The sequence below is a fragment of the Legionella steigerwaltii genome, assembly GCF_001468065.1.
GTDB lineage: Bacteria > Pseudomonadota > Gammaproteobacteria > Legionellales > Legionellaceae > Legionella > Legionella steigerwaltii.
In genome coordinates this window covers 221710-265639 of the sequence record NZ_LNYZ01000038.1, presented here as the reverse complement: position 1 = coordinate 265639, position 43930 = coordinate 221710, and the positions used below count along the sequence as shown (strand labels likewise).

Below are 43930 nucleotides of genomic sequence, written 5' to 3'. Positions count from 1 at the left end.
CGGTTCTAAAACTTCTAGGTAACGATGCTCAAGTATTTTGGTCTCTTGATGATAAAGGATGGGCAGCGCTTAACAAGGCCCGTGATGTTATTTTTGACACTATGATTGAGGTTTGTTCTAAAGAAATGAGCTTTGTTATTACCTATGAGCTCTTAGCAAATAATTCTTGGCATCAGGAGTTTTTTAATCAAGTACAAACCGTTGCTCAAAAACGGGAAGCTATGTTTGTTCCTATCCGATTGATTTGTAATGATGCAGAGCTTGTTAAACGTTTAAAATATTCAGATCGAAAAGGCTATTTTAAAACACAGGATGAGGCACTCATTACAAAAAGACTGTTTGAAGAAGACGTTTATTTTAGCAAAGAGCCGTATGAAATGACTCTAGATGTGAGCCTCCTTTCAGCAGAGGAGTCAGCGCGTCGTATTTTGGATTGGACTTCCTTAATTTATGGCAGTAAAAATCAGAATCTGGAATTTAAACCATTGAGCCAAAGAGATTTGAACTTAATGACCCAATGGTTTGCAGAGCCTACGGTGAAACAAGGTTATGCACGAAATCAGCAGTTTTCTTTAGAAGATATTGTTACTAAGTACTTGCCCAGAATTGAAGGCATTGATCCAGTTCCAAGTTTTATTATTTATTTGAATCAAAAACCAATTGGTTTTATTCAATATTACTGTCTTTCCGACCATTTACCCGAAGGAATTTCAGGAAATAATGCTTCCTTGTTTGACGAGGCAACACCTGAACAATTGGCTGGTATCGACCTTTTTATTGCAGAGCCATCGTTTCGTGGAGTAGGGTTGGGCAGACAAATTATAAGGCGTTTTATTGCCGAACAACTCTACAAATTTAAAGCCGTTGTGGTTGATCCACAAATTGGAAACGAGCAAGCCATTGCGTGCTATCAAAAGGCTGGTTTTCTTCCCACGCAATACAGTGAAGACGCTAATTACCTACTCATGATAAACATGCTTTCTTATAGAGGCTCCTATGAATATTCTTGAAACTTCCCGTCTGATTTTACGTACTTGGAGAGAAGCTGATCTTGATCCTATGTCACTTATTGATCAAGATAAAAAGGTATGCCAATTTTTACCAGGAATAGGGAACAGGAGTGCTACAAAAGCAGGCATTGAGCGGATTATTGCACATTATAAAGAGAAGGGATTTTCTTTGTATGCTGTTGAACTAAAAAATACTGGGGAAATGATAGGATTTTTAGGATTAATGACACCTTCTTTTGAAGCACACTTTACCCCCGCTGTTGAAATTGGCTGGAGACTTTCCTCAACGCATTGGAATCAGGGTTATGCTACGGAGGGAGCAAAAGCGGTTTTGCATTATGCATTTACCTCTTTAAATCTTCCCGAAGTAGTTTCATTTACAGCAGTAAATAATCTAGCTTCGAAACGTGTTATGGAAAAAATTGGTTTACAACATAACCCAAAGGATGATTTTGACCATCCCAAATTGGAGCAAAACAGTCCCTTGAAACGGCATGTGCTTTATCGATTATCTAGGGCTGATTATTTGAAAAACAAGAGTATTCAAGAATGATTTGGGAGACCACATTAAAAAAAATTACGGATGAAACTGCGAATCGTGCTGCTAATAAGTGGGTAAAAAACCCTACCCATCTTAAGCTTATCAATAATCAAATTAACTGTGTTTATCGATTTGAATCTAAGAACCAAGGCTTTTACCTTCGCATGACGCATGAAAAAATACGAAAAGCTCATGAACTTTTGAGTGCCATTGATTTTCAGAAGCATTTATATTTGCATCAAGTTCCTATTTGTGAACCGGTTGTATCCCAAGAAGGAAATGATGTCGAAACGGTACACCAAGATGATTTGGAATTTTTTGTTCATGTTTGCCGTGAGGTGCCAGGGCAAATCATGAATTTTGATTATCCAGATAAAAAAGCTTATCTAACATGGGGCCGCGCCCTAGGTCTATTGCATCAAGCCTCGCAAAGTTATGTTGCATCGGAACATCATTTTTTAACTTGGGAAGATTTGTGGCGTGAAACTTGGGATTATGCGCGTCAAGAAGAGGCTCTGATCCAGGATTTATACCAAACCATCACGACACGCTTCAAAACTTTTTCAAAAAACTCAGCACATTTTGGCCTAACCCATGGGGACCATCGTCCTGGGAATGTGCTTTATGATGGTGAGAGCGTTCATCTGATTGATTTTGATGAGCCAGTTTATCATTGGTATCTTGCCGATATCGCTAAACCTTTTTTGGACTTATGCAATAAGCCATGGCCTCTCTGGAAACCCTTGTTTGAATGGTTTATAGAAGGGTATAGGCAAATCCGGCCATTGAGTTCAGACGAATTAAAAGAAATGAATCATTTTTCGCAAATGAAAAGCTTGGATATCTACCTTTGGTGTAAATACAACTGGTTTGAAGAAACAGCGCCAGGAGGAAAGCCACGCAATGAGTGGCTTCATGACTTAAAAACTATGGCATTAACGCCTTTGTTTTATGTACCATAATCGATTAAGGCGATTTATATTGGGGTGGGTAATGAATAATATCATGGATGCGCGATAGTTCATTGGTTGGATTCCGGTAGCCATGCGGTTGATTGGCATTAAAACGAAGCCCTTCTCCTTTAGAAAGTGTTTTCCAGCTCCCGCCTAACAAAAGCTCAATGGTTCCATCCACAACAATGACATGCTCAATGACTCCATGTTTATGTGGAGGTGAAAGATGTTCACATTCGGGCAATAACTCAATAACAAACAATTCAAAATGTAACTGCTCATCAAAAGGAAATAGAGGCAGTACTCGTATTTTTTCATCATCTGGATGCAAGGTTTCAGCATGTCCCGCCCTATAAGCAGGATTGGTTGAATTATCCAGACTGTCTTCAATAAACGAAGAAAAGGAGGCTTGAAAGCCGCTCGCAATTTTCCATAAGGTAGAAATCGTTGGACTTGATTCTTCTCGTTCAATTTGCCCGAGCATCGCTTTAGAAACGCCGGTTTCAAGCGCTGTTTTTTCTAAACTCCAACCTCGTTCTTGTCTTAATGATTTTAATGTTTTTGCAATACGTTTTGAAATTTCTTGCATGATGTCTCTTAATAAAAAGCTTGTGCGTTTTAGCGCACGAGTATATACTGGTTTATTATGCGTTATAACGCACGAATTGTGAAGTAAATTGTGGAGGACTGTATGGTTGAACACCCTTTTAAAAACAAACTGGTTGCGGTACTTAATAAGCGTATTGAGCCAGGAAAAGTGATGAATGCGCTTGCTCATATGTGTATTGGTTTAGGTTCCGTAATTGGTGAAGAAGAACTGCGTTTAACCGATTATCGAGATGCAGATGGAGGATCTCACCCTTATATTTCAGAAATACCTTTTATCATTCTTTGTGAGAACTCCAACAAAATTAGAACATTACGCCAGAATGCTTTAGCAAAAAATGTTTTTTTTAATGATTTTACCGATACGATGACTGTGGGTACCTATCAAGAGCAAATTGAAAGAACGGCAGAGGTTAAAGAGAACGATCTGATTTACTATGGCATTGTTTTATTTGGGGATTGGGATGTGGTAACAGAGCTTACTAGAAAGTGTTCTTTGTGGCGATGATAAGTAAGTGATCATGATGAATAAAGGTAAAAATTTAAGTAAAAGCGCGCAAATCATACAGGATTTTTTATCTCAAAAGGGTCTATCGTGTGAGATCAAGGAACTTGATTCGAGCACACGCACTGCAAAAGATGCTGCTGATACTTTGGGTTGTGGTGTTGCTCAAATTGTGAAGTCACTATTATTTTGCACTGAAAAAACCAACAAGCCGATATTGGTATTAGCAAGTGGTGTTAATCGTGTGAATGAGAGCCTGATTGGGAATCTCATCAATGAATCTATTGGGAAGGCTGATGCAGATTTTACACGAGAAATAACTGGTTTTGCGATTGGTGGGGTCCCTCCAGTTGGCCACAAAAATGTTATTAATACGGTTCTTATCGATGAAGATTTGTTATGCCATGAAGTCCTTTGGGCCGCAGCCGGAACGCCCAATGCCGTATTTTCATTGTCTCCTGAAACACTTAAGCAGCTAACCAATGGGATAGTGGTAAAGATTAGAGAGTAAGTTATGCAAAAACTATTTTGGGATAATCCCTATCAATGCCAATTAATGACTAAGGTGGTGTCGGTAAATGAGAATCGACTACTTTTTGCAGAGGCTATTGGTTTTTCGTTTTCCGGTGGTCAAGAAAGTGATACAGTTCTCGTGAATGGCCTGATGGTCACTCATTCTGAAATAGAAAATCACTTGATTTATTATACGTTACCTTCGGGGCATGGACTTTCTGAAGGAGATGTTGTCCTTATGGAAATCGATTTTGTTCGTCGTTACAAATTGATGCGTCTTCATTTTGCTGCTGAATTAATCTTAGAGCTTGTTCAAAGAATGCTTCCCATTGAAAAAATAGGTGCGCATATTGCTGAACATAAGGCTAGAATCGACTTTAGCTATCAGCACAATATCTCGGATATTTTTGACTCTCTTTTGTTTGAATACAATCAAATTATTGCAAAAGATATGCTTATTCGCACTGGGTTTTCTGATGAGAAGAGTCAAAGACGTTATTGGGAGATTGAAGGATTTTGTAAGGTTTCTTGTGGTGGAACACATGTACAATCAACCGCGGAAGTTGGATTCATTGCCCTAAAAAGGGTTAATATTGGCAGCGGAAAAGAACGCATAGAAATAAAGCTCCTTGATCCCAACTTAGGTTTAAAAGATGAAAGCAAGCTCCATAAATGAACACAGAATTCTTGATTCTAATCTTCTTGATAAAATCACCTATATATTAAATAAGAGATTTGATGCAGAGGTTAAGATAATTTCCACTCAGTTTTTAAGTGAGCCTGAACGGAGAAATTGCATAGTAAGACTCTTTTTATCAAGCCAAACGAAAGAAATCCCTGAAAGTATTATTTTAAAACAATCTTTACGAGAAGACACCGATGCTAATGATGAGGAAGCTTATGCACGATTTGCAAGGGATTGGGCAGGTCTTGAATTTGCCTCTGAGATTAAGCAAAACAAGCATAATGTCCCAAAGTTTTTTGGTGGAAGTAAAGAGTATCGATTTATTCTGATTGAAGATTTAGGAGTTCAGCATGTTAGTTTAGTCGATTCACTTACTGTAGCTGATCGCAAAAAAGCTATTGCTGCATTGACCCGTTTTATGAAAGCCTTGGGAAGTTTTCATGCAGCAAGTTTTGGAAATACCGGGCTTTATGAACAAATTTTGCAAATGATTCATCCTGAGGCGGAAACGGTTGATGATGAGCTTAATTTCGCATTGAATGATTTATTACCGAAACTGGGATTGGCAAATAAAAATTTAGGCTTAACTTTAACTCATGAATGCATTGAAGAAGCGAAATCTTTAATTGAATATGTAATAAAGCCCGGATCTTTTACTGTTCTGACTCATGGGGACATTTGTCCTGATAATGTATTTGATCATGCAGAAACTAAAGATTTGCAGCTTATTGATTTTGAATGGTGTGTTGTGCGTAATGCTTTGTTAGATGGGACTTATTTGCGAATGAGTATGCCAACGTGCTGGTGTGCTAAAGCCATTCCTACGGATGTTATTGAGCATATGGAACAAATCTATAGGGAGGAACTCAAACAAACGATTTCAGAAGCAACTGATGATAAACAATACAATCAAGCTTATACCTATGCCTGCGGTTTTTGGCTTTTACAACAAACGATACCTTTTATTAATTCAACTTGGGAAAAAGATAGGATTGGACCTTCAGGTCCTGTACCGAAGGATTCTTTATGGAATGAAGAAGATAACTGGGTTAGACCTAGGGTTTTATCGAGGTTGCAAGCATTTATAGATAGTAGCAATGCTTATCAACATTTACCCTACTTACGAGCGATGGCTCAAGCCATGTTAGCTGAATTAAAACGTTGTTGGCCTGAAACATCTTTTCTCAAATTTTATACTGCATTTGAACAAGAATAATAAAAGAATATTTAATTATTCGATAAATGAGTGCTTAAGAAGGCACGCCTAGACAAGACGGAATAATTCATTTTTATTGACAGATTCCGGAAACAGCATCAGGAGTAAAGCCACTCGATGAGTGGCATCATGGAATGATGCAAATGGTGCTTACACCATTATTTGGTAAAAAACTCATTGGATAACAGGTTTTGAATTTGACTATTGACCCTAACATAGTGTCATGCCCTATTCTCAATCTTGGGAGGAGACATGATGACAAAATGGCATATAAAAGAAATCAGTGAGTTAACTCAGACATCGGTTCGCATGTTGCGGCATTATGACAAAATAGGTTTGTTACAACCCTCTTATCTTGAGCCCAATGGTTACCGCTGTTACACCGAGCCGGATTTGGCAAAGTTACAGCAGATTATTGCTTTGAAGTATTTTGGTTTTTCATTAAGCAAAATAAAGGATATTCTGCAAAAACATTCCAACGTTTATGCTCACCTGCAAGCACAACACCAAGTAATCAGAAAGCAAAGTGAAGATTTACTGAAAGTGAATCAAGTGCTTGAAGAAATTCTAAAAAGCCGTTCTGCATCAATGTTTCCTAATTGGCAAGATTTGTTGTTACTCATAGAGGGGTATAAAATGACAGAAAATCTACGAGATAAATTGAAAAAAACGTGGGCTGGAAAACAATTAACTGTTTCTCAATTTGAAGACTACTTGTTTCTTTACGAGCAATTTCCTGAAGAATTTGCACTTAGAGATTCTATTATTGAGGAAATGAACCAACAAAAGGTAGGTGATCCTGAAGGACCAGATGGTGAGCGAATTGCTGCTGTTATGGAAGATTTATCAAAAAAAATGAAGAAATTTTTTACTGAGCAAGTCAAATTGGGAGCCAGTCTTTTGGAAAGCATACAATCTGGGAGACTAACCCAATTGGAAATCACCCCGGAAGGTGCTTATTGGTTGTCGCGTGCGATGATGGCCTATTCATTGAAGCGTTGGAATAATCTGTACAACCAAATCATCGATAACATGAACTCTCCACCTGAAGGAGAGCATGGGAAAAGGCTTGCTCAAGAATGGAAAGACTTAATCGATAATTATTTAGCTGCAGGAAATAGAGATTACTTAATCGGTATTTTATTATGGCAAGAAATTTCGCGACAAGAGCATGAAGTAAAAGCCTTAAAAACAATGCCGCCTCCTCAGGAGATGATAAAGCCATGGCATATTAAATTACTGTTCAATGCAGAAGCATCAGCTTGGATAAGTAAAGCACTAGAAACACATCAATGATGGTTTTTAACTCGCCAGACTTTTTTGAGTTTGGCGAAAATTAATGAAATAGTGAGAATTATGAGATTATTTATTTATCTGATTGGGATTCTGTTTACCGCATATGTTTTTAATCGGTTCTGCTTATGGTTAGAACAGAAAGGATGGTTGTATTATCGTTATAAAAAGCCACAAAAAGGAATTATTGGTTCTGCATTGCAAGAATTGAATGCCCAACTTCTGCCAAATCACCGTCACGTCGTTGTTGCAAAAGAAGAAAAAGTACAAAGTAAAAAATGCGAAAAAGATTTACCGATTGATGGTAATGTCGAAATGACTGATCAAATAAAATAGATCAACCTGGAAATCAGGTGATTTTAGCGAAAAAAAAGGAAACAGATTACATGCGTTGCTCACCTCAAGAAACAATTCAAAAGTTAATTCATGAACGTTACTCAGAAGCACGTGCTGTTTTTTGGGCCGGTTCGGTTTCTCAAGGGGAAGAAACCCAAGTCTCAGATTTAGATCTCGTAATCGTCTATGAAAAATTAATCAGAGTTTATCGTGAAGCCTTTGTTTATGAAGGTTGGCCTATTGATGCTTTTGTACACGACAGAGAATCCATTCGTTATTTTTTTGAAGAATCGAGAATAAATTCCGGTATTTCAGGAACCATTCAAATGATTTTGTCGGGAAAAGATATGATGCCAGCTAGCGATTTTTCAAACGGGATTAGAGAGGAGGCCCATCTTTACTTAAAGCGCGGACCTCTTTCTTGGGATAAAAATCAAATTGATAAAGAGCGTTTTTTAATTACGGATGTCTTAGAAGATATTTTATCTCCTAAGTCTTATGAAGAACAAATTGCCTCAGCCTCATGGCTTTTTGAAGCATTGTCTCAATTTTATTTTAGAGCTCAAAATAAATGGTGCGCCAATGGTAAATCAATCATTCGCTATTTGCATCAAGAAAATCCCAATTTAGCCAGGGAGTTTTCTGAAAGTTTTAATCGAGTTTATAAGGAAGGTGATTCAACTCATTTAAAAAAGTTGGTTGAAAAAATACTACAACCTTATGGAGGTATTCTTTGGAGCGGTTATCATTCCGATGCACCAGAAGATGCAAAAATACCAGAGCTTATAATTTTAGCCAAGAACAATGACTATGAGATTTGTTTCGAAGAACGAACCAACCAAGAAATCACTGCCATTTTATCTGACGGCTTAAAGATCTACAATGAAGAAATGATTGGTGCTTACAATCATACTCCCTTTACCATCTACATAAAATCTATCGACAAAAGGACCGTTTTAGCAGGTTGTTATGGGGATGTCACTCGAGCCAATTGCTATGTCGATTGCATTTGGGTTCATCCGGATTTTAGACAAAAAGGATTAGGACGAAATCTCATGGAAAAACTGGAAATTTTTGCAAAACAAAAGAATTGCCAAGTGATTACCATTGAGACGGCCGAATTTCAGGCAAGATCTTTTTATGAACAGCTTGGGTATTTTGTCATATCCATGACAGAGCATAATTGTTTTTTGGATTTCAACGTTTATTTGATGAGAAAATCGCTATGAAACAAGAACACCAATTGATTTATGAGCTAGAAATTTCTCTATTAAGGTCGGAAACGAGAAAATCTATTGCGCAACTGAAACTATTGATTGCTGATGAATTTATCGAGTATGGGGCCTCTGGCTCAATTTACAATAAGAACGACCTACTTGATTCTCTTCCAGAAGAAGAGCAACGAAGCTATATGGTTAATGATTTTTCAGTTTTAGAGGTGTCGCCTGAAGTCATGTTGGCAACTTATAAGGTTACTGTTGCCTCAAAAAGTTCTTTACGTTCTTCGCTCTGGCAATACAAACACAATCGTTGGCAAATGGTGTTTCATCAAGGAACGCCTTGCCACGAGTGCGAGGAATAATCCATTTTTACAGGTATTATGATGATAACAATAGCCTACCTAAAACAATATTCAGACTGTATTCCAAAGCTTGCTAAGATTTGGCATGAAGTTTTAGGTAAAATCTGGATGCCAGAGATCGGAATTGAAGAAATTGAATCTTTGTATTACGAAGAGCTGAACCAAGAGATGCCTTTTACTTACATTGCGCTATACGATGAAATTCCTGTAGGTTCTTGTACTTTGCAATTAAACGAAGATATTCGACCAGATTTAGGGCCGTGGATTGGTGATTTGGTGGTTGATCCAAAATATCAAAAACAGGGGATCGGAAAAATATTAGTTGATGCCGCAGTCGAGAAAGCAAAAGAACTTGGCTTTGAAAAACTGTACTTGTTTGCTCTTGATCCTACCATACCTGAGTATTATAGGCGCCTTGGGTGGAAAAAAATCGGTATGGATGAATTTAAATCTCATCCTGTAACGGTGATGGAGATCAGTTTATGAAGATAAAAAGGGTAATGCAAGAAGACTGGGAACTATGGAAATCATTTCGATTAGAAGCGCTAAAGAATTCACCTGAAAGCTTTGGCTCTTCTTATGAAGAGGAAGTGCTTATGTCCGATGCTGATTTTCAACATGGATTAAGTAAAGGATATGTATTGGGTGTCTTTGTTGACGATTTATTGGTGTCTTGTGTTGGATTCTATACGCTTATTTCACTTAAAACCAAACACCGAGGTGTACTTTGGGGTATGTATACTCGTCTTGAATACAGAGGAAAAGGTATTGCAACAGCATTAATTCAAACCCTGATACAGCATGCAAGGACCTGCGTCACTCAATTGCACCTAACCTGTGTAGTAAGTAATTTTGTGGCCTGCGCTTTTTATCAAAAGCAAGGATTTCGAATTTATGGTACCGAACCTAAAGCACTTAAAATTAATGGTACCTTCTATGACGAATATTTAATGGTATTGGATTTCAATGAGGAACCCATGAAAAAACTGGAAACTTATCAGAGCCTTTGTACTGAAGTATATGATTTAAGTAAACCTAATGCACCACAAGATGAATACTCATTCTATCGAAGCTATGCCGCAGAGGCTAAAGGCTTGATTTTAGAGCCTATGTGCGGCACAGGTCGATTTTTACTGCCTTTGGCTGAAGAAGGATTTGATGTTCATGGCTTTGACGCAAGTCAGCCAATGCTAGAACGACTGCATGCAAAAGCAAAGAGCAAAAATCTTAAGCCAAAAGCCTGGCATGGTTTTATTGAAGATTTAAAGCAAACCGATAAATATTCTTTAATTTTTATACCCAGCGGTTCATTTGGTCTCATCACAGAAAAGATTGATATTCAAAAAGCCTTAAAAACCATTTATGAACATATGGAAGATAAAGGACTTTTTGTATTTGAAGTAGAAACACTTCATGCGGTTCCTAATGAATTAGGTATATGGAGAGGCACAAGATGGCCAAAAGAAGATGGCACAATCATCCTACTCAGCCAATTAGTTATGCTCGATGAGGAGATTTGTTACTCTATAGGTAAATATGAACTGATTGATAACAACCGTATAATTCAAACAGAGGTTGAGGAATACAAAATTCGAATTTATCAAGACACTTCTTTCTTGCTCAATTTGCTCAATGAGGTTGGTTTTAGCAATGTACGAACGGTTAAAGCATTTGACCGAAGCGCATCGCCTAATGAAACAGACGAAAGTATTGTTTTTGAGTGCAGAAAATAATTGAGGTAATAAATGAATATTCTATGTCCAGAACCACTGCAAAGAGGAGATATCGTGGGGCTTATTTCTCCCTCGAGTCCTATTACGGAAAAAGCAATAGAAGTAGGAGTTCATTTATTAAAGTCGAATGGATTTAATGTAAAGTATGCAAAGCATATGTTTGGATCAGAACGATTTTTAGCTGGTAAAGACCGTGACCGTGCACAAGATGTGATGGATTTCTTTATAGACTCAGAAGTGAAAGCAATTATTGCAACCCGAGGAGGACAAGGTTCGCAACGACTTTTACCTTTCTTAGATTATGAATTGATTAAGAAAAACCCAAAACCATTATTCGGGTTTAGTGATACTACAGCGTTGCAATTAGGCCTATTTAAAAACACTGGCTTAGTAAGTTATACAGGGTTTACTTTGACCATTCATTTAAGTACCCAAGTTAAAAAAACATTATTTTCTTCTTTGTTAGGCCAAGAGTACACAATTCGCAAAGGAATAAAGGTTCATGGAGGCGTTAGCCGAGGTACTCTTCTTGGTGGCAATTTAACCCTTATGACTAATTTAATGGGCACGCCTTACATGCCTACTTTTAAAGGAAGTATTTTGTTGGTAGAAGATGTTGGCGTCGAGCCCTATAATATTGATGGCATGTTCTCACAATTAGATTTAGCAGGAGTTTTTGATGAAGTTTCCGGCGTTATTTTTGGTACATTTGAACAATGTAAAAGTAAGAAGTCGAATCAGAGCGATGGTACGGTAGAAGATGTAATCAATGAATGGGCTTCTAAATTAAAAGTCCCTTGTATTAAAGAGTTTTCCTATGGACATGGTAAGCAAAATTGCATTCTTCCAATTGGCAAAGTAGTTACTTTAGATGCAGATACTACTTGCGTTACGATTCAAAATTAAAAATGAAGAAATAACCACTTGATAAAACTGATGAGAGCATTGGTTTAATAGAGGCATAAATGAATACACAAGAAATACCCAAAGAATATCAACACACTTCACCAGCAGGAGCTGAGGTTCGATTGCTGATGAATAATCATTTAGGTGGAATGGCTCACTGTACTTTGAAGGCAGGCACAATTTCCAAAGCAGTTCGTCATAAAACTGTATCTGAATTTTGGCATGTCCTTTCTGGGGAAGGAACTATTTGGCGTAAGTTGAACGATGAAGAGAGCATTACCCCTTTAACTGCTGGAGTCAGCATCGATATTCCCTTGGGAACACATTTTCAATATCGAAGTGATGCAGCAGATTTGGTGTTTATTTGCGTTACTATGCCACCTTGGTCAGGCAGTGATGAGGCAAGTTATGTGGAGCATGGTGCCTGGCCTCCTACAGTGGAATAAATGAGATGACTTTAAAATTATCGTTTTTAGAAAATCCAAACCCTGATGATGTTCAAATATTAACAAATGGAATTAAGGAGTACGCCAAACAACAAAGAGGATTCGAATCCTTAGATTTCTTTGCATGCTTTATTCGTGATGCAGATAATAGCATTATTGGTGGTTGTAGTGGTGGAACCCTCTATGGAGGTCTTCATATCGATAATCTTTGGGTGAGTGAGTCCATCAGACATCAAGGATGGGGAACAAAGCTCATGCAAGCGGCATTGAGGTATGGCAATGAAAAAGATTGTGCTTTTGCAACAGTTAATACTATGGATTGGGAAGCAATAGAATTTTATAAAAAATTAGGATTTGAACTTGAGTTTGAACGGCATGGGTTTCAGAAAAACTCTATATTCTATTTTTTGCGGAAAGAATTTCAGGCAACAAGAGAAATCGGACTCTTAAATGGTGATTCAGTCTCGAGCTTAAGTCAAAAACCAAAACTGCCTGTATCAGAATCTTCGGTGAGAGAAGAGGTTGTCTCAATAAACAATGCGCCTCATTTTAAGTGGGGACAAAATTGTGATGCATGGTGGTTAAAAAATGATGGTCAGTTTAACGTTCTTTATGAAACGATGCCCTCAGGCAGTTTTGAGGTAAAACATTATCATCAGGAAACAGAACAATTTTTTTATTGTTTGCAAGGACAATTGGTTATTGAGTTTGAAGACTATGAACAGATGTTACAGGAACAGGAAGGAATAAGTATTAAAGCAGGGATAACCCATAAAGTGAAAAATAGTTCTGGAAATTTGGTTTCTTTTTTGGTGATTTCATCTCCTAATCTATCCGGGGATAGAGTTAATCTGGAGGCATAAAGTGCCTTCTGAACTGATTATCCGCAAAGCATTAATTGATGATGCTCAACATCTTCACCCTTTAATGGAGCAATTGGGTTATCCGCAATCGTCTAAGGAGTTGCAAAGACGACTAGAGCTATTTACTAGTGAACTGCATTACGGTGTCCTTCTTGCGGAAATTGCTGGAAAAGTTGTTGGTTGGATTGCTTGGTCTAAGAGTTATCTTTTTGTTTCCGAAATAACAAGATTTCATATTGAAGGCCTTGTGGTCGACCAAGGATATCGTAATCAAGGAATAGGTAAAAAGCTTATGATTACTGTTGAGGAATTTGCCAGAAAGTTTAGTCCCTGTATCATTGATTTGACATCTGGACTTAGGCGAGCGAAAGAGGGCTCCCATGATTTTTACAAATCGCTTGGATATCAGAATGAAGGTCATATGGCGAAACTGTATTTAAGGAAAATGCTGTGAACATCAAAGAATTACACTCTGCTTTAAAAGTTGAGACAGCAACATTAGATGATTATCCTACCATCCAAAACATGGCACGATTTTATGTATATGAACTCTCGCGTGACTGTGGTTTTATTTCAGATGATTGGGCTTTGCCTTCCGATGGCCTGTATGAAAGCTTCGATTTTAAAAAATACTTTGAAGAGCCGACAAGAAAAGCCTTTCTGATTAAAGTTGGTAATGAATTAGCTGGTTTTGCTCTATTAAATCACGAAGGAGTTTACCCTTATACTGCATGGAATATGGGCGAGTTTTTTATTACTGCTAAGTTTCAAGGCAAAGGTTTAGGTTATTTAGTTTCCTCTGAATTATGGAAAATGCATCCAGGCTTATGGGAGGTTTCTGTGATTCCAGAAAATAAGCGAGGGCTTAGTTTTTGGCGCAAAACTATTTCAAAAATTACAATGGGCAATTTCCAGGAAGAAATTAAAACAATCAATTATGATCCGCATCAACCACAACGAGTTATTTTTCGTTTTGATAGTACAGCACATGAATGCAGCAAGCCTTTAGAAAGCAAGAAAGAATATCAAATCCAATTTGTTGATGAACTTGATGAAGCTACGGAAAAACGAATGACAAATGGATTTATTGCCTATGAGGCTCAGCATGGTATTGACGTCAATTATCGACGTTTTTCAGTGACCATTTCTTCTGCCCATGGAGAAATTTTTGGTGCGCTTAATGCCTTTACTGCGTTTGCAGAAATTTATGTGGATGATATTTGGGTAGACAGTGCTTATCGTGGTAAAGGATATGGCAAACAGTTATTACTTGCTCTTGAACATCACTTCAAAGGTCAGGGCTTTAATAATATCAATTTGGTGACCAGTGCTTTTCAAGCTCCAGAGTTTTATAAAAAGTGCGGTTTTATGCCGGAATTTACGAGAATCAATAAAAAAAATCCCAAGTTAAGCAAAACATTTTTTGTTAAATTTTTTAATGAAGAGTCAGAGACACAAGGCATTCTTAAGGCGGCTCATAGTGAATAGAAGTCAACTAGAAACAATCTGTAAAAAATTAAAGATGAACCAACCTTTTGACTTGCCTCAAAGAGTCTATGGCGGTCTTTTACATAAAATGTGGTATCTGAAGTGCAATGGCTCGCAGTTTGCTGTAAAACAACTCAATAGCAGCATCCAATTGACTGAAGAAGTTAAATCCCAATATGAATTGACAGAACAGATAGCTTTCCAATTTTCCCAGCGTACTATTCCCGCAGTTCATGCTCTAAAATTAGAAAATAATTACTTAATCCTTTCAGAAGATGAGGCCTTTCTTGTTTATCCTTGGATAACAGCAAAAGCATTGGATAAAGACGCTATATCTGAGATGCATGCGCTTAAAATAGCCACTCTTTTGGCTGAAATTCATCCTATTAATCTTAATGTTCCCCAGCTAAGTGCTCAAGAATTTGATATTCATCCCAATGAAAAAATTAGTGTGTTAATAGACCAGTCAGCAAGCAAAAATTTGGTGTTTAAGGAGCAATTAAAAAGTAATCAACGAGTTATAATTGAGCTTAACGATATCTATCAAAAAACAATACCTATTCTACAAAGTAGTAGTGTAGTAAGCCATGGTGATTTGGATCAAAAAAATGTTTTATGGGATAAAAATGATACTCCATTTCTCATTGATTGGGAGTCTGCGCGAAAACTTAATCCCACTTATGAAATAGTCAATTGTGCTCTTGATTGGAGTGGAATTACTACTCCGCTGTTTAATAAAACTTTATTTATAAAAATGCTAAATACATATGCGTCTTCTGGAATAACAATAAATCAGGATCATTTGGAAGCTGCTTTTTATGGTGTTCTTGGCAATTGGATCAATTGGCTAGTATATAATATAAACCGTTCTTTTAGTTCTGATAAAGAGCAGCAGGGCATTGGTATTGAGCAGGTGCTTCAGGTTTTATCTACTATTATTCAAGTCAAGGCAAGTATTCCAGAATTAATTCAATTAGTAACACATGAATTAGGAATAACCTTTTAACTTTCGCCAACTTTGATTACCATACCGCACGAACGTAACTTAAGTTTCAAGGAATGCTTCATGACGAACATCAACAATAATAAAGCTGCATTAGTGACCGGAGCCAGCCATGGAATTGGTCTTGAACTTGCTAAAATTCTTTTAGGTGACGGCTGGGTTGTCTATGGAACAGGGCGGGATGTAAGCAGCTTAGAGGATACTAAAGCGCTATATTCTCGTTTTGTTCCCATTCAATCGGATTTTACTCGCAATAGTGATATCGAACAGGTTGCTAAAATTATTAATGATTCTGGAATACCGCTTCATCTTTTAGTTCAAAATGCAGGAATGAAAAGTCCTCCACGTCCGTTGACCGAATACGATTGTGACAGTATTGACGAAGTTTTTCAGGTTAATTTATTAGCTCCAATGAAACTTACAGCACTACTTGCCGCGCAGATGCCTGAGAAGTCTCGGATTTTATTTGTTACATCAAGAGCAGCGACTCTGAAACTTAAAGAAAGCTCAACATACTGTGCCAGCAAAGCGGGTTTGGATGAAGTAACTGCTATTGTGAGAAAAGAGCTAGCAGAGAAAAATATTGGTGTGTCTTGTGTTATTCCAGGGGAGGTGGATACAAGAATTCAAAAAATTTTAAGAGAAACAACTTCATTTCATTTACATAAAATGTTTGATGAGGCTTATCAGTCCGGTCAATTAATAAGCCCGGAAACTTGCGCGGAATTCCTTAAATGGTTTCTTTGCGACTTATCTTTTGATGAATTTAAACAAAGCAATATGCCTGTTTCCATCTATGAAGAATGGCATCATCCATTTTGGCTTAAAGATAGGAATAAGTTACCTCCTTTTCCTTTCTAATTTGTTTATGAACTTTTACGAGCATTTCCAATAAAAGTTTAACTTTGGAGAATAGATGCTTCGTTTGTTCTGTTCTTTTTTCAAGGCATATTTTCTTATGGGGGATATGCTCTCCTCTCTACAATTGCTTCCTAAAATAGATCCGATCATGCCCTTCTAAATAATTTTTAATTGTGCCTAAATGCTGATAGCCTTGTTTTAAATAAAATCTTTCTGCCTGAAAAGAAAAAGTATCTAATGTCGATGCTGGAATTCCTCGTGTAATTGCTTCGGCTTCAACGCTGTGCAATAGTTCAGCACCGATACCAAGACCACGGTATTCCTCCTTAACCCAGAGGACATCAACATATATTGAGCTTTTATGAGCGTACACAATAGCTCCGCCAATAATAATACCCTCGTTATCTTTCACATAGATTGAGTAACGCTCTGGTTTGGTTCCTGTAAAAGGAGCATTAAAATTTACTATCCCATCACGAATAATTTTATCTTGCTGTTCTAGTAGCTTAGCGTCTATAACAAGCTCTAGTTGGTAATTCATTTGCGCTTGATTCATGAGTTACATCTTCTATTAGTTTGAATACAATAAATCATTGACAACTTCCATAGTAATTTCGGGTAGTTTTTGCGTTTGATCAATACACTCTTGAATGGTTATAACCGCTTTTCTAATTTCATTGGGTAACATCTCAGATGGGGCATTTTCGCCTGGCCAAGAAGCATCTCGAGTAGCTTTATCAGGCCAACGAGAATAGGCAAGCCACATACCATCGTTAGTTTTATGCAGGCAAGAACCTAATGCACCGCGATATTGCACAAAATAGGAAGCGACCTGATGCCAGGCCTTTTGATACTCCATCTCAAGCTCAGGCTTAATAAAAGCTCGGTAAATAACAGCAAAACATTTTTTTGAAAGCAACTTAAATTGTTTGAGTGCTTCTTCAGGCGTTATATCCTGGGCACCCAAAACTCCCTCCGCTTTGAATATGTTTATACCTTTGGGAATTGAAAATTGGGACGTAAAATACATCTGATCAAGACCTATTCCAAAAGCACAATGCTCATAGCCTAGGACACGAAAGTAATTAATTGGCCGCTGGTTTTCATTAGCTAAGACATAGTTTCTGAATTTTGGATTATAAAATCCATAAGTCATGTAGTAATGAATACCTTGGCTTTCAAGATGTTGAATGATTTGCACCAAATTCTGGTGCAGTTTTTCAGGCGAATAAAGTTCAATATACATCCCAGCTTTTTCAAGCGTCGAATGTTCATTCTCTGGATAAGGAGGATTCAGTGCCACAAAATCACCAGGTGTCGCAATCGAAATCACGTCCATAAAATCACCACTTCTGAATGAAACTTGATTCGCATTAAGAAGGTTAGATACTCGGTCAATCTCACTCAAGAACATTTCTAGGGACAAATTCGCATGCTCAAGAAATCGATTAGCATTTTTTCCTTCAAAGAGTTCACCTTCGCGATAGATAATATTCAATTCCTTATCATAAAAAAGGATTCCGCCCCATGAATGATTAATGATGAAAGGGAGCAGTAACGCTTTTTCTTCATCAGTTGTTTGGTTGTAATTCCCAATCACTTCAAGGAAAAAATCTTTCTTCGATAGGGAGGCATCATATTTTTCTATTAAGGCAGTATAAGAAGTTTTGACAAGAGCAGGGTTATCTTTAATTAAAAGAAGTGTATTAATCAAAATTTTATTGCTGTCATTGATAATATATTCTTCTGCAACGCCAATCTCCATTGCAGCCAGACTCCAAGAAGCAGAACCTGCAAAAGGCTCAATGGCTTTCTTGTATTTTTGGCCCTTACTATTTGCCAATAATACAGAGAAATGCTCATTCAACCAGCTAGTATCAGGGGACATATGCCCTGTCAAATCTGGAAGAGTAAGGTTCCTATTTCCCAGATAATGGAGCGGTCCCCCATGATTTTGATTTAATTGAATAGAATCTGAGCTCATAATAGCCACTATGTGGTAAATACAACTATAGAGTCGCACATTTTAACATGAAACAAAAAATTCCTTTATTCTTTATTACTAATTAAGTATTGACCCTCACGTTGCGTGATAGCTTAGAATCATCAATTAAGGAGATGATGCTTATGAACTATTATCAAATTAAAGAAATCAGCCAAATGACCTCTCTCTCAATTCGATCATTGCAATACTACGATGAAGTAGGTTTGTTAAAACCAACAAAGCGCTCTGATTCTGGCTATCGTTTGTATTCTGAAGCTGATTTACTCATTTTACAACAAATTATCACTTTAAAATTCCTTGGATTTTCTTTATCTACCATCAAAGAAATCATTGGGAATCCAAACTTTAATCTGGCTGCATCAATGAGCCTTCAAGCACGCGAATTGAGCGAAAAGGCTAATAAAATAAATGAAGCAGCCTCTTTGTTAACTTACATTGCCAGTCAATTGGAAATAAACCAGCCAATCAATTGGCAAAGTAGTGCAAAAATTATTGAAATATTGGAGTTAAATACTATGAGCGATCCTGTATTAAAAAAATATCAAGCAGCTAGTGAATCAGAGTTAGGTAAAAAATCGGACTACGATTCCACCTACAATCCTAATCGGCTCTATCCTATCCCCAGAGCGGGTAAGCGGCAAGAAATTGGCATTGATCCTGCTCATCCGCCTTTTGTGGGTTTTGATTGCTGGAATCATTATGAAGTTTCCTGGCTCAACGAGAAAGGAAAACCGGTGGTCGGGATTGGTGAAATTTTTTATGATTGTAACTCGCCAAAGCTCATCGAATCCAAGTCATTAAAATTATATTTTAATTCATTCAATAACACCAAAATAAAAAGTATTGATGAGTTAGAGAATACGATTAAAAAAGATTTGGAGGCACGTGTTGAATCACCAGTTTTAGTTAAAATTTATTCCTTGGAACAAGCGAGTCAATACGCTGCATCACAAATGTTGACGGGCGAGTGCATTGATCACCTCGATGTCGAGTGCTTTGTCTATTTGGTTGAGCCATCGTTTCTTAGTGTTCAAGATGTGGTGGTGGAAGAACAGTTGTATTCTGACCTTTTAAAATCAAATTGCTTAGTCACCAATCAACCGGATTGGGGAAGTGTGTACATCGCTTACAAAGGAAAAAAGATAGATAGGGAAGGCTTATTAAAATACCTTGTTTCCTATAGAAACCATAATGAATTTCATGAGCAATGCATAGAGCGAATTTTTGTGGATATTATGAATTATTGTAAACCTGAAGTATTAACAGTTTATGGACGTTATACCAGACGTGGAGGATTGGATATTAATCCCTATCGCTCCAGCAAAAATAATACTTTTGATAGAAAAAATATCCGACTCATTCGACAATAAATAATGACTTAATGATCTATCCAAGCTCTTAATTTTCCAGAAAATCGGCCTTGTCGGCGCAATGTTATTAATGCGATTGGGTCGATGCTTTTAATTAGGCGATACTCGCCCAACACCGCATGAATAGACCAACACTGCTGAATAATTGCAATAATTTCAAACAAATGCACAGATGACTCTATCGATAGCCAATTTTTAAAACAAGCTTCCTGCAATTGCCTATATTGACTGGTTGATAATTTTAAAAATTCTGTTACTCGATACAAACAATTAACGAATGAGAAAAAAGGATGAGTAATAACAACTTCCCCTAAATCAATCATCGTGGTTTGATGAGTATGGGGATTCACTAAAATATTTTTACCGTGAAAATCTGCATGGCCAAAAGTATCAGGTACTTTAAAACTGGCTAATTGCTCACAAAAAGTTCTTAATTTACCATCTAAACTTTTTAATTGTTTTAATTCTTCTCGGGTTAATCCATCACCAATCAATAGCTCTTCTTCACATAGTAATTGCTGATAAAGTTTTGGCAATTGCTGCAGGCGCCAATCTGGGACACCTAAATCAAGAAACAAGCTTATTTTATCTGCGGAGTTTATTTGCAGCATTGTGTAATGATGCATCATATCAATTAAAAGATTGGGCTTAACTTCCTGTTTAAAGACCTCATGCAAAGAAATGCCAGCATCTTGCATTAAAAAACAGTGAAGTTCTTGATTATGAGCTATGATTTGCGGAACAGGGGCATTGAATTGTTTCTGCAATAGCTGAATGACATTGGCTTCTAATGACAATGCAGAAGGCACTTTCTTCAAATAGACCAACCCAAAATTTGTTTGAAAACGACACACTTCTGACCAAGCTGTATCGAGAATTATTTCGGGTATCAAGGTTTCAAGTTGATATCCTGAATCGTTTAAGGCACTGAGTGCCCATTCTATGTGAGGAGTCTTCATAATCATTGTCTATGATCCTCGATCACTTCATAAATCGTGCGTAATGCTCTTTTTGCTTCAAAATTCATCTCGGTTTGTTGGTTAACAAGATACATCATTGCTTTCCATAAAGCCCAAGTACGTCCTCGTGCCCAAGTGTCTGGATCAAGTTCCAGGGTTTCTAAAAAAATGCTTCGACTTTTTCCTTCAAATAATGTCCAGGCAATAGCAAGATCGCAAGCAGGATCGCCGATGGCGAGTTGGCCAAAATCGATAACTGCACTTAATTTTCCTTGAGAAAGTAACAAATTGCCAACACTGACATCACCATGCACCCAAAGGGGTGGATTCTGCCAAGAAGTTGATAATGCTTTTTCCCAAATTTCTGTTGCAGCACGGAAATCTATAGTGTCCTTCAAATCTTCGATGGCTTTTCGTGTTTCTGAATCATAAACTGCTAAATCACCACCGCGATAAAAACTCTGAGGACCCGCAAGAGGTCCACCCATTGAGTTGATGCTTTGGAGCGCCTTAAGAAATAGAGCTAAATCATGTGCAAACTCAGATAAATCATTAATGGGAGTAGCTGCTGCCGTTTCCCCAGGAAGCCAACGATTAATGGACCACTTCCAAGGATACAGTTCATTGGGTTTTCCCATCGCAAGTGGGGCGGGTATGGGAAGAGGAAGAAGTGGGGCTAATTTGGGTAACCATGTTTGTTCTTTTTCCACTTGCCCTGCGTATTCGGCGCTACTGGGCATGCGAATGAGCATTTCTGTACCTAAATGAAAGGTTCTATTGTCCCAACCGCTATTGTTTACAGTTTGAATAGGTAGCTGACCCCACTGTGGAAATTGTTGCGTAATGAGCTCACGTACTAAGGCTGCAGTAATATTTATTTTGGATTGTGTATTCGTCATTGTTGCACCATAAAATCGATATTCTACTTCATCAAGCAACTTGCCTGACTCACTTGCTTTAATGTATTCATCTTCAATAATGCCACCCATTTTTTCAGCAATTTTCCGGCTAGAGATATTTTGTCTTACAACAGGATATTTTAGATAATCATAAACCATATTAGTTTCAGCCCAGGTTTTTAATAAATTCATCGCTTCAAAACCATAATGAAATCCATGAGCACTTTTCTTTAACCAAATGCCTAATTCAGGTGTCTTTGTATTTGCTTGGTGTAGGCAAGCATATCCTAAAAAATTCTGGTTCTCTTTATTGATGATGACCAATGCGATTTCTGAGCCTGCTTGCATTTTAATTTGCTGTTCAGAAATGTGCTGATTAATTTCCTCTTGTGTTTTCGGAGCACTTGGCCACATGTGCTCTGTAATTTCAGCAGTAAATTCTTTACATAAATCTTCTGCATATTTTAGTGAAACAGGAATTAACTGAAGTCGTTCGGATTGTAAGGTGAGATACAGATAGTTAGGCATAGAATACTTACTCGTAGAAATTGTTATCAATGATTTGTTTGTTATTTTAGCAATGAGTATCTTCTCAAGTGAATGCTTGTAAGAGAAAAACATTGCTATTTTTCCCAAAACTAATTCTTCTGTTAGATTAAAATAATAATCACGTATTCGATACTCACGTAGTTCTACGTATTGATGCATCTTATGGCCTATTTGTATAATTATTATATCATTTGGATTTAGGAGATTAGTAAGAATGAATCAACCTCAACGAATTTTTATTATTGGTCATCATGGTGCTGGTAAAGGATTATTAGCTAAGTCTGTGGCGCAATCTTTAGGGTGGCAATTTGTCGATGCAGATTTAGGGTTAGAATCTCATGTTGGACGACATTTGTCTGAAATACTTGGAAGCCCCGGAAGTGATGTTTTTTATGAGTGTCAGTTTGACATATTAAAGTCCCTTTGCACGCAAGAGCACATTGTCGTAACTACCGATTCCAGTGTTGTTCTAGCTTTAAAAAATTGTCAATTATTGCGAAATGAAATGACTGTATTTTTGGATGTGAGTACTCCGGTTCAAATCGAGCGTACTGCACGCAATCCAGCAAATTTATTGCCTATACCAAGTTTGAGTGATTTTTTTGATCAATTACATGACGAGCGCGATAGTTTATATAAAGAAGTGGCTACACTGACTATTCATGGTGATGATGGCAAATTAGAAGAGCATACGCGTTGTATTGCGAAGGCTATTTTGGGAAATGAAAAAATGCTGCCCAAAAAAACAATTTTGGAGAAAAAAGATTTCACATTATACCATAAAGTATGTCATACGAAAGTTGATTTATCTGAGCAACAAGCCATATACCTTAAGTTGTTGGCTCAAGGAAAAACGGCTAAGGAAATTGCGCGTGAAGCCCATGTTTCTTATAGGACAGTCGAAGGAGTTATTGCTAAATTAATGGATTCGTTAGGATGTTCTTCGAGTAAAGAATTAATTGCTTTATATCATGAACAACCATAAAGCTAAACCTATCTCTTTAAAAAGGCTCTAAAATGGATAGGATGATGTAATGCTAACTCTCCTGGAGTATCTATGCCAAAATATGATTCACCTTATTTACAACATCTTATTGAGGAATTAGCTGTAGCGACTTCTACAGAAGAAAACGATCAAATTTGGCAAAGGGTTGAAACACCCATTATTGAAGATGTTCCAAATCAGCCAGAGCAGTGTTTGGTCACTTTTTTATATAGAGAGGAAAGCGATAAAAAAACAATTTATTTGTGGTCTACATTTACTGGATTACCTTGTTCTTTGCAGAGTCAATTTAAAGCTATTCCAAACACTGATATTAGATACTTAACTTTGATATTGCCGCGCACTTTTCGCTCTTCGTATAACGTACTCATTGTTGATGAAGATACCCCAAAAGAGGAATTCCCAGAACAAGAAAATACTAAAAGCCTCTACCCCGTTCCAACAGGAAAATTCAAAGAATCACAAATGTTATTAATGCACTTATTTAATCAAGGCTGCGTTCAAACTGATCCAAGAAATAAACGGGAAATAACCTATTATATGGATTATGACAATCCCGGCGAATTTTTTGGCAAGGAATCCATTATTGAGCTACCTAATGCACCAACTTTTGTAACTGATTGTTCTTTAGATAAAGCAAAGGAACATCCTGAGCGATGTAAAAAAGAACATCGATTTTTTTCTTTCGAGCTGAACTTCTTGGAAACTCGTTTAAAAAATGTTCCAGGCTATTACGAAAATCCTGAGCAATCGATACGAAAATATTGGGTCTATTTGCCTCCTGATTACGATAAACAGGCAACACCTTACCCTATGATTTTATTTTTAGATGGTAGTGATTATTTAAATCCCATGCCGGCACCGCTTATTTTAGATAAGCTCATTCAAGAGGGAAGTATTCCTCCTTGTGTTGCAGTATTTCTGGAATACTCAAGCATTCATCGTATGCATGAATACAACTGTAATGACGCATTCACCTCATTTTTAGGGCATGATTTTATTCCGATGTTACATGATAAAAACCAATTAAATATCACTCAAGACGCAAGATTAATAACGATTGTTGGGCAAAGTGCCAGTGGCTTAGCTGCTTTTTATGCCGCTTTAACCAAACCAACTGTGTTTGGCAATGCTATTGCTTTATCACCTTCCTTGGAAATGCAAAAATTGACTGATTTAGAACAAAAGATTGAACAACACCATAAAGAAAATCCTAATATGCAATTTATTTTTGATATTGGTACTTATGAAACGATTCCGGTAGACTTAGAATTCGAAGATGGCTCTACTCAATCTATCGCAACATTTGAAGCTAATCGAAGAATTGCTGATTTAATGGAAAAGAAAGGAATGCTTATCCATAAGTCTGAATTTATTGGCGGTCATAATTATGGTTGTTGGTGTGCCAATTTGCCTGTTCATATAAAAACCATTTTTGAACACAGGAAAGTGGCAATCCCATCACAACAAAACAAATCAGTTATAATAAACAAAATTTAACGCTAATGGGTCGAAATGATGCGCGACTGCGAATCTTTACAGCCATTGATTGTACTCATTACGGGTGCATCTGGGGTTGGAAAAACAACATTGCTTAAAGAAATCGAACAGCAATATCCTCAGGAGATCATTTCTTCTCATTTTTTTGATAGCATTGGTGTTCCCAGTTTTGATGACATGATCCAACAATACGGCTCAACCGAAAAATGGCAAGAGGTCACTACAAGATGCTGGATTGAGCGTTTAAGTCAGATTCATGATAAAAAGCTGATTTTCCTAGAGGGGCAATTTAATCCAGAATTTGCTTTAGTACCACTTAGAGAGCAGGGTATAGAAAATTATTTACTGATTTGTTTGCATACGGAGCAAGCCATACGAGAGCATCGGTTGAGTGTACTTCGCAATCAGCCTGAGTTAGCAGATGTCCCTATGAACAATTGGGCTCTATTTCTTAAAAAGAAAACTGTTGAGATGGGTGGCATTATTCTCGATTCTTCGCAGGATAACATCAATACGCTTGCCATGGAACTTATGGAGTTGGTTAGGAAAAAACGGCAGTTCAAGATTGAGTGTAAAGAGATTTCACTTTCTTATCCAGGATTGTCCAATCTCCTTAAACCAAGCGTTGGATGCCCAACACCTGAAAAAATGAAACAGGTACTTCTATCTTATACTCAACTTGGCCAGTATCTTATAGGGGCGTTTTTAAAAAATGACTTGGTTGGTGTGATTGGTCTTCATTTAGAGGAGAGTTTTGCCATAATCAGACATATTTCGGTAATTGAAGCATATAGAAACCAAGGAATAGGTAAGAACATGCTGATATATGTACTCAATCATTTTCCAATACAAACGCTTCGCGCTGAAACAGACGATGAGGCTTACGGTTTTTATCAGCAATGTGGATTTCGATGTGAGGCATTTATAAATAAGCACGGTAAACGTTACACCTGCTATTTAGACAAACAATCTTAGAGGGCTAGAGATGCGCCGTGGAGAATTAAATTATTCTGATGAACAGCTGATGGATTTTTTATATCAAGGCTACCAGATTATGGCCTCAGAGCTCCATTTTGTTGAGGTGGGGTCTTTTTATGGATTTGTTATTTCGACGAATACGACTAAAAAATATTTTCTAAAAGTTTATCCTGAAGGCCAATCGCTGGTTCCAATCCATCCTACGATTGAATCACTCAACCAGACCGGTATCGCTTTAAATCGATTCAGAAACGAATTTGGTATGAAGAACTTGTCCTATATGATTTCAGATGTTCAGGGCCATTATTGTTTTAGGACCAATGAATTGATTTTGACATTGTTTGACTACATTGAAGGAATTCATCCAGCCTATTCGCCCAATCAGCTTTTGGCCGATAAAATGGCTACTCTTCTATTTCAATTACATCAAATTCCAGTTCATGAGTTCTCATTTTTTGAGACAGAACATTTTGATATCAATTATGCGTTAGGAATAAAGGATTGGATTAACAATTCAGTTGAGGTGATTGAGGAAACGCATGCAGAATCGATGTTGTCCCAACTGGAGTGTTATAAAAAGCAATTGTTACAAGGACTATCTCAATTACAAGAATGGAAAAAGAAGTTCACTCAGCAGCCAGTCCCTTTTGCTCTAACTCATGGTGACCCTCACCACTATAATGTACTACAAACTCCTTTTGATGTTTGGTTGGTTGATTGGGATGGAGTTAAAATTGCACCAATTGAGAGAGACCTTTGGCATTATGAACAGGCTCCATTGACTGAGTTCTATTTAAAACTGAATCCCAACTGTAGCATTAACCATGAATTGTGCCGGTTTTACCAACTTCAACGATTTTTTGGGGATGGACGCTATTATCTTGAACAGGTTTTGACTGGAAAAAATAGAACTGCTCAGCAGTCAGAAGAGGACAAAAATACTTTTTTAACTCATTGGGGATGGTCATACTGCGTGTAGTATTAGAGCATGTAACCTTAGCCAAGAAAATTATATTTCACTCTCCTGGATTTACTTCTTAGGCAACTAAATTCCAGATTATTAATCTGATTGATGTGAGTTAAATAAAATTGAAAAATCGTTTGCTTAAGGTCTGTATCTCCTTTTTGATAACGGGTTACTAAAATCAACAAGGCTAATAATCGCTCTTCATTGATGGGTGAATACAACAATTCTTGTAACAAAGAAAAGGGTAGTAATGATTGATAGCATTTGGCGACTTTTCTTAAATCAGGGACGCTTACACCCATAAATTGGTCATGCTCTGCATAATCTCCTGGTCCCGTTTTATAATAGATTGCTTTTTGCTCCGAATCAGGTTTTTTGAGTAACTCGAGCTCGCTTCTAAGTGTTTTGAGTGACTCCATCATTTCGATTTTATTTAGAGTTGTTGTCATAGTTAATGTCTTATGTTGGTTATTTTATGCCTATGTATACTGCACTTTCATGAGGCTTTTTATAGAGCTCAAAATCAGTGAGGTAGGTTCTTTCGTATATTGATTTTTTATTAAAATAGCTCCAAATAGTTTGCCAGGCATTAATGATTGCTGAGGGATTAGGACCGATTGCTTCAAAAACCAGATAGTTGCCCGCTTTTATAGCGACTCTATCTAAGTTCGTAGCTTTAGATTCATTCACAATTTCTATTCCCGCGGTGACTGTATAGTACCCTGATGAGTCGGACTCATAATGGTGGTATACGCCATAAACCGGCTTTTCTTGTTGTGCTCTGATGTTTGAATCAAAGAATTGTTCCCATAGTTGAGGCAGTCTTGCCGTTTGAGGATTAAACTCTTCTTCATTTTTTGTTCTTACACTCATTCCAGTTACTGTAAATTCTTGAATCTGAGTCAATTGGGGGATAATAACAGTCATACCGTTCTCCAAATAGAAGTTTTAATTAATATAAGCCTGCATGGCATTCGCAATGATGCGTTTGTCCTCTTCAGTGATTTTTAATAATCCAAAACGAAAGGGGTATCCCCAATTCTTGTTATTTTTTGTCAATTCAAGTGATTCAATGAGCGCGTGTATGGGAACATCAAATCCTTTATTGGCCCAAAGTACATTGCGTCGAAATGGAAAAAAACCATTGCCCATATCTACCTGGTAGGGGTCACCAGGTAGAATGATTCCAAGTGCTGTAAATGCTTGCAATTTCTCAATCCCTTTAAAGTGCAGAGTTGGTGAGTAATAGATGATGCAATCACCTGCTTGTATTTTTTTTAGAGGCGCAAGTTTACCGTGGCAAACTTGCATAAAGCCTCCTTCCACTCCAATCCGTACGTGGGACGCGCAGGCGACAGCCAGCCAGTTTTGGTTCATGATCAGTTCTTTGAAAAAAAGCGAATTCGATGACCATCTGGGTCGCAGGTTACAAACGTGTAACCAAAATCCATTGGTGTTGGTTCTTGTATCATTTTAAAGTTCTTAGTTTGATAATTTCTAAAAAGTTCATCAACGGCTTGTTCATCGGGAACCAAAATGGCGAGTTCGCTACCGCCACCCAATGCAGTTGGTGCGGGTAACGCAGAATTTTGAGACCATAATCCCAATCGCAAACCGGATTTTAATAGAAACATGGCGTAATCAGGCTCAGTGTGGATAGGCTGGGCATTGAGCAATTCTGAGTAAAAATGAGTACTGTTATCTATATTGCTCACATAAAATAGAACTAAATTGGGGTCGAATGTCATGATTTCTCCTGTTTTTTATTTTTCGTTAAATTCATTGGAGAATATAAAACAGACTCATGACAGTTTTTGTCAGTATCATTCAATAGGATTGGGGAATATTATGTAGGGTGCGCCACTTCTTTAAAAGGGATTGTCGGCGTTCGGAATATTTTTGTTCTTTAATGGATACTTGAAGAATTCTATCGGTTCTGAAGTGACGGAAGTCCTGCCTTAGCTCACACCAACCCACCATGAGATGAACTTCCTCAAAAAAGCCGAGCGCAATAGGCCAGAGTATTCGTGTCGAATGATTGTTTTGGAGATCTTGATATTCTAATTCGATTTTTCGTTCTAAACGTATCGCTTTGCGAATGAGAATAAGATCACTATCCTTACTTTCGGCACATTTTCCTGGGGGAACTAAGAGTCCTGAAGTTTCTAGTTGGTGTTTTAATTCAGTAGGAAGGAGTGCTGAAATTTTTGCAAGCACATTTTGAGCTGCGATTTTAAGTTGAGTATCCGCTCGTTGTGCAACCCAACGTGACCCTAGCACCATTGCCTCAATTTCATCATCTGAAAACATCAAAGGAGGCAACATAAAACCAGATTTAAGCACATAACCAACACCGGGCTCGCCTTCAATTGGCGCGCCTAAGGATTGTAAGGTTATTATATCTCGGTAAAGAGTCCGTAGGCTCACGCCTAATTCTTCTGAAAGATTTTTGCCGCTCACGGGTAATCGATGACGTCGTAGTAATTGAATTAAATCAAATAAACGTTCAGTTCGAGACATTATTGTAATAAATACTGCTGCCAAATCATGTCAGTAGTGTATCATGAATACTTATAGAACTAATAATTTGCTTATTATGATTATTCTAATAGCAACAAACCTTGGGTTTAATGCATGCCCTCAAGAAACGCTTTAAAGCCACCTGCGATCGGGCTATTCTGATTGGGATAATAGGCTTGGTAGGCCTGTCGATCAACACTTAGCATAAACTGATTAGATGCGAGTATATTCCAAAACAGCCGGATTTGTTTGGCTAAAAGGAACGCACTTGATAGCTGTTCCTTTGTCGCTAATCCTAACCATTTTTCGAGGCAAGCATCTTGAAGTTTCTGGTATGTTGAATCACCTTCTGTTACTCCATAGTGAGTAATCGATTGTTCTAGACAGGTATGTAACGAAAAAAATGGATGAATGATCGCGGTCTCTCCCCAATCAACAAACGTCATTCTTTTAGTAATTGGATCAAGAAGAACATTCTTATCATGAAAATCGTGATAACCTATGGTTTCAGGAATCCTAAAGCTTGCTAATAATTTGCACTGCGCTGAAAATTTCGGACTTAGACTGTGTAATGTTTGCAATTCTTTATCCGTTAGACCCTCTGCTTTTAAAAAAGCAGTTTGCTTTAACATGTGATCATAAAGAAAGGGTAATTGATTTAATCGCCAATCAGGTACGCCTAGTTTGAGAAATGTCGCGATACATTCTTCTGCGCTGAGTTGGATTGTGGCATATTGCTTTATTGCTTCGCATAATAGCTTTGGCTTGAAGTTGGTTTTAAGCGTTTGACGCAAAGAAATACCCGCATCCCTCATTAGAAAACAATGTAAATCCTCATTAATTTCAATTATATCGGGCACATTGGCATGGAATTGGGATGACAATACTCGAATGATTTTGGGCTCATTAGATAGAAAAAGAGAGGGTGGTGTTTGTTTTAAATAAAAATTCTCTGTTGATGTTGCAAATCGGATCACATGAGACCACGGTGTTGACAATACAATTTCTGGTGAGTGCTCTATTGAGTAGCCATTAGAAACCAGGTAATCGGTTCCCCATTTGAAAAGTGGTAGTAGATTATTCATTTTTGGAAGTTAAAATGCATAAAAAATGACGAGAAAAATATAAGTCTTACTTAACATAAAAAACTTCCCTTTAAATAGTTACCAAGAGAATATTATACATAAAAAAGCGAGTCTCAATAGAATAGTAAAAGCAGGATAAAATAATGGAACAGTAAGATGATTTACCTATATCCGTGGTATAAACAAAAGGATAATGGATTAATTCTTAGTTTGCTTATTCAACCCGGTGCCAAATGCAATCAAGTAGTAGGTGCTGTTGGAGAGGAACTAAAGATAAAAATCGCGGCACCTTCTATTGAAGATAAAGCCAACATGGAATTAGTGCGATACCTGTCTGTCTTATTCAAAGTCCCTAAAAGTCAAATTAAAATAAAGAGAGGCCTTAAGTCTCGACACAAGATCATTGAAGTCATTGGTTGTGGTGTTGATGCTCTTCAGTGGTGTAAAATTAAAGAATGATTTTAAATAATAAGCCTAAAATGCTGGATACAACAATAATTGAGAACAATTGGCGCTCTCGTGGCTTTAGTTTTGAGCTTTGGGAAGATCCCCCAGGTCAAATTTGGAAGGATTTTAGGCATGAAACGGATGAGTTATTCATGTTGCTTGAAGGTGAAGTTATTTTAACCGTGGGCAATAAAACGTTAAAACCTGCTATTGGAGAAGAAGTATTGATTCCAGCAGGAGTAGATCATACGGTTCAAACCAGTTCCACCACAGGAAGCCGTTGGTATTATGGTTACAAAATAAGAAGGTAAGGGAATGACACAAAAGAAAATATCATTAGAAAATGATGCTGTTCTGCAATTCATTGTTGATGAATTAATATCTTTACATCATTGCCATACAATTATTTTATATGGCTCGCGCGCACGAGGAGACTTCGCAGTAACCAGTGATTATGATGTTGCAGGGATTAGGGAAAAAGGAGATAAGCAACGAATAGCACACTTTGATGAAGCACATCAAGTTTATCATGATATTTTTGTTTATCCTGAGAATGCTTTTGATTCAATTTCTGATGAACATTTATGTATGTCAGATGGCATCGTTGTTCTTGAAAAAGCTCATTTTGGCACAGAGTTATTAAAAAAACTCTCTGCTTTTTTAATATTGCCTGAGTCCCTCCCTCCTGATGAAATTACAGCACGTAGAGTGTGGTATCAAAAAATGCTGGCAAGGGCGTATACTAGAGATTTAGAAGGAAAATATCGCCATATTTGGTCAATCTTCACAATTCTAGAGGATTATTTTGTATTCAAAGAATTGCGTTATCAAGGTCCAAAAAAAGCATTCAAGTATTTAGAAACACACGATCCAGAGACTTTATCATTATTTGATGAGGCCATAACGAATATCGATAATTTGGATGCCTTAAATAGGCTAATTACAAGAGTTATAAAGATAGACAAAACGTAGGATAATTATGCCAGAATTAGATATTGAAATTATCAAAGATAATCCAGAGTACTTTCTTGTGAAAAGGCATCTATTATTTTTATTTAGAGTGCCTAGTAATGAAATTTAATATTTATATTAAAATTTTGACTGCGTTCTTTGTGATTTTTTTAATTCTTGTTTTGGCATTTTTTAAATATTTAAAGTCAGTTGAGACAAAGATAGTTGTTAATGCTGGAAAAACGACCTCGCAAGGGCTTTTAATTAGTTTAGAAAAAGAGTTAATTAATAACCCGAAATCAAACTGGGATGCGATAATAAAGAAGAAAACAGATAATGTTATTCATCTTATAGCAATCGACAGTCTAAAACTCACCCTGGTGCAGAATAATCAATTAAATAATGGTGAAATCATTTTTTTATCAGGTACAACCTATCAATTTCTAAACGAGGTCATTGTAGAACATACTGCGTATAAAAAAATTGGTAATACCCCATATGCATTAGCTTACAATTTTTCAGATCCTGGCGAAATTATTTTTAATTATATGAATCCTGTTTTAAAACAAATCGTTCAACATTTATTATCAAAATCAAAAAATACCTGGAGTAATGAACTATTACATTTAGAAAAAATATATGGTTTCCCTCTTCATGTTTATAAAACTAAAAGTAAATACTTACCAGGTAATATAATTAATTCTTTATCAACAAAGCGTCTAGTATTTGAAACCAATAAAAACTCGTCACAAATTGTTATTCTCTATTATAGTTTTAGTGGTGGAATACTCAAAATTGGCCCACTAAGCTATCTACCAGTTATGGCAAGAATCAGCGATGTTATGTATTATTTTATAGGAACTTTCTTTTTTATATCCCTTTGTCTTATTGCCTTATTTTCATTGCTTTTTGTTAGAAATATGAAAAAGGTGTATCAGATAACTAAAAATTTCAGTCAAGGGAACTTTGATTTTCATCGGAAAATAGGTGCTACCTCTGTTTTGTATGGGCTGTATAGGAATATCATCCAAATGGGTGAGCAATTAAAAGAACTGATTGAATCACATAAACAATTGTGCCGGTTTGTCGCGCATGAAATTAGGACCCCTTTGTCAACCATACAAATGGCGACGGATAGTATCAAAAGGAAAAACGCTGAAGATGCATTGCTCAATAAACAGATAAACAGCATACAAGAAGATATTGCAGATATGAATCGGCTCGTCAGCACTTTTTTGATTTACTCAAAAATGCATGCAAACGAATTGAAATTAAAACAGTCTGAGACCGATATAATAGTATGGTTAAGAAAGTTATTAGAGTCTTATTCTTCCTCAACATTTGAAATTACATTTCATTCTAATGAGTTAAATTCTTTGAAAGCATACATAGATGAAAATATTTTAAAACACGCTGTTACCAATTTGATTACAAATGCCATGAAATTTGCAGAGCACACTATTTCTTTAACCATTTCGCTGGATAATAGTCATATTTTACTTCACGTAGACGATGATGGCCCAGGCTTGCCGGAGGAGGGTGCGGATGACATTTTTTCTGAATATACAATTGCTGAAGACGCAGGAATTGGAGATAAACATATTGGGTTAGGATTAGCTATTGTTAAAAAAGTTGTTAATCTCCACGGAGGAAAGGTCATGTCTACACAATCACCGATATTAAAAGGTGCTCGATTCACCATAGTACTTCCAATATATTCCTAATGATTAAGATTTTAGTTTTGGAAGTTGGTCCTCAACTGTAGCATCTTTTGAAGTATCCATCTCTTGTTTCATCCCAACCAGTGAGTCGATAACCGCTGTTAACTGGAGTTTTGCATTTTCAAAACGTTTGGGGATAAATTCATCTTCCTCACCATCAATCGCTTCTCCAGTTCCAATGCCTTTTTCAAGAGCGCTGATAACCACACTAAGCTCTGATTCAAACGCCGATAATAGTTCATTACTCCCCGTTGCAGATTGCAAGATTCCATGCAATTTTTCCACTACATCTTCAGGAATATAAAGAGTGCCTTCACTGCATTTGCTATATTCACGTTTCGCAATAGGTAATGAAAGTAGTTCATCAGCCTTGTGTTGACTCATCTGAAATATTTGTCTAACAGATTGTTTTAGTTCTATGGGAGTTGGTGGCGAATTGCTAGATTTCAAAGATGCGAGAAGCTTATCACTAGCAGTTACTCTTCCATCTTTGCTATGATCTTGCGCTGTCTCGATAGGAGTCTGTCCTTTTTCATTTCGCACTTCAAGACTAGCACCACACTCTAATAACTTTTTAATGAGATGTAACGGCTCTTTTCTATAATTATAAAAATTCTGTACCGCATAGTGCAAAGCCGTCATGCCTTTTTTATCAGCACTATTAATATCAGCGCCATGTTTTAATAATAAAGCAATGACGCTATCATTACTTGGGCCACCAATAAGGACTTTTCCACAACTTACCATTGCCAGGTTTAACAAAGCCTTATTAGCTAGAATTGACTCTAGCAAGTCTTCATGACCTTTAAATACAGAAGGTTCTTTTAAACCTAAGAGAAGTTCTAGTACCTCTCTATCTGTCAGTTGTTCTATAGGGTCCGCCCGACCTAAGATATGACGGACACGTGTTAAATAATTTTCTTGTTCTTTACCTAATATTTGATTTTCCTGTTCAACAAACTTTGAAACATCTTCTCCTTCAAATCGCAATTCTGGAAAACCCTCAATTTTCTTTAAATCTTGAATGTTTAGAATATCTCGATTTAAAGCGATTTTTGCTATCAGTTCATCGCTACCGTCTTTACCTAGCATTGCACGTGCATATTCTATGGTGTTCACTTTTAATTCTTTAGCTGTTTGTGTTGAGGCAAATAAAGATTTTCGAACGGCAACTTGATATTCACCATGATGAAAAATAACACTGTTTCCAGCCTTCCAAATATTTCCTGCCATCGATGTGATAGGGGATGCCGGCGAAAGGGATCGGAAGCCGGTCTGTACATCTTGCGCATTCCATGGTCCAGTTCCACCAAACGTGATTTCTGGATGTTTCACTGATACTCTTTCTAAAAATGTTTTTTCCTGTGAGTTTGCTGCAGCATTAAGTTGATTGTCTGTATTACAACCTTCTAAAGTCACAAAAACTTCACCATGATGTGCGGGCAATGCTCGTTTAAAACCATGTAATAAATTATCAAAATTATCATCATATAACTGCTCACTTGGGCCATGGCAATTACCCATACCATATTCGCCACCACCAGCATGGCCCATAATAAATAATTTTGGGTTCTTCTCAAATATATTGTCTAGTTCTTCCGGTAAGTCTCGTTTGAGTTCATCCAAACTACTATAGATTTTTGGGGATTTATCACACTGATCGAAAAAATAATACTTCAAATCAGAGCCTTCTAAATAGACGCCAATTGGAACAAATTGCTTGAACCGTTGTTTTAAGTGAGGATTTATCACCACACCTCTCTGATTTTCAGGCAGTGGATGATCTGGATCTGGTTTATATATTAAGATTTCTATTGCAGCGTCTTTCATGGCTCATCTCGACTATTACTTAAAATAATAGGTTGATTTTATCAAAAACACTCAGCTCAAATGTATATATATTGTACAAACGTTCTAAAATGATACTTTTGTCGAGGGTAAATGATTATAGATTTGCGATATATTTGGTGAAGCTTTCATCACTGGACGAAAAATCTCAAGGTCGAGGCAAAAGAATTTTTTACTATTTTTCATAAGTCTTACATAAGATCGGTGGCTGTGATCAGTATTTATTCCCAAGCCGCTGATACAAATACATATCCTTTTTTATGAATTGTTTTTATACGATAGGGCTTTTTATTATTATCATTCAATGCTTTTCTTAAACGTGATATTTTTAAATCGATACCTCTATCAACCCCATCATATTCATGCCCAGAAAGAGCATACATAATGCTATCTCGACTTAGCAACCTATCATGGTTCTTAACCAACAAAGCAAGCATTTCAAAGTCACTGGTACTTATTGAAATTTCTTCATCAAAGAGATGAACACTCTTAGTACTAAAATTGATAGAAAAATTGCCAAATTGAAATTGATTTTGATTATTAACTAAATTGGGTCGACGTAACAATGCCTCTATTCTTGCTTTCAAAACCTCGTCTGCAACAGGTTTAGTTAAGTAGTCATCTGCTCCTAAATTTAAAGAGGATACTTCACTTTCAATATCATTAATTGCTGTTAGCATGAGTATTTTCCCCAAATACTCATCTCTAATGGTATGGCATATTTGATCACCATTCATGCCAGGAAGCATTATATCTAATATTACTAGGCACGGTTGCTCACGAATGATGCGATAGACCGCTCTATCACCACGTTTTTCAATAGAAACATCATAACCTGCTTCTTGTAAGCTTTCTTTGAGGTAATTGGCTAACTTAACGTTATCTTCTACAAGCAATATTGATTTATCTTTCATTCGTTCTGTCTAAGCCTCTTTAAATAAGAAAACTCTCTAAACAAATTTAGTCTGAATTGATTTTTAAGTTCAGTGTTACATAGATATCAGTAGGTAAGCAAACACACGGTGCATCCGTACATTTTATATACAATTGATCTGTTTTAACTCGATATAATGATAGCTAATGGGCGAATCTGTGGAGATAAATTATGAGCGCTTATGTTAAAAATTTTGATGAACATAAAGAAATCAAATCTTCACGTGACATTTGCAAATCATTAAAACCGGTTCCCACAGCATATATGGACAATAAACATTGTGAGCATTGCTATCCCGAAAAACGTTCTCATTTTCGAAGAAAATTTTTTAATTTATTCCATTATTTTATATTCAATCCATTTATCTATCTTTTATCTAAACTCTTTCTCCTATCAGAGCATGATTTTTTACGATTCAATAACCTATTAAATCAGTTGGTCATTAATATTTTTCAAAAACTAAAACTATATACCAAGACTCAGACCATTGATAGGAAACAATTCAATAACAGTGTCCTTGCATTTTGGGATGAAGCACAAAAAAGAGGGCTAGAGCTGTATAATTTTAAGGAATCTAACTTGCATACTCTGTATTTTAAGTTGGTCTACAATAGGAAAAAATATTATTTCATACAGACTCCAATCTCTCTTATTTCTCAAAAAAATACACGCTTTGATGAGGATACTAAATATGATAATAAATGGATCCTCAAGAAAAAATTATTAGATAGCCAAATTCCCTGTCCCTTAGGGAGGGTTTTTATTTCCAGCAAAAAAGCCTACAACTATGGCATTTCATTGGGATTTCCTCTTGTGGTTAAGCCATTATCTGAATCTCTAAGTATTCACACTTCATGTACTATTCAAACTCCAAATGAATTAAAAAAAGCGATAAACATAGTAAAGCAAGTTGATTTTCGCGTGCTGGTTGAAAAACACATACCTGGGGATGTTTATCGGTCATTAATTATTAATGATTCATTAATCGCTTGTGTGAGGAGACAACCTGAGAGCATTGTTGGCGATGGTGTAACTACACTTCAAGAGTTAATTGATAAAAAAAATAAAGTTACGTGGAAAGAAGGTCATGGTAAATATCCATATAAAATTACTCCAAATAGCAACTTGATAAACATTTTGTCAGCCCAGGGAGTTGCTCTTAATACGGTAATAAACAAGGGACAACAAATCTTTATTGCAAAAAAAGTTACTATGAGTAGTGGTGCAAAAATCAGTGATGTTACCGATCTGATACATCCTGAGAACAAACTATTATTGGAAAAAGCACATAAAATCCTCAATATACCGCTTACGGGTCTTGATTTTATTTGTCAGGATATTTCTCTTCCATGGCATAAGCAACAATTTGGAATTATTGAAAATAATAGTTTCCCTTACATTGAATTACATCTCAATCCGTCTGATGGGAAAGGAATTAATGTAGCAGGTAAAATTTGGGACTATGTACTCGATGTTTTAAGTCAAAAAAACGAGTAACCCAATAAATGTACATTTTATATACAATTGGGTTTTTTTAACTCGGTATAATAACAGATAAGTAAATCTTTATTCGGATGAAACCATTATGAACTTGCACTGGAGTATTCTCATGAAAAAAGACAAAGAAAAGCATCGGCCTGTCCTTGAATCCATAACGGCAGATGAACCCCAAACCTCTTCTATAGCATTAGCTTTACAACAATTTAGAAAGGAAGCAGAAAAAAAAGAGGCTGCTGAGGAAGGTGCAAAAGTACGCTGTCCGACTTGTTTTAAAGAAATCGCACCTAAGCGCCTTTGTTCAGGACATGGCGCAGGTGGTAACGGAGGTGATAGTGCCACCTCTGATAAGAAGACATCTGAGGAAAAAGCGAGTCCTGGTGAAGATAAATTCCTAACTAAATCAGGCAAAGTAGTTGGGTCTGAAGATGAATTGGTAGGAGTGTTTGGTTCAGAAGAACTTGATTTAGAGTCTGGTTTTGACCCAGAAATAATTGAAAAATTAATTGCTGATGGGAAATTGTTGGTTGATAGTGATCGTGAATCAATGACTCTTAAGCTTGAATTACAATGTGATCCTAATGAATTAACTCCAAAGCAACGACATGAATTAAAAAAATTCATGGAAGCGATTATAAACGAATTCAGTGAATTTAAAGAAGAAAATCATCTTTCTGATGATTGCATACAAATCCTTCAAGATGAGGAGGGAAACATACGTTCTCTTCGCATTACCATGCCCACATTAGCTTTATACGATGCATTTATCCAACAGCTAGCAAATAATTTAGTACCCGTACCCAGTCCGAAAGCACAAGAAAGAGATGAAGTAACAAAAGAGCAAAGCTTTGCTCCAAGTCCACTTTCGAGAGAACCCAGGCCGTATAATAAAGATCAATCCTCCACACAAGAAGCTAATGAGATACATAATAAATCTGAAGATGGGGAACAAGAAATTTTTAACCCCTCTCCTTTTAATATGAAGCCGTGGTAATAAAGAGCAGAGGTTTATTGATTATTGAAAAGAACTATTCAAGATCCCCTTTCGTATCCAATAATACGATTACGTAATTGGGAAATATCATTTTATGCTTTCTCCAAGACGGAGCCCTTAAGTCTTGACCCAAGAGCGTTGAGGTCATTGGTTGTAGTGTTGATGCTCTTCAGTGGGGCGTCGATTTATAACTGATATTTATTTTCTGGTTTTCTTATTTATCTGATTGAATGGTGTAGCTTTTTAGGCTATGATTGAAGCTTAGTTGGCTTCAATATAAAAATCATGTTTGATACTTCAATATTGTTTTCTGAATATCGGCGGCGTGTGCTGGCACTTTTATTGCTTCATCCTGATGAGCGTTATCATGTCCGAGAGATTGCGCGGTTAACGAATACCACAGCGGGTACACTTCATCGAGAACTATCCAAACTTGCTAAATCCAAAGTACTTCTGCGCGAGCAGAGTGGTAATCAAGTTTATTACCAAGCAAATCGAAATTTTCCTATTTATACGGAGCTTACAAGCATTTTAAAGAAAACGTCTGGTTTGGTGGATGTGTTGTTTGATTTTTTAACTCCATTAGCTGAAAAAATTGAAGTAGCTTTTGTTTTTGGTTCGGTGGCCAAAGGAACTGAAAACCTTGGAAGTGATATTGATGTGCTTATTATTGGTGAGGTTGATTTTACAGAAGCAGTTGAGGCTCTTTATGCTGCTCAAGCTAGTTTAGGGAGAGAAATTAATCCCAAAATATATTCCAGGGAACAATGGAAGGCATCTTTACAAAAACAAGATCTTTTCATTCAGGAGGTTTTAAATAATCCCAAGCTATTTATTATGGGAGCTGAACATGACCTTGGATAATTTAATTGGCATCACCCTGGAAAAAATACCACCTCACCCAGATACCATAAATCGGCTTTTGAATGCTGCTGAACGTAATATTGTGGATTCAAAAATTGACTTGGTTAGCGCGGAGAATCGCTTTGATGCTGCCTATAAAGCAATTATGCAAATAGCAAATGCAGCACTTCAATCTCATGGATATCGAACCTTGACTTCTAAACCAGGACATCATCAAACGATGATTCAGTTATTGCCTCAGACTTTAGGTATTGATAAAAAAACAGTGATTATATTGGATGCTATGCGTAAACAACGCAATATTGCAGATTATTCTGGCGATATTATTCCTGAGAGTGCAGTAATAACTTGTATTGCTCAAGCAGAAGCATTGTTAAAAGATTTTAAAAAATGGCTGAGTGTTAAAGATGGAAAACAACAGTGATGTAAAGCAACAACTCAATGAATGTCTTGAGGTACTAACAAAGATTTTAGGCGCAGATCTTTTGGGTGTTTATCTTTATGGTTCTTATCTTGTAGGTGGTTTGCAAAAATACAGTGACATTGATTTATTTGTTGTAACAAATCGTACTACAACCTCAAAAGAAAAGATGAAGTTGACTACCCATCTTCTCCAAATATCAGGCATTTACATGAAAAGTACAAAGCCACCTATAGAAATGACCCTTGTGGAAAGGGAGGCTATCAATCCTTGGCATTATCCTCCTCTGTTTGATTTTCAATACGGTGAATGGCTTCGTCCATCATTTGAAATGGGTAGTTTTGAACCATGGCCTGGTCGTGAAATGCCCGATCTTGCGCTGATTATCACTCAAGTCTTATTAAAGAGCCATACATTGCTGGGTGAAAGACCTGAACATCTATTAGCCCCTGTCCCATATAGCGACTTTATAAAAGCGATGCTTCATGATCTTGGGAGACTTTCAGCTGAGCTTGAACAGGACACTCGAAATGTATTACTAACCTATGCACGGATTTGGAGTACATTAGAAACTAATGAGATTCGATCGAAACCTGATGCAGCCGATTGGGTAATTGAGCGTCTACCTAAAATGTACCAGCCCGTCATGAACAGAGCGAAACAAATATGCATTGGTTTGGAAGACGAATATTGGGATGATATTAATGTGCTTATAAAACCCTGTGCTGATTTTATATTAACTAGAATTACGGATCAAAAGTTATCAATAAATCTAAAAGATCCTTGCACCTTAATAAAGTTAGCCTAGATAGAGGGCAGGAGACTAAGATTTCTGCCATTAGTATGATTTTCATTAAGGTTTATTCAGTCATTTCCAGGTATTCTGCTACATTGCTACACGTTCATCAAATCATTCAAACCATCTAGATGAAATTATCTATGAATTCATAGAGTAACGCATTTTTTTGTTAAAAATACGATTAATTATTTGTAGCAAAAAAGTTGCTACTGTATTGCTACGACACGCTACATTTCAAATGCTGTAAAACACATCCTGAAATAGACAAAAGAGGACGTCTTCAGTTCTGGACTGGATTATCTTAAGTTGTTCATTTTTACGCACCACCATTTTTTGCAAAGAGTTCCTTATTTATAATAATTTTTTATAAAAAAGGAAAATAGTAAAAAACGAAATTGCGCGAGCATTTTATTTGGGATTGTGTGATGTAGCAAAGAGTAGCGGTTATGTAGCGTTATCATTGCTACATTTTTGCAGGGTATTTTGATACAGAGATAGCGCCACAATCCTTTTATACTCACCTTTATCAAGGCAATACAGATTACTAACCAAGAAAGTGTAGCAAATGTAGCGATGTAATTTGTTATGTAAATTCTGACTGTAATCGGGGTTTGAACGATGCTAAAATCACCAAAATTCAGCTTTCTTTAAATAATTTCTATGACCCATCATCATATAGAAAAAGAAAAATATGAGCCTACTTTAGATCAAGTGCTTTATTCAAATTCATTAACTTTAACTACTTATGACTTAATTGAAGCTCCTATTTTTATCAAAGATAAATTGGGCCGTTATCTTTGGGCAAATGCTTTTTTTATCAGCCGTTCAGCGGGCTATAGTTCACTTGGAGAAATCACTAATAAAACTGATACTGATTTTTCTTGGCATGAGTATGCTACACAACTACGTAACAATGATAGGTCGGTGATAGAAGCCAGGCAGAGCCAAAGCCATTACGAGCAAATTATTCGACACGATGGAACTTACGTTAATATCCTTACTAAAAAATCTCCTCTTGTTGACAGTTCTAGCGAATTAATAGGATTAATCGGATTCAGTATTGCATTACCACAATTGCATGGTATTGCTGCTTTAAGTGCTCGCGAAAGAGAATGCCTTTATTATTTGTCTAAAGGATTTACTGATAAAAAAATTGCGAAACAATTAATTATTTCACCTCGAACAGTAGAAACTCATCTTGGTAATGCGAAATACAAACTAGGGGTCAGCACCAGAGCAGAATTAATAGCGACTTTTTCCCGCGTCTATCCGTCATTTTCCGGATAAAAATTCAAAATCCTAGTGATTATACTACCGCTGAATTAATTAAAAGGACTATAACAATGCTATCAAAAAAATTTAAAAATCAACGTGACTCAATTCTTGAATTGACGCTTTTGCCTAATAATCAGCTTGAGGGCTATTTTACAACAGCAGTAGCTTCCAAAGAATGTCAGCAAATTATTGGCCAAAGGCAACTCATTACTGGACTATGGACAGGGAATACACTGACATTTAGTGTTGTTTATGAGCAATGTGGCTCAATTTATAGTGTGGTTGGTAATTTTGATCAAGAAAAAAATCACATCGATGTGATTGGATTAATCAATCATCAATCAGATGATGCGACAGGAAAAGATTGCGGTTCTCGCTATATTACTCATGATACTTATAACAGCATAAATTAATTACTGGATAGAAGAAGAATTAACAAGAAACTTCAATTATAGGCAGGTGATTATCGCCGCACTTCTCAATGTTGTTTATAACATCTCAAAACGGAAAGCCTGATAAGAAGGTGATTCATATGGATGAGCCTTCTTTAAGGCTGCAACAGCAGCTTTGATTTGCTCTTCAGTACAGATAATTTCTACTTTATATTCAGGTACTCTTTCAAGCTGATTGATTTCTCCAATAAAAGCATGGCTGCCAGGTAATGGCATAAATTGCCCCTCACCCAATGTTTGCCAAGCACAATGTTGATAATGATCAACACTTCCTGCGCCTGTAGCAAAAATAGCATTTTTAACAATTTCTAAATGTGTTTCTGGAACACAAAAACAAAGCATGTACATGATATCACCTATGGGGAAATTAATTCTGATTTCCAAGAATCTTCTATCTTCGTATAGCGAATTACTTCAGAAAAAGAAATAGAGCCGACCGTGTAGAAAATCCATGTTTTTGGGATAAAGCGAAAACCGAAATAATACTCGCTCATAGGGATAGGAAGTCCTGCAAATTGATCACTCAATTCTTTTTTCCTGGTTTCCAATTGGTTTAAATCTTTAATGACAAGTCCTGAAGTAGGAGCATAAGCAGAGAATCTCAATTGGCGTTCACGAGGAAGAGTACTCCAAAAAGCTTCATTTTCTTCTTGAGAAATTGGTATTGCTGTACCTTCTAAAATAACTTGTCGGTTCTGCATCGCAAATAAAAAATTTAAACAGGATTTAGGGTTATTTAATAATTCAGCAACCTTGCGTGTTTTTTGCTGCGTAAAAAATAAAAGACTCTCTGTTTCAATTTCCCGAATGGCAACCACTCGACTATGAGGTTCACCAGAGCTGCTACAAGTACTTAAAACAGCACAGGCAGGGTCCTCAATTCCTCTTTCTTTTTCCTTGTTCAACCATTCTTTTAGCATGTTAAAGGGCATGAGTTTCTCCTGTAAATTGGTGTGATAAAGTTAAAAGTATTAAACAACTCATGTTGGCACTTTGCATGCGCGTGGATTCACTTCCACCATCGTTTTTGAACCTGATTTTACAATACGTATTTGATTGTGCTCCACTAATAATTCAACCGCTTGGTCGCGTTTTATTTTATCTCGCAATGGACTTAATTGTTGAATAGTTCGTAAGGTTGTTGAACTAATATTTTTTTCAATAAACCAGTCCATAAGTTTTAGGGCATCGGAAAACTGCAAAGAAACGGTTTCAGTAGGCATAATTCGTCGTGCTTCTTGCAAATGCCAACTAATTATTTCAATGGCATTTTCAGTATGCTCTACACTAATATCCCCATGGCGTCCTTCAAAGAGATGAAAAAGTGCTGCAAGCCGCGCTGTATTTTCAGC

Annotated in this window: 52 protein-coding genes and 1 pseudogene (1 of these 53 cut by a window edge); 37 read left to right on the top strand and 16 right to left on the bottom strand. The window is 36.7% G+C overall.

Annotation, left to right across the window (positions count from 1 at the left end; genetic code table 11):
* The 3 genes from Lstg_RS18060 to Lstg_RS16240 form a co-directional block, all read left to right on the top strand.
* Positions 1 to 1010 (top strand): GNAT family N-acetyltransferase (locus Lstg_RS18060; protein WP_238585463.1); only part of this gene is annotated, 1010 nt, incomplete at its 5' end.
* On the top strand, positions 997 to 1563 hold the full coding sequence (locus Lstg_RS16245; RefSeq protein WP_058478643.1) for a GNAT family N-acetyltransferase: 567 nt from the start codon (positions 997 to 999) through the stop codon (positions 1561 to 1563). The genes Lstg_RS18060 and Lstg_RS16245, both read left to right, overlap by 14 nt.
* On the top strand, positions 1560 to 2513 hold the full coding sequence (locus Lstg_RS16240; RefSeq protein ID WP_058478642.1) for a phosphotransferase enzyme family protein: 954 nt from the start codon (positions 1560 to 1562) through the stop codon (positions 2511 to 2513). Before Lstg_RS16245 ends, Lstg_RS16240 begins: the two co-directional genes overlap by 4 nt.
* Positions 2514 to 2517: 4 nt before the next feature.
* On the opposite strand, the gene Lstg_RS16235 is transcribed toward Lstg_RS16240, so the two are convergent.
* Positions 2518 to 3093 carry a helix-turn-helix domain-containing protein gene (locus tag Lstg_RS16235; RefSeq protein ID WP_058478641.1) on the bottom strand — a complete coding sequence of 192 codons (576 nt, stop codon included), beginning with the start codon at positions 3091 to 3093 and terminating at the stop codon, positions 2518 to 2520.
* A gap of 102 nt (positions 3094 to 3195) precedes the next feature.
* Here Lstg_RS16235 and Lstg_RS16230 point away from each other — a divergent pair, with 102 nt between their 5' ends.
* From Lstg_RS16230 to Lstg_RS16150, 18 genes and pseudogenes are all read left to right on the top strand, one after another.
* Positions 3196 to 3618, top strand: a complete 423-nt coding sequence (locus Lstg_RS16230; RefSeq protein ID WP_058478640.1) for a DUF2000 domain-containing protein — start codon at positions 3196 to 3198, stop codon at positions 3616 to 3618.
* Positions 3619 to 3634: 16 nt separating this feature from the next.
* Positions 3635 to 4126, top strand: coding sequence for a YbaK/EbsC family protein (locus Lstg_RS16225; protein ID WP_058478639.1), 492 nt, complete (start codon positions 3635 to 3637; stop codon positions 4124 to 4126).
* Between the two features lie 3 nt (positions 4127 to 4129).
* A complete protein-coding gene (locus tag Lstg_RS16220) occupies positions 4130 to 4804 on the top strand; it encodes an alanyl-tRNA editing protein (protein WP_058478638.1) in 675 nt (224 codons plus the stop codon).
* Complete coding sequence (locus tag Lstg_RS16215) at positions 4782 to 6029, top strand: phosphotransferase (RefSeq protein WP_058478637.1); 1248 nt, start codon at positions 4782 to 4784, stop codon at positions 6027 to 6029. The genes Lstg_RS16220 and Lstg_RS16215 overlap by 23 nt, the downstream gene beginning before the upstream one ends.
* A gap of 252 nt (positions 6030 to 6281) precedes the next feature.
* Positions 6282 to 7325 (top strand): MerR family transcriptional regulator, encoded by a 1044-nt coding sequence (locus Lstg_RS16210; RefSeq protein ID WP_082650879.1) that lies wholly within the window; start codon positions 6282 to 6284, stop codon positions 7323 to 7325.
* A gap of 60 nt (positions 7326 to 7385) precedes the next feature.
* Positions 7386 to 7658, top strand: a complete 273-nt coding sequence (locus Lstg_RS16205) for a hypothetical protein (protein ID WP_058453040.1) — start codon at positions 7386 to 7388, stop codon at positions 7656 to 7658.
* A 50-nt stretch (positions 7659 to 7708) separates the two neighbouring features.
* Positions 7709 to 8887, top strand: coding sequence for a GNAT family N-acetyltransferase (locus tag Lstg_RS16200; RefSeq protein WP_082650883.1), 1179 nt, complete (start codon positions 7709 to 7711; stop codon positions 8885 to 8887).
* On the top strand, positions 8884 to 9240 hold the full coding sequence (locus Lstg_RS16195) for a nuclear transport factor 2 family protein (protein WP_011212577.1): 357 nt from the start codon (positions 8884 to 8886) through the stop codon (positions 9238 to 9240). The genes Lstg_RS16200 and Lstg_RS16195 overlap by 4 nt, the downstream gene beginning before the upstream one ends.
* Before the next feature lie 21 nt (positions 9241 to 9261).
* Positions 9262 to 9726 (top strand): GNAT family N-acetyltransferase, encoded by a 465-nt coding sequence (locus tag Lstg_RS16190; protein ID WP_058478634.1) that lies wholly within the window; start codon positions 9262 to 9264, stop codon positions 9724 to 9726.
* Positions 9723 to 10175: pseudogene (locus Lstg_RS18055) on the top strand (N-acetyltransferase family protein); the annotation flags it as partial. The gene Lstg_RS16190 and the pseudogene Lstg_RS18055, both read left to right, overlap by 4 nt.
* Positions 10176 to 10217: 42 nt before the next feature.
* On the top strand, positions 10218 to 10973 hold the full coding sequence (locus Lstg_RS18050; RefSeq protein WP_058478661.1) for a class I SAM-dependent DNA methyltransferase: 756 nt from the start codon (positions 10218 to 10220) through the stop codon (positions 10971 to 10973).
* Positions 10974 to 10985: 12 nt separating this feature from the next.
* Positions 10986 to 11879, top strand: coding sequence for a S66 peptidase family protein (locus Lstg_RS16180; protein ID WP_058478633.1), 894 nt, complete (start codon positions 10986 to 10988; stop codon positions 11877 to 11879).
* A gap of 59 nt (positions 11880 to 11938) precedes the next feature.
* Positions 11939 to 12325 (top strand): cupin domain-containing protein, encoded by a 387-nt coding sequence (locus Lstg_RS16175; RefSeq protein WP_058453043.1) that lies wholly within the window; start codon positions 11939 to 11941, stop codon positions 12323 to 12325.
* A 5-nt stretch (positions 12326 to 12330) separates the two neighbouring features.
* Positions 12331 to 13188, top strand: coding sequence for a GNAT family N-acetyltransferase (locus Lstg_RS16170; protein WP_058478632.1), 858 nt, complete (start codon positions 12331 to 12333; stop codon positions 13186 to 13188).
* Between the two features lies 1 nt (position 13189).
* Positions 13190 to 13642 carry a GNAT family N-acetyltransferase gene (locus tag Lstg_RS16165; RefSeq protein ID WP_080443927.1) on the top strand — a complete coding sequence of 151 codons (453 nt, stop codon included), beginning with the start codon at positions 13190 to 13192 and terminating at the stop codon, positions 13640 to 13642.
* Positions 13639 to 14676, top strand: coding sequence for a GNAT family N-acetyltransferase (locus Lstg_RS16160; protein ID WP_058478631.1), 1038 nt, complete (start codon positions 13639 to 13641; stop codon positions 14674 to 14676). The genes Lstg_RS16165 and Lstg_RS16160 overlap by 4 nt, the downstream gene beginning before the upstream one ends.
* A complete protein-coding gene (locus tag Lstg_RS16155) occupies positions 14669 to 15682 on the top strand; it encodes an aminoglycoside phosphotransferase family protein (RefSeq protein WP_058478630.1) in 1014 nt (337 codons plus the stop codon). The genes Lstg_RS16160 and Lstg_RS16155 overlap by 8 nt, the downstream gene beginning before the upstream one ends.
* Positions 15683 to 15742: 60 nt before the next feature.
* Positions 15743 to 16540, top strand: coding sequence for an SDR family oxidoreductase (locus Lstg_RS16150; RefSeq protein ID WP_082650877.1), 798 nt, complete (start codon positions 15743 to 15745; stop codon positions 16538 to 16540).
* 118 nt (positions 16541 to 16658) lie between these two features.
* Here the strand turns inward: Lstg_RS16150 and Lstg_RS16145 are convergent, their stop codons facing one another.
* Both Lstg_RS16145 and Lstg_RS17610 read right to left on the bottom strand, forming a co-directional pair.
* Positions 16659 to 17096: a GNAT family N-acetyltransferase gene (locus Lstg_RS16145; protein WP_058478629.1), complete on the bottom strand. Its 438-nt coding sequence runs from the start codon at positions 17094 to 17096 to the stop codon at positions 16659 to 16661.
* 15 nt (positions 17097 to 17111) lie between these two features.
* Complete coding sequence (locus tag Lstg_RS17610) at positions 17112 to 18524, bottom strand: DNA adenine methylase (protein ID WP_082650876.1); 1413 nt, start codon at positions 18522 to 18524, stop codon at positions 17112 to 17114.
* A gap of 134 nt (positions 18525 to 18658) precedes the next feature.
* Here Lstg_RS17610 and queF point away from each other — a divergent pair, with 134 nt between their 5' ends.
* Positions 18659 to 19915, top strand: a complete 1257-nt coding sequence (queF, locus tag Lstg_RS16135; protein WP_420798094.1) for an NADPH-dependent 7-cyano-7-deazaguanine reductase QueF — start codon at positions 18659 to 18661, stop codon at positions 19913 to 19915.
* A gap of 8 nt (positions 19916 to 19923) precedes the next feature.
* Here queF and Lstg_RS16130 read toward each other — a convergent pair whose 3' ends face one another.
* Together Lstg_RS16130 and Lstg_RS16125 are read right to left on the bottom strand one after the other, a co-directional pair.
* Positions 19924 to 20880 (bottom strand): aminoglycoside phosphotransferase family protein, encoded by a 957-nt coding sequence (locus Lstg_RS16130; protein ID WP_238585462.1) that lies wholly within the window; start codon positions 20878 to 20880, stop codon positions 19924 to 19926.
* Complete coding sequence (locus Lstg_RS16125; protein ID WP_238585461.1) at positions 20877 to 22481, bottom strand: GNAT family N-acetyltransferase; 1605 nt, start codon at positions 22479 to 22481, stop codon at positions 20877 to 20879. Before Lstg_RS16125 ends, Lstg_RS16130 begins: the two co-directional genes overlap by 4 nt.
* A gap of 55 nt (positions 22482 to 22536) precedes the next feature.
* Here Lstg_RS16125 and Lstg_RS16120 point away from each other — a divergent pair, with 55 nt between their 5' ends.
* The 4 genes from Lstg_RS16120 to Lstg_RS16105 all read left to right on the top strand — a co-directional run bounded on the left by Lstg_RS16120 (position 22537) and on the right by Lstg_RS16105 (position 26782).
* The gene (locus Lstg_RS16120) at positions 22537 to 23307 is read left to right on the top strand and encodes a shikimate kinase (protein WP_058478628.1); all 771 of its coding nucleotides are present in this window, start codon (positions 22537 to 22539) and stop codon (positions 23305 to 23307) included.
* A gap of 72 nt (positions 23308 to 23379) precedes the next feature.
* Positions 23380 to 24825, top strand: a complete 1446-nt coding sequence (locus Lstg_RS16115; RefSeq protein ID WP_058478627.1) for an alpha/beta hydrolase — start codon at positions 23380 to 23382, stop codon at positions 24823 to 24825.
* Between the two features lie 15 nt (positions 24826 to 24840).
* Positions 24841 to 25800, top strand: a complete 960-nt coding sequence (locus Lstg_RS16110; RefSeq protein WP_058478626.1) for a GNAT family N-acetyltransferase — start codon at positions 24841 to 24843, stop codon at positions 25798 to 25800.
* Positions 25801 to 25810: 10 nt separating this feature from the next.
* The gene (locus Lstg_RS16105; protein WP_058478625.1) at positions 25811 to 26782 is read left to right on the top strand and encodes a phosphotransferase; all 972 of its coding nucleotides are present in this window, start codon (positions 25811 to 25813) and stop codon (positions 26780 to 26782) included.
* Positions 26783 to 26799: 17 nt separating this feature from the next.
* Here the strand turns inward: Lstg_RS16105 and Lstg_RS16100 are convergent, their stop codons facing one another.
* From Lstg_RS16100 to Lstg_RS16075, 6 genes are all read right to left on the bottom strand, one after another.
* Positions 26800 to 27219, bottom strand: a complete 420-nt coding sequence (locus tag Lstg_RS16100; protein ID WP_238585460.1) for a DNA alkylation repair protein — start codon at positions 27217 to 27219, stop codon at positions 26800 to 26802.
* A gap of 19 nt (positions 27220 to 27238) precedes the next feature.
* Positions 27239 to 27697, bottom strand: coding sequence for a GyrI-like domain-containing protein (locus Lstg_RS16095; RefSeq protein ID WP_010655410.1), 459 nt, complete (start codon positions 27695 to 27697; stop codon positions 27239 to 27241).
* Between the two features lie 21 nt (positions 27698 to 27718).
* Positions 27719 to 28147, bottom strand: coding sequence for an EVE domain-containing protein (locus Lstg_RS16090; protein ID WP_029489149.1), 429 nt, complete (start codon positions 28145 to 28147; stop codon positions 27719 to 27721).
* A 2-nt stretch (positions 28148 to 28149) separates the two neighbouring features.
* Positions 28150 to 28518 carry a VOC family protein gene (locus Lstg_RS16085; RefSeq protein ID WP_010655408.1) on the bottom strand — a complete coding sequence of 123 codons (369 nt, stop codon included), beginning with the start codon at positions 28516 to 28518 and terminating at the stop codon, positions 28150 to 28152.
* 79 nt (positions 28519 to 28597) lie between these two features.
* Positions 28598 to 29290 carry a helix-turn-helix transcriptional regulator gene (locus Lstg_RS16080; protein WP_010655407.1) on the bottom strand — a complete coding sequence of 231 codons (693 nt, stop codon included), beginning with the start codon at positions 29288 to 29290 and terminating at the stop codon, positions 28598 to 28600.
* 107 nt (positions 29291 to 29397) lie between these two features.
* Entirely contained in the window at positions 29398 to 30375 is a 978-nt protein-coding gene (locus tag Lstg_RS16075) for a phosphotransferase (protein WP_058478624.1), read from the bottom strand.
* A 156-nt stretch (positions 30376 to 30531) separates the two neighbouring features.
* On the opposite strand from Lstg_RS16075, the gene Lstg_RS16070 reads away from it, so the two are divergent.
* The 4 genes from Lstg_RS16070 to Lstg_RS16055 all read left to right on the top strand — a co-directional run bounded on the left by Lstg_RS16070 (position 30532) and on the right by Lstg_RS16055 (position 33497).
* A complete protein-coding gene (locus tag Lstg_RS16070; RefSeq protein ID WP_058478623.1) occupies positions 30532 to 30834 on the top strand; it encodes a DUF167 domain-containing protein in 303 nt (100 codons plus the stop codon).
* The gene (locus Lstg_RS16065) at positions 30831 to 31133 is read left to right on the top strand and encodes a cupin domain-containing protein (RefSeq protein ID WP_010655404.1); all 303 of its coding nucleotides are present in this window, start codon (positions 30831 to 30833) and stop codon (positions 31131 to 31133) included. Before Lstg_RS16070 ends, Lstg_RS16065 begins: the two co-directional genes overlap by 4 nt.
* Before the next feature lie 4 nt (positions 31134 to 31137).
* Positions 31138 to 31794, top strand: a complete 657-nt coding sequence (locus Lstg_RS16060) for a nucleotidyltransferase domain-containing protein (RefSeq protein WP_058478622.1) — start codon at positions 31138 to 31140, stop codon at positions 31792 to 31794.
* Between the two features lie 98 nt (positions 31795 to 31892).
* Positions 31893 to 33497, top strand: coding sequence for a sensor histidine kinase (locus tag Lstg_RS16055; RefSeq protein WP_058478621.1), 1605 nt, complete (start codon positions 31893 to 31895; stop codon positions 33495 to 33497).
* Between the two features lie 3 nt (positions 33498 to 33500).
* On the opposite strand, the gene Lstg_RS16050 is transcribed toward Lstg_RS16055, so the two are convergent.
* Positions 33501 to 35324, bottom strand: a complete 1824-nt coding sequence (locus tag Lstg_RS16050) for an ankyrin repeat domain-containing protein (RefSeq protein WP_058478620.1) — start codon at positions 35322 to 35324, stop codon at positions 33501 to 33503.
* A gap of 239 nt (positions 35325 to 35563) precedes the next feature.
* Complete coding sequence (locus Lstg_RS16045; protein WP_011212550.1) at positions 35564 to 36256, bottom strand: response regulator; 693 nt, start codon at positions 36254 to 36256, stop codon at positions 35564 to 35566.
* A gap of 191 nt (positions 36257 to 36447) precedes the next feature.
* Here Lstg_RS16045 and Lstg_RS16040 point away from each other — a divergent pair, with 191 nt between their 5' ends.
* The 7 genes from Lstg_RS16040 (at position 36448) to Lstg_RS17605 (ending at position 42539) form a co-directional block, all read left to right on the top strand.
* Positions 36448 to 37773, top strand: a complete 1326-nt coding sequence (locus tag Lstg_RS16040; protein ID WP_058478619.1) for a hypothetical protein — start codon at positions 36448 to 36450, stop codon at positions 37771 to 37773.
* A 112-nt stretch (positions 37774 to 37885) separates the two neighbouring features.
* Positions 37886 to 38767, top strand: coding sequence for a hypothetical protein (locus tag Lstg_RS16035; RefSeq protein WP_058478618.1), 882 nt, complete (start codon positions 37886 to 37888; stop codon positions 38765 to 38767).
* Between the two features lie 285 nt (positions 38768 to 39052).
* Positions 39053 to 39631 (top strand): nucleotidyltransferase domain-containing protein, encoded by a 579-nt coding sequence (locus tag Lstg_RS16030; protein WP_010655397.1) that lies wholly within the window; start codon positions 39053 to 39055, stop codon positions 39629 to 39631.
* Positions 39618 to 40055, top strand: a complete 438-nt coding sequence (locus Lstg_RS16025; protein WP_058478617.1) for a hypothetical protein — start codon at positions 39618 to 39620, stop codon at positions 40053 to 40055. Before Lstg_RS16030 ends, Lstg_RS16025 begins: the two co-directional genes overlap by 14 nt.
* The gene (locus tag Lstg_RS16020) at positions 40039 to 40860 is read left to right on the top strand and encodes an aminoglycoside adenylyltransferase family protein (protein ID WP_058478616.1); all 822 of its coding nucleotides are present in this window, start codon (positions 40039 to 40041) and stop codon (positions 40858 to 40860) included. Before Lstg_RS16025 ends, Lstg_RS16020 begins: the two co-directional genes overlap by 17 nt.
* 651 nt (positions 40861 to 41511) lie before the next feature.
* Positions 41512 to 42138, top strand: a complete 627-nt coding sequence (locus Lstg_RS16015; protein WP_058478615.1) for a PAS and helix-turn-helix domain-containing protein — start codon at positions 41512 to 41514, stop codon at positions 42136 to 42138.
* A 56-nt stretch (positions 42139 to 42194) separates the two neighbouring features.
* Positions 42195 to 42539: an avidin/streptavidin family protein gene (locus tag Lstg_RS17605; RefSeq protein WP_058478614.1), complete on the top strand. Its 345-nt coding sequence runs from the start codon at positions 42195 to 42197 to the stop codon at positions 42537 to 42539.
* Between the two features lie 75 nt (positions 42540 to 42614).
* On the opposite strand, the gene Lstg_RS16005 is transcribed toward Lstg_RS17605, so the two are convergent.
* The 3 genes in view from Lstg_RS16005 to Lstg_RS15995 are tightly spaced (at most 48 nt apart) and all read right to left on the bottom strand, a layout consistent with a single transcriptional unit that may run on beyond the window.
* Positions 42615 to 42926: a YqfO family protein gene (locus Lstg_RS16005; protein WP_058478613.1), complete on the bottom strand. Its 312-nt coding sequence runs from the start codon at positions 42924 to 42926 to the stop codon at positions 42615 to 42617.
* A gap of 8 nt (positions 42927 to 42934) precedes the next feature.
* The gene (locus Lstg_RS16000; RefSeq protein ID WP_058478612.1) at positions 42935 to 43510 is read right to left on the bottom strand and encodes a pyridoxine/pyridoxamine 5'-phosphate oxidase; all 576 of its coding nucleotides are present in this window, start codon (positions 43508 to 43510) and stop codon (positions 42935 to 42937) included.
* A gap of 48 nt (positions 43511 to 43558) precedes the next feature.
* Positions 43559 to 43930: the 3' end of a YfjI family protein gene (locus tag Lstg_RS15995; RefSeq protein WP_058478611.1), read on the bottom strand. 1137 nt of this gene lie beyond the right edge of the window; only the last 372 of its 1509 coding nucleotides appear in the window; its start codon lies off the right edge, out of view — the gene reads right to left on this strand; it ends in the stop codon at positions 43559 to 43561.

Bases quoted from the DNA above. Each gene is read 5' to 3' on its own strand.
- Lstg_RS16220 (WP_058478638.1), top strand. From the start codon at position 4,130: ATGCAAAAACTATTTTGGGATAATCCCTATCAATGCCAATTAATGACT.
- Lstg_RS16150 (WP_082650877.1), top strand. From the start codon at position 15,743: ATGACGAACATCAACAATAATAAAGCTGCATTAGTGACCGGAGCCAGC.
- Lstg_RS16070 (WP_058478623.1), top strand. From the start codon at position 30,532: ATGATTTACCTATATCCGTGGTATAAACAAAAGGATAATGGATTAATT.
- Lstg_RS16145 (WP_058478629.1), bottom strand. From the start codon at position 17,096: ATGAATCAAGCGCAAATGAATTACCAACTAGAGCTTGTTATAGACGCT.
- Lstg_RS16090 (WP_029489149.1), bottom strand. From the start codon at position 28,147: ATGAACCAAAACTGGCTGGCTGTCGCCTGCGCGTCCCACGTACGGATT.
- Lstg_RS17605 (WP_058478614.1), top strand. From the start codon at position 42,195: ATGCTATCAAAAAAATTTAAAAATCAACGTGACTCAATTCTTGAATTG.
- Lstg_RS16110 (WP_058478626.1), top strand. From the start codon at position 24,841: ATGATGCGCGACTGCGAATCTTTACAGCCATTGATTGTACTCATTACG.
- Lstg_RS16040 (WP_058478619.1), top strand. From the start codon at position 36,448: ATGAGCGCTTATGTTAAAAATTTTGATGAACATAAAGAAATCAAATCT.
- Lstg_RS16200 (WP_082650883.1), top strand. From the start codon at position 7,709: ATGCGTTGCTCACCTCAAGAAACAATTCAAAAGTTAATTCATGAACGT.
- Lstg_RS16180 (WP_058478633.1), top strand. From the start codon at position 10,986: ATGAATATTCTATGTCCAGAACCACTGCAAAGAGGAGATATCGTGGGG.
- Lstg_RS16045 (WP_011212550.1), bottom strand. From the start codon at position 36,256: ATGAAAGATAAATCAATATTGCTTGTAGAAGATAACGTTAAGTTAGCC.
- Lstg_RS16050 (WP_058478620.1), bottom strand. From the start codon at position 35,324: ATGAAAGACGCTGCAATAGAAATCTTAATATATAAACCAGATCCAGAT.
- Lstg_RS16105 (WP_058478625.1), top strand. From the start codon at position 25,811: ATGCGCCGTGGAGAATTAAATTATTCTGATGAACAGCTGATGGATTTT.
- Lstg_RS16035 (WP_058478618.1), top strand. From the start codon at position 37,886: ATGAAAAAAGACAAAGAAAAGCATCGGCCTGTCCTTGAATCCATAACG.
- Lstg_RS16020 (WP_058478616.1), top strand. From the start codon at position 40,039: ATGGAAAACAACAGTGATGTAAAGCAACAACTCAATGAATGTCTTGAG.
- Lstg_RS16125 (WP_238585461.1), bottom strand. From the start codon at position 22,481: ATGCATCAATACGTAGAACTACGTGAGTATCGAATACGTGATTATTAT.
- Lstg_RS16195 (WP_011212577.1), top strand. From the start codon at position 8,884: ATGAAACAAGAACACCAATTGATTTATGAGCTAGAAATTTCTCTATTA.
- Lstg_RS16100 (WP_238585460.1), bottom strand. From the start codon at position 27,219: ATGACAACAACTCTAAATAAAATCGAAATGATGGAGTCACTCAAAACA.
- Lstg_RS16170 (WP_058478632.1), top strand. From the start codon at position 12,331: ATGACTTTAAAATTATCGTTTTTAGAAAATCCAAACCCTGATGATGTT.
- Lstg_RS18050 (WP_058478661.1), top strand. From the start codon at position 10,218: ATGAAAAAACTGGAAACTTATCAGAGCCTTTGTACTGAAGTATATGAT.
- Lstg_RS16030 (WP_010655397.1), top strand. From the start codon at position 39,053: ATGTTTGATACTTCAATATTGTTTTCTGAATATCGGCGGCGTGTGCTG.
- Lstg_RS16065 (WP_010655404.1), top strand. From the start codon at position 30,831: ATGATTTTAAATAATAAGCCTAAAATGCTGGATACAACAATAATTGAG.
- Lstg_RS16175 (WP_058453043.1), top strand. From the start codon at position 11,939: ATGAATACACAAGAAATACCCAAAGAATATCAACACACTTCACCAGCA.
- Lstg_RS16225 (WP_058478639.1), top strand. From the start codon at position 3,635: ATGAATAAAGGTAAAAATTTAAGTAAAAGCGCGCAAATCATACAGGAT.
- Lstg_RS16115 (WP_058478627.1), top strand. From the start codon at position 23,380: ATGCCAAAATATGATTCACCTTATTTACAACATCTTATTGAGGAATTA.
- Lstg_RS16190 (WP_058478634.1), top strand. From the start codon at position 9,262: ATGATAACAATAGCCTACCTAAAACAATATTCAGACTGTATTCCAAAG.
- Lstg_RS16215 (WP_058478637.1), top strand. From the start codon at position 4,782: ATGAAAGCAAGCTCCATAAATGAACACAGAATTCTTGATTCTAATCTT.
- Lstg_RS16230 (WP_058478640.1), top strand. From the start codon at position 3,196: ATGGTTGAACACCCTTTTAAAAACAAACTGGTTGCGGTACTTAATAAG.
- Lstg_RS16025 (WP_058478617.1), top strand. From the start codon at position 39,618: ATGACCTTGGATAATTTAATTGGCATCACCCTGGAAAAAATACCACCT.
- Lstg_RS16095 (WP_010655410.1), bottom strand. From the start codon at position 27,697: ATGACTGTTATTATCCCCCAATTGACTCAGATTCAAGAATTTACAGTA.
- Lstg_RS16055 (WP_058478621.1), top strand. From the start codon at position 31,893: ATGAAATTTAATATTTATATTAAAATTTTGACTGCGTTCTTTGTGATT.
- Lstg_RS16130 (WP_238585462.1), bottom strand. From the start codon at position 20,880: ATGATTATGAAGACTCCTCACATAGAATGGGCACTCAGTGCCTTAAAC.
- Lstg_RS16060 (WP_058478622.1), top strand. From the start codon at position 31,138: ATGACACAAAAGAAAATATCATTAGAAAATGATGCTGTTCTGCAATTC.
- Lstg_RS16075 (WP_058478624.1), bottom strand. From the start codon at position 30,375: ATGAATAATCTACTACCACTTTTCAAATGGGGAACCGATTACCTGGTT.
- Lstg_RS16000 (WP_058478612.1), bottom strand. From the start codon at position 43,510: ATGCCCTTTAACATGCTAAAAGAATGGTTGAACAAGGAAAAAGAAAGA.
- Lstg_RS17610 (WP_082650876.1), bottom strand. From the start codon at position 18,524: ATGAGCTCAGATTCTATTCAATTAAATCAAAATCATGGGGGACCGCTC.
- Lstg_RS16015 (WP_058478615.1), top strand. From the start codon at position 41,512: ATGACCCATCATCATATAGAAAAAGAAAAATATGAGCCTACTTTAGAT.
- Lstg_RS16235 (WP_058478641.1), bottom strand. From the start codon at position 3,093: ATGCAAGAAATTTCAAAACGTATTGCAAAAACATTAAAATCATTAAGA.
- Lstg_RS16240 (WP_058478642.1), top strand. From the start codon at position 1,560: ATGATTTGGGAGACCACATTAAAAAAAATTACGGATGAAACTGCGAAT.
- queF (WP_420798094.1), top strand. From the start codon at position 18,659: ATGATGCTTATGAACTATTATCAAATTAAAGAAATCAGCCAAATGACC.
- Lstg_RS16245 (WP_058478643.1), top strand. From the start codon at position 997: ATGAATATTCTTGAAACTTCCCGTCTGATTTTACGTACTTGGAGAGAA.
- Lstg_RS16120 (WP_058478628.1), top strand. From the start codon at position 22,537: ATGAATCAACCTCAACGAATTTTTATTATTGGTCATCATGGTGCTGGT.
- Lstg_RS16205 (WP_058453040.1), top strand. From the start codon at position 7,386: ATGAGATTATTTATTTATCTGATTGGGATTCTGTTTACCGCATATGTT.
- Lstg_RS16005 (WP_058478613.1), bottom strand. From the start codon at position 42,926: ATGTACATGCTTTGTTTTTGTGTTCCAGAAACACATTTAGAAATTGTT.
- Lstg_RS16210 (WP_082650879.1), top strand. From the start codon at position 6,282: ATGATGACAAAATGGCATATAAAAGAAATCAGTGAGTTAACTCAGACA.
- Lstg_RS16080 (WP_010655407.1), bottom strand. From the start codon at position 29,290: ATGTCTCGAACTGAACGTTTATTTGATTTAATTCAATTACTACGACGT.
- Lstg_RS16085 (WP_010655408.1), bottom strand. From the start codon at position 28,518: ATGACATTCGACCCCAATTTAGTTCTATTTTATGTGAGCAATATAGAT.